This window comes from Salipiger sp. 1_MG-2023, from assembly GCF_030547555.1.
In the GTDB taxonomy this organism is placed as follows: Bacteria; Pseudomonadota; Alphaproteobacteria; order Rhodobacterales; family Rhodobacteraceae; genus Salipiger.
The window spans coordinates 1-54,451 of the sequence record NZ_JAUOQN010000033.1; the positions used below are offsets into that span (position 1 = coordinate 1).

The following is a 54,451-nucleotide window of genomic DNA, read 5'->3' on the forward strand; positions in this document are numbered from 1 at the left end:
CTCAGGGTGTGTTTCTTGTCTGTCATGAGGCTCATCTTTTGAGAGTTTTACTCTCCGGTAAACACGGGGCGGTTCAGAATGCCATAATCAACACCTCCAAAATCAAGGTGTTGCGATGACCGGTCGAATCCGCCCAATTCACCAGCACCGATGTCACCGACGTGCTGTGCGATGCGAAGGTCAAAATCTCGATGGCGATGGCGTAGCGCCGCTTGGCTTCCGGCCAGTCCTTCGTGCGCAGCGATGCTTTGGCGTGTGGTCAGCTACGCCTGACTGATGCGCTCTCCGACCGAGGTGGCAACGGTGGTTCCGCTTGCCTTGCTGGCCACGTCTTTGGGCACGTGAAGCCGGAGGTCGAATGTCGATCCGATCAGGACGGGTTGGGGCATAGCACATCTCATCGTGTCCCGCCTCTATGTACCAGTGAGGCGGCGCAAAGCTCTGATAAACAGGAATTTTAGTGATTCCAATGAGTTTAAGTGGTGCTGCTGGAGAGAATTGAACTCTCGACCTCTCCCTTACCAAGGGAGTGCTCTACCTCTGAGCTACAGCAGCGCCGTCCACCGTGTGGCCCGTTGTGCCATCTGGTGTGGGCGGGTCTCTAAAGGCAAAGTTCAAAGCGCGCAAGCCCCTTCTGGACGGTTTTTTCACGCTGCTTTAAAGAAGGTCCATGAAGCGCAAGACAGCCAGCCCTAAATCAGGGAAACCAGACCGTGAGGCGCGGCTCAAAGCCGCGCTCAAGGCGAATCTTGCCCGGCGCAAGCAGCAGGCGCGGGCGCGGCAGGATGAAAAGCCCCAAGAGGCGCAGAGCAGCGAGAAGGACACAGAATAGATGGATTCCATCGTCGTTACCGGGAACGGCCCGCTTTCAGGCCAGATCCCCATTGCAGGTGCCAAGAACGCCTGCCTGACCCTCATGCCCGCGACGCTGCTGTCGGACGAGCCGCTGACGCTGACCAATGCGCCGCGCCTGTCGGACATCCGCACCATGACCACGCTGCTGCAATCGCTGGGGGCCGAAGTGTCGGGGTTGCAGGACGATCAGGTGCTCGCGATGTCGAGCCACGATCTGACCTCGACTCGCGCCGAATATGACATCGTGCGCAAGATGCGTGCGTCGATTCTTGTGCTTGGCCCGCTGCTGGCGCGTCATGGCGAGGCGCAGGTGTCGCTGCCCGGCGGCTGTGCCATTGGCGCACGCCCCGTCGATCTGCATCTGCGCGCGCTAGAGGCGCTGGGGGCAGAGCTTGACCTGCGCGAGGGCTATGTCCATGCCAAGGCCCCGATCGGCGGGCTGCACGGCGGGATCATCGAATTCCCCTTCGTTTCGGTCGGCGCGACGGAAAACGCGCTGATGGCCGCAACGCTGGCCAAGGGCACCACCGTCATCAAGCGCGCCGCGCGCGAGCCGGAGATCGTCGATCTGGCGCAATGCCTGCGCAAGATGGGCGCGCAGATCGAAGGCGAGGGCACCGACACCATCACCGTTCAGGGCGTCGACCGGCTGGGCGGGGCGACTCACCGGGTGGTCACCGACCGCATCGAACTGGGCACCTACATGCTTGCCCCGGCGATTTGCGGCGGCGAGGTGGAATGTCTTGGCGGCACCATCGCGCTGGTCGAAGCCTTCTGCCACAAGCTTGACGAGGCGGGGATCTCGGTCGAGGAAACGCCGTGCGGGCTCAAGGTCGCGCGCAAGACCGGCGTCGTGAAGGCGATCGATGTGACCACCGAGCCGTTCCCCGGCTTTCCGACCGATCTTCAGGCGCAGATCATGGCATTGCTGTGCACCGCAGAGGGCACGTCGGTGCTGGAGGAAAAGATCTTTGAGAACCGCTTCATGCACGCGCCAGAGCTGCTCCGCATGGGCGCACGCATCGATGTTCACGGCGGCACCGCCACGGTGACCGGGGTGGACCGGCTGAAGGGCGCGCCGGTGATGGCCACCGATCTGCGCGCCAGCGTGTCGCTGATTCTTGCCGGGCTGGCTGCCGAGGGCGAAACCGTGGTGAGCCGGGTGTATCATCTGGATCGTGGCTATGAACATGTGGTGCGCAAGCTTTCGGGTGTGGGCGCAAAGATCGAACGGGTGAAAGACGCGTGAGTGATGCAAGATTCGAAGACGCTGGCGGCGCGCCGCTGAACCTTGGCGCGATGGACGCCGATGATCTGACCGTGCTGTCGGCGCTGCTTCAGGATGCGGTGCTGACCGCGTCGGACATCGCATGGCAGAAACGCCACCGGCGGCTGGCGCTGCTGGTGAACCGGCTGCGGCGCGAGGATGGCGTGCATGTCTCGCCCCCCGAACGGGTGCGCGCGATGCTGACGGTCGAAAACGTGTTGGGGGTTTCGGCGCAGGGCGTTACGCCGGGCGACACGGATACGGTGCTGTCGATCCTGTCGGTCAGCTTCGAGCCGGGCGAAGAGGGCAGCGGCCATGTGCTGTTCACCCTCGCCGGAGACGGTGCGCTGCGGGCAAAGGTCGAGGCGCTGGAACTGGGGCTGCGCGACGTCACGCGCCCCTATGCGGCAGTGTCGGGCAAGCTGCCCGATCACGGCGATTAACGCTTTTGCCCCGCGCGGCATATGCCGCAAAGATGACGGGGCGGGGTTGCCGGGCTGGCCCCGCCGCCTTAGAGGCTTGCGCAGCTTGCGAAAGGATACGTGATGCCGGTGTTTCTTGACACGTCCGAGCCCGATTTCGAGATTGAATTCGCGCGGCTGCTCACCGCCAAGCGCGAAGACAGCCCCGATGTCGACGACACCGTCGCGGCGATCATCGCCGAGGTGCGCGCGCGCGGCGATGCGGCGCTGCTTGACTATACCGCGCGCTTCGACAGGCTGGAGCTGACGGCAGAGCAGCTGCGCTTTACCCCCGAAGAGATCGCCGCCGAATGCGCCAAGGTCTCTGCCGAGGAACGCGCCGCGCTGGAAAAGGCCGCCGAGCGCATCCGCGCCTATCACGTGCGCCAGATGCCCGATGACGCCCGCTGGACAGACCCCGACGGCGCGACGCTGGGCTGGCGCTGGTCGCCGGTTTCGGCAGCGGGGCTGTATGTGCCGGGCGGGCTGGCAAGCTATCCCTCTTCGGTGCTGATGAATGCGATCCCGGCCAAGGTGGCGGGGGTCGAGCGGCTGTGCATCACCGTGCCGACCCCGGACGGCGTGATCAATCCCGCCGTGCTTCTGGCCGCCCGCATCGCCGGGGTCGACGAGATTTACCGCCTTGGCGGCGCGCAGGCCATCGCCGCGCTGGCCTATGGCACGCAAAGCGTTGCGCCGGTCGACAAGATCACCGGGCCGGGCAATGCCTTCGTGGCGGCGGCCAAGCGGCGGGTGTTTGGCAAAGTCGGTATCGACATGATCGCCGGTCCGTCCGAGATTCTGGTGATCGCCGATGCCGACAATGATCCCGAATTCATCGCGCTCGACCTGTTGAGCCAGGCCGAGCATGACGAAAGCGCCCAGTCGATCCTTGTCACCACCGATGCCGCCTTTGGTCAGGCGGTCGCGGCCGAGATCGACCGCCAGCTTCAGGTGCTGGAGCGCTCGGTCATCGCCGGTGCAAGCTGGCGCGATTATGGCGCGGTGATCGTGGTTCGGGATCTGGACGAGGCGGCGGCACTGTCCGACCGCGTCGCGCCAGAGCATCTGGAACTGTGCGTCGCCGATCCGGTGGCGCTGTCGGAACAGATTCACCATGCGGGCGCGATCTTTCTGGGGCAATGGACTCCCGAGGCCATTGGCGATTACGTCGGCGGGCCAAACCACGTGCTGCCGACGGCGCGCTCGGCGCGGTTCTCGTCGGGGCTGTCGGTGCTGGATTTCCTCAAGCGCACGACGCTGGCGCAGATGTCGCCGCAGGCGCTGCGCGCCATCGGCCCGGCCGCCGAAACCCTTGCGACGTCGGAAAGCCTTCAGGCCCACGGGCTGAGCGTCACCGCGCGGCTGCGCAAGCTCAACGGCTGATCGCGGCGCTCGTCTGCGCGGCCTCGGGGGTGCCGGGGTCCGGCGCGGGCAGGGCGCTGGCCGGACCGACCAACATCAGCATGGCGTCTTCGCAGCGGAAATAGGCGTCATGCACGCCGGCGAGTTCGAAGATGCTCAGCCCCCGCGGCAAGCGCGGGCTGCGCGAGGCGGCAAAGACGCGCGCACGCTTCTCACCAAAGCCGCCGCCTTCCGTGCGCCGCCGCGGTACCGGCACGCGCGAGCTGAGCATGTCCTTGGCGAAGACGATGTCGATCCAGCCCTTCAGGCGGGTCGGAGCCTCGTAGCACTTGGCGATCTCGGCTTCGATCAGCGGCTCCTGCTGGGTCATCAGCCCCAACATCGAGCCCCATGTGAACAGCACCACGCCGTCATTGCGATCGCCGAATTCCGCCAGCGCATCCACCGCGATGACCCCGCCCAGCGAATGGCCGACCACGTAGATCTCATCGTAGTGCACGGTTGGGTTGGTCTCGAGCTGGTCGAGCAGATCCAGCACCCGCCGGCGGGTCATCGCCCGGATGCTCGCAGGCTGCCCGCTTTGCGGCTCGTCGCGCAGATCGGCCTTGAGATGGGCCGCGATGCTGAAAAACTCTCAAGAAACCCGGTGCTCCAGACAAGTAGCAAGTTTGCCATCACCGTTTCCGTCAGCAGCGCCGCGCCAGCAGCCAGTCCCACGCCAGCCACCGGTGTAATGGCTCAGCGCGACGGTTTGCCGGTCACGCTCCTGAGAGCGCATCTTGCGACCAAAGCCGGGCACCAGTACGAATGCGCGGTTGCTCATGGCGTTTCCCCTGAAAAGCTGTCATGCGATGAAAACCTGTGGTGTAAATGCGCTGTGAGCCTAGCACGAAACACGCTATGCGGGAATAACCCCGGCGGCGGGCCATCGCGGTTGCGCCGGTTGCGGGGGCGCGCTACCACTTCGCGACCCGCTGAAGGATGCCGCTCATGAGCCACATCTCGCAGATCGTCCTTGACGATGCGAACCTGCCGCCGCCCACGCCCGAGATCGAGCAGGAGCGCAAGGTGGCGATGTTCGACCTTATGGAAGAGAACAGCTTTACGCTGCCAATGCGCGACGAGCGCGAGGTGCCCGCCGGGCCCTATACGCTGGCCCTCGCCATCCGCGAAAAGCGCCTCGTGTTCGACGTGGCCAGTGAAAGCGGCGAACCCTGCGCCGAATTCCACCTGTCGCTGTCGCCCTTCCGCGAGGTGGTGCGCGACTATTTTCAGATCTGCAAAAGCTACTTCGATGCGGTCAAGACCGCGACGCCCGGCCAGATCGAAACCATCGACATGGCCCGGCGCGGCATTCACAACGAAGGTGCGCGCATCCTGCAAGAGCGGCTGGAGGGCAAGGCCGATGTCGATGACGCCACCGCGCGCCGCCTCTTCACGCTGATCTGCGTGCTGCATTTCGGAGGCTGACATTTGGCCAGCCTGCCTCAATCGGTGCTTTTTTGTTGTGACCACAATGCCGTCCGCTCGCCCATGGCCGAGGGGATCATGAAAAAACTCTATGGCTTTGAAAGCTATGTACAGTCGGTCGGGGTGGTCAACGATCTCGATGTCGACGGCTTTGCCATTTCGGTGTGCCGCGAAATCGGGGTCGAGCTTGATCATCACAAGTCGCGCAGCTTTGACGAGCTTGAAGAGATGGGAGAGGCGCTGTCGGGGTTCGATCTGATCGTCGCCATGTCGCCCGCCTCGCAGCGCGCGGCGCTGGACCTCACCCGTTTCTACCACTTGACGGTGGAATACTGGCCGATCATGGATCCGACGGGGCTGGGCGAAACCCGCGAGACCAAGCTCAACGCCTATCGCCAGACCCGCGACCAGATCCGAGAGAAACTCAAGAGCCGATGGGGAGCCACATGAGCGCCACCGACACGATCCGCGCCTATTTCGAAGCCTTCAACTCCGGCGACACCGAGGCGATGCTGGCCTGCCTCGACCCCGAGGTGGCCCATCACGTCAACGAGGGGCAGGTGCGCATCGGTAAGGTCAAATTCGCCGAATTTTGCGCCCATATGAGCCATTGCTACGCTGAAAATCTCACCGACATGGTGATCTTCGAAGCCGAGGGCGGCAGCCGCGCCGCCGCCGAATTCACCGTGAACGGCACCTACCTCAAGACTGACGCCGGCCTGCCCGAGGCGCGAGGCCAGACCTACCGCCTACCCGCCGGATCGTTCTTCAGCCTCAAGGGGGGCAAGATCACCCGCGTGGTGACCTATTACAATCTCGCAGACTGGACCCGTCAGGTTTCCTGATGCGCGTCGAGGTTCTGACAGGCGCCGCGCTGGACGCGGCGATTGACGACGTTGCCCACCTGCGGATCTCGGTGTTTCGCGCGTTCCCGTATCTCTACGACGGTGATCTCGCCTACGAGAGGCGCTATCTCGAAGCCTATCGCGGCACCGGTCGGGCGGTTCTGGTCGGGGCCTTCGATGGCACCCGCCTCGTCGGGGCGGCGACCGGCACGCATATGCTGGATCATGCCGAGGAATTCTCCGGAGCCTTCGAGGGCCATGGCATCGACCTGACAACGGTTTTCTACTGCGCCGAATCCGTATTGCTGCCAGTGTATCGCGGGCAGGGCGCCGGACATCGGTTCTTTGATCTGCGCGAGGCGCATGGCCGGGCGCTGGGCTGTACCCTGAGCGCGTTTTGCGCGGTGCAGCGCCCGGCGGATCATCCGCTGCGGCCCGCCAGCTACGCCCCGCTCGACCCGTTCTGGCGCAAGCGGGGCTATGCGCCCCTGCCGGATGCGGTTGCGACATTCCGCTGGAAGGACGTGGGCGAGACGCAGGAAACCGACCACCCCCTGCAATTCTGGATCAGACCTCTCGATCCGCAAACATCTTCTTCTGGCCTTAAATATCCCGGGGTCCGGGGCAGCGCCCCGGCTTCGCTCTCACCAACAGGACTCAAGCCATGAAACTTGCCACCGCCGCCTATCAGATGGATTTCCTCAATAGCTGGGACGATTACGTCGCCAAGCTCACCGAATGGGTGTCCGAGGCGGCCAGCAATGGCGCCGAGCTGATGGTGTTTCCCGAATTTGGCTGCATGGAGCTTGCAACGCTAAAGGGGCGGGCCACGGCGATGGATCTCGAAGCCTCGCTACACGCCGTGAATGAGCTGATCCCGCGGGTCGATGCGCTTCATGCCGAGCTTGCAAAGGCGCATGGCGCCCATATCCTTGCCGCATCGGCGCCGGTCTTCGATCCGGCCTATGGTCCGCGCCCGGTGAATCGTGCCCGGTTCTTCGCTCCTTCAGGCGCCATGGTGGTTCAGGACAAGCAGATCATGACCCGTTTCGAGCGCGAAGACTGGGACGTTGTCCCCGGTTGCCCGTTGCAGCTCTTCGACACCAGCCTCGGGAAGATCGGCATCCTGATCTGCTACGACAGCCAGTATCCGCTTCTGGGCCGGGCGCTGAGCGAGGCGGATATGATCCTCGTGCCCTCGACCACCGAGGCCGCCTATGGATTCAACCGCGTGCGTTCGGGGTGCCGGGCGCGAGCGATCGAACAGCAATGCATCACCGTGATGTCCTCGACCGTCGGGGATTGCGATTGGTCGACCTCCGTCGAAACCAGCCGGGGCAGGGGTGGCGTCTTTGGCCCGCCCGACACCGGCTTCCCCGAGGACGGGATCATCGCGCAGGGGGTCATGGACCGGCCCGGCTGGACCTATGCTGACGTTGATCTTGACGCGGTGGCGCGGGTCCGCAAGGATGGAGTCGTGCTCAACCGCACCCACTGGGACGAGCAGGCCGGACGGGATCACCCCGCCGAATTGCGGAGCCTTTCGTGATTTCGCTATTCTAGCCTTGAAAAGCCGCGCGTTTGGGCGCATATCCTGACGCGTTCCGCGAGCTTTGGCGGAATAGCGACTTCAGGAGACGACATGGCCAAGGAAGACACTCTCGAATTCCCCGGCGTCGTAAAGGAACTCCTGCCCAACGCGACATTCCGGGTCGAACTCGAGAACGGCCATGAAATCATCGCGCACACGGCAGGCAAGATGCGGAAAAACCGCATCCGCGTTCTGGCAGGCGACCGGGTCCAGGTGGAAATGACCCCTTACGATCTGACCAAGGGTCGGATCAACTACCGCTTCAAGTAAGCCTCGCATGGGCCTGAAGACACCGGCAAACTCCGCTTTGCGGACCATGTTCGCGCGGGCCCGCGCATGAAACTGATCCTTGGATCGGGCAGCCCCCGGCGGCGCGAGTTGCTCGCTCAGCTCGGGCTGACCCCGTCGGAGATCCGCCCCCCCGACATCAACGAAATGCCGCGCAGGAACGAGCTGCCGCGCCCCTATTGCGTGCGACTCGCCCGCGAGAAGGCCGAGGCGATCGCCTGCGGCGACGGCGAGCTGGTGCTCTGCGCCGACACCACCGTTGCGCTGGGGCGGCGAATCCTCGGTAAGCCCGAAGATGCCGCCGAGGCGCGCCGTTTCCTCGATCTGCTGTCGGGGCGGCGGCACAAGGTGATCACTGCCGTTGCTGTCAAGCGCGGCGATCGGATCTGGCAGCGCGACGTCGTCACCGATGTGCGCATGAAACGCCTGTCTGCGCCCGAGATTGCAAGCTACGTCGCCAGCGGTGACTGGCAGGGCAAAGCGGGCGGCTACGGCATTCAGGGGCCTGCCGGGGCGTTCATTCCGTGGATCTCGGGCAGTTTTCCGGCCGTTGTCGGCCTGCCGCTGGCCGAGACCGCCAATCTTTTGCAGGCAGCGGGATTTCCGCTATACGAGGGGTCATGAAGGGACGCACCATTGCACTTGGCGCGATCGACGGGGCCGAAGCGGCCGCGCTGATCGTCGACGGCCAGCTTCACGACCTGCTTGTCGACAGCGATCATCCCCGCCCGGGCACGATATATCGTGCCGTGGCGCTGCGCCCGATGAAGGGGCAGGGCGGGATGTTCCTTGAAACCCCGGATGGCAATGCGTTTCTGCGGCAGGTCAAGGGGCTTGCGCCGGGCCAGCCGCTGCTGGTTCAGGTCAGCGGTTATGCCGACCCGGGCAAGGCGATTCCGGTCAACACGCGCCTGCTGTTCAAATCTCGCTATGCCATCGTCACCCCCGGCGCGCCCGGCATCAATGTCTCGCGCCAGATCCGCGATGACGATCTGCGTGAGACGCTGCTGGAAATCGCCCATGATGTGATGGAGGGCGAGCATGGGCTGATCCTGCGCTCGTCCTGCGCCGAGGCCCATCCGCAGGATATCGCCGAGGATATCGCGGCCATGGTGCAGCTTGCGGCGCAGGTGCTGGCAGATGAGTCCGGCGCGGCCGAGGTGCTGGTCGAGGGCGATAGCCCCCACATCCACGCCTGGCGTGAATGGACCGCCGACGAGATCGACGACAGCGCGGAAAGCTTCGATGCGCATGGCGTGCTTGACATGATCGACGCGCTGCGCGGGCCTCTTGTGCCGCTGGCCGGGGGCGGGTCGATGTATATCGAGCCGACGCGCGCGCTGGTCGCGGTCGATATCAATACCGGTGGCGATACGTCGCCCGCTGCCGGGCTCAAGGCCAATATGGCGGCGCTGCGCGAGCTGCCGCGGCAGCTGCGGCTGCGCGGGCTTGGCGGGCAGGTGCTGGTCGATCCGGCCCCCGCGCCCAAGAAGGACCGCCGCCAGATGGAGCAGGTGCTGCGCGCCGCGCTCAAGCAGGACGCGACCGAAACCATCATCGCTGGCTGGACGCAACTGGGGCTGATCGAGCTTCAGCGCAAGCGCGAGAGGGTTCCACTGGCAGAGATCCTGGCATGAGCTGCCCGATCTGCGCCCGCGAAACCGATCCGAAATACCGCCCGTTCTGCGGCAAACGCTGCGCGGATGTGGACCTTGCGAAATGGATGACGGGCAGCTACGCGATTCCGTCAACCGACCCCGACGACGTCGAAGACGCCATCGAGGCCGCAGAGCGCGCCCGAGACGAGGATACCAGACATTGACCGCCATCACACCCGCATTGCTGGATGACATCCGTGGCAAGTTCGCCCATGTCGATACCTGCCCCTTTACCGGGCCGCGGGTGTTCTTTGAGAACGCCGGCGGGGCGCTGACGCTGAAATCGGTGGTCGAGACCACGGCGAAATTTGCTGCCATCCCAGACAATCAGGGGCGCGACAATGCCGCGTCCCACGCGCTGGTGTCGGTGATCGACAAGGCGCGGGCGGATGCGGCGCTGTTTCTCAATGCGACCGGGGGCAAGATCATTGTCGGCGAAAGCGGCACAGAGCTGCTGTTCCGCCTGATCGCCGATGCCTGTCTTGGCAGCGAGGCGGGCGTGGTGCTTGGCTCGACGATCGAGCATCCGGCGTCGCGCAGCGCTGCCGCGCGCTGGTCGCAGGTGGCGGGCAAGCGCCATGTGCTGATCGCGCATGACGATGCGACCGGCACCGTGACGCCAGAGGCCTATGCCGCCGCCGTCACCCCCGATGTAAAGGTGGCGACGATCCTGCACACGTCGCCGGTGACTGGCATGGGCATGGATCTGCCCGGCATTGCCGCGGCGATCCGCGCGGTGGCGCCCGAGGCGCTGATTATCGTCGACGGCATCCAGCATGCCTGCCATGGCGGCATCGACGTGGCGGCGGCAGGGGTCGATGGCTATGTGATGTCTCCGTACAAGGTGTTTTCGCGCCACGGTTACGGGCTGGCATGGGCCTCGGAGCGGCTGAGCGCGCTGCGTCACAACGCCTTGATCGGCGCGCCGGAAGGATCGTGGGAGCTGGGCACGCGCGACACGGGGGCCTATGCGACCTTCTCCGACGTGGTCGGCTATTTCGACTGGCTTGGTGGACGGGTGTCGGACGCAACCGACCGCCGTGCGCGCATCGAGGCGGCAGGCCGCGCCATCCACGAGCATGAGGCGGCGCTGACCCACGCCATGCTGCACGGCACCGGCAACCTGCCGGGGCTGGCCGAAATGCCGGGCGTCGGGATCATCGGCGGGGTGGACAACCCCGCGCGCGAAGGGCTGGTGGGGTTTTATGTCGATGGCAAGGCCTCGGCCGAGATCGTTGCGGCATTGTCTGACGAGGGCATCCGGGTGCATACGCGCAAGGCCGATCACTATTCGGGCAACGTGCTGACGCCGCTGGGCAAACCCGATTGCGTGCGGGTCTCGCTGTGCCATTACAACACCGAAGGCGAGGTTGCGTCCTTCCTTGCGGCGATGACGCGGATACTGGGGTAAGAAAAGGGGGGCGCTGCCCCTCTGCCGCCGATGGCGGCATTCACCCCGGGATATTTTAAGCCAGAAGAAACCCGGGCGGCGTGACGATTGCAAGAGCGTTGCCAATCGTTGACGTTCAAACGAGTTTGACGACAGGACGGAGGCGCCGATGCCGCTAGATGATGCTGTTTTCCCTTTGATCCGGACGGTGGGGCTGGACGGGATGCTGGTGAGCTTTGGCGACCGGCTGAGCGAGCCTGCCAATCGCGCCGCCATTGCCTTTCGCGCCGCGCTGGACGCGCAGGGCTGGGAGGGCATCGAGGAGAGCTCGTCTTCGCTGGTGTCCTGCTATGTGCGGTTCGATCCGCTGGTATTGGCGCATGCGGTGCTGCACGCCCGGCTTGATGAGCTGATCGCGGCGCGGGACTGGCTGGAGGCTGAACTGCCGCATGGGCGGATGTTGCATCGTATTCCCACGGTCTATGGTGGCACGTCAGGGCCGCAGCTTGCGGAGGCGGCGGCGGCGGCAGGCCTGTCCGAGGCCGAGGCGCTGGAGTCGCTTTCGGGCGCGCGGGTGCGGGTGACGGCGCTTGGGTTTGCGCCCGGACAGCCTTATCTTGGCGAGCTTCCCGAGTGCTGGGATATTCCACGCCAGCAAGCGCTGACGCCGCGCGTTCCGAAGGGGGCGCTGGTGGTGGCGATCCGGCAACTGGTGCTGTTTGGCGTGAGTGCGCCGACCGGCTGGCGGCATGTCGGGCAGACCGGCGCTGAGCTGTTCCGCGAGGGGGCCGAGCGGCCGTTTCTGCTGGCGCCGGGCGATGAGGTGGTGTTTCCGGCGGTGTCTGCCGAGGCGTTGCGCGGCATGGTGAATGGCGGCGTGAGCAGCGAGGTGTTGTCATGAGCCGTGTGCTGATCGTGCATCGTGCCGGCCCGGCGCTGACCTTGCAGGATGCGGGGCGTCCGGGATGGATCACCTACGGGCTGTCGAAGGGCGGCGCGATGGACCGGCTGGCGCTGGCCGAAGGCGCGGCGCTGCTTGGGCAGCGCGAGACGCTGGCGCTTGAGATGGGCGGCATGGGCGGGCTGTTCGAGGCGTCGCAGGACACGCGCATCGCCCTGAGTGGCGCGCCGATGCGGGCCAAGATCGACGGAGCGCCGGTGCTTTGGCACGCGGCGCACCTGCTGCCCAAGGGGGCGAAGCTGGATATCGGGCCTGCGACTTCGGGCGCTTATGGTTACCTGCATGTGGGCGGTGGTTTTGATGGACCCGAGGTGCTGGGGGCGCGCTCGGCGCATGTCACCGCCGGGCTGGGCGCTGCCATCGAGGCGGGCGCGCGCCTGCCGATCGGCCCGGACCGGGGCGGCGAGACCGGGCGCAAGCTGCCGGTTGCCGACCGTTTTTCCGGCGGAACGCTGCGGGTGGTGGAAAGCCTGCAGACCGCGCTGTTCCCGCCAGAGCAGGTGGCGCGGTTTGGCTCCGAAGGGTTTACCCGTGATGGCCGTGCCAATCGCATGGGGGTCAAGCTGAACCCCGATGGCGACGGCTATGGCGCGCTTGGCGGGCTGTCGGTGGTGTCCGAGGTGATCTCGCCCGGGGATATCCAGATGACCGGCGACGGGGCGCCCTTCGTGCTGATGGCGGAATGCCAGACCACCGGTGGCTACCCGCGCCTTGCCACCGTCATTCCTGCCGATCTGCCGCGCATTGCGCAGGCGCCGGCCGGGGCGCGGCTGGCCTTTCGCTTTGTGACGATCGACGAGGCGCTGACCGCCGAAGCCGCCTATCGAAAGCATATCAAGGATTTGCCGCGCAGCGTTCAGCCCATCGTGCGCCACCCCGCCGATGTGCCCGACTTGCTAAGCTACAAGCTGGTCAGCGGTTTTTCCAGCGGCGATCACCACGACCATTAGGAGCACATCATGACTTGCGTCGATCTCAATGCCGACATGGGCGAAAGCTTTGGTCCCTGGAAAATGGGGCAGGACGATGAGCTGCTGTCGGTGATCACCTCGGCCAATATCGCCTGCGGCATGCATGCCGGCGACTGGGATGTGATGGCTGCAACCCTGCAGAGCGCCGTGACAAACGGCACTGGCATCGGTGCGCATCCCGGCTTTCCCGACCTTCAGGGCTTTGGACGCCGCCGGATGCAGATTTCCGGTGCGTCACTGGGCAATCTGGTCGCCTATCAGCTGGGGGCGGCGCAAGCGATGGCGCGGGCGGCGGGCGGCAAGGTGCGCCATCTCAAGCTGCACGGCGCGCTGGCCAATATGTGCGCCGAGGATGCCGCGTTGGCCCGGGCCGCCTATGAGGGCGCGCTGCGGGTCGATCCCGAAATCATCATCATGGTGCTTGCCGCGACTGCGCAGCAAGAGGCGGTGCAGGCGCTGGGCTGCTCTTGGGCGGGCGAGATCTTTGCGGATCGGGCCTATAATGACGATGCGACGCTGGTGGATCGCTCCTTGCCCGGCGCGGTCATCCATGACCCCGATCAGGCGGCTGAGCGCATGGTCCGGATGGTGCAGGCCGGTGCGATCATCACCGAAAGCGGCAAGCACATTCCGGCGGCGGTCGACACCATCTGCCTGCATGGCGATGGCAAGACCGCGCTGCTGATCGCTCGCGCCGTTCGCAGCGCGCTTGAAGCGGCCGGAGTGACGTTGAAGGTCTTCCCCGGCCGTGGCTAGATCACTTGGCGCAGGCGGGTGGTCTGGTCGGCGGTCTGTGTGATCAGCCCGCCGACGCCAGCGCTGGCGCGCGGCGTTTCCAGAGGCCTGCAAATCTGAAAACTACGGCCCCTCAATATGCTGTCTCTGTCGGGGCGGGGCCTGCGCGGCGGTAACGTCTTGTTAACCATTGCAGCGTAGCTCTGGTCGGAATGCTCAGGCGTTCGGGAGGATGACAGGCGCAAAATGGTGTATCCCCTGCACATGATATGGCCCCGGCCTGCGCTCCCGGGCGGGGGCCAACCGGCCACGGGTCTTGCGCAGACAGGGCGCGGCGTCTACGGGCAGAGTGACACCTTGCACGACCGGATCACCTTGACCCCATGAAAACCACGCATCTTGTTACCCATTCTGGCGGCTTTCACGCCGACGAACTGCTGTCTTCGGTCATCCTGACCCGACTGTTTCCGGAGGCAACGCTGATCCGCAGCCGCGATCCGAAATGGATCACCGCCGCGCCGGGGCGCATCATCTACGATGTCGGCGGGCAGTATGATCCGGCGCAGGGGGTGTTCGATCATCACCAGCGTCCGACGCCCGCGCGCCCATCCGGGCAACCGTTCAGCTCGTTCGGGCTGGTCTGGACCAGCTTTGGGCGCGATTACCTTGCGGCGCTGGGCGTCCCGGCAGGGGATATCGACGCGGTGCATGCCAGCTTCGATGACAGTTTCGTGCTGCCCATCGATCTGATGGACAATGGGGCCGTCGATCCGTCATCGGCCGGTCCGCTGCTGGCGCGGATGACGCTGCCGGTGCTGCTGGAAAGCCTCAAGCCGGTGTTCGACGATGCCGCCCCCGATGCGGACGATCGCGCCTTTGCCGAGGCGCTGCCCATCGCCCGCGCCTTTGTCGAGGCCAGCATCGCGCGCAGCGCGGCCAAGCTGCGGGCCGCGGGGATCGTGGCGGATGCCATCGCTGCGGCGGGGGATGGCGCCGTGCTGGAACTGCCGATGGGCATGCCCTTCCGCTCTGCCATCGAAGAGGCGGGCGCGGACCAGCTTTTGTTCGTGGTGCATCCGCGCAAGGTCGACTGGGCGCTGACCGGTATCCGCATCACCGAGAACACCTTTGAACAGCGGGCCGATCTGCCCGCCGCCTGGGCCGGGCTGAGCGACGCCGCGCTCGAAGCCGCCTGCGGCGTGCCGGGGGCAAAATTCTGCCATACCGGGCGTTTCCTCGCCATAGCCAGCAGCCGCGAGGCGGCGCTGCGCATGGCGGCGCTTGCCGTCGAGGACGCGGGCGCGCAGCACAAGGCCTGAGCGCGGCAGCCAGAACGCAAAAAAGGCCCGGACGTTACCGTCCGGGCCTTTGCATTTGTTCAGATCGTCAGGCGACGATCACAGCATGCCTTCCGCCTTGGCCCAGTCCAGCGCCTTGTCGAGCGCGCGGCCAAACCGGGCGAGGATCTCGGTGATGTCGTCTTCGGTGACGATCAGCGGCGGGCAGAAGGCCACCGTCTCGTAGACGTTGCGCACGATCAGCCCTTCTTCGGCGCACATCGCCACGACCTTGGCCGCCATCGCGCCCGCCGGTTCGAACGAGGTCTTGCTGGCGCGGTCCTTGGCCATTTCCACGCCTGCGATCAGGCCAACGCCGCGCACTTCGCCCACCAGCGGGTGATCGGCGAACTTGCGCAGACCCTCCTGAAACATCGGCTCCAGACGGGCGGCGTTGCCCATCAGATCCTTTTCTTCGATGATGTTCAGGTTTTCCAGACCCACGGCGCAGGCGACCGGGTGGCCCGAACCGGTGAAGCCGTGGCCAAACGTGCCCAGCTTGGCAGTGTTGTCGGCGATGGCGTTGTAAACCTTGTCGTTCACCACGATCGCGGCAAGCGGCATGTAAGACGAGGTCAGCTGCTTGGATGTCACCAGGATATCCGGGGTGAAGCCGTATTTCTGGCAGCCAAACGGCGCGCCGGTGCGGCCAAAGCCGTTGATGACCTCGTCGGCCACCAGCAGGATGTCATACTTGGCACATATCTCGGCGACGCCGGGCCAGTAGCCTTCGGGCGGGGTCATCACGCCGCCAGCGCCCATGACCGGCTCGCCGATGAAACCGGCGATGGTTTCGGGGCCTTCGGCGAGGATGGTGTCTTCAAGCTCCTGAAGCAGGCGGGCGGTGAACTCGGCCTCGGTCTCACCCTCGTTGCCGTATTTCCAGAAATGCGGCGTGGTCAGGTGGGTGACGGGGATCGCGGGCAGATCGAAATCGCGGTGGTTGCCGACAAGCCCGGTCAGCGAGCCCGATGCGATGGTGATGCCGTGATAGCCCTTGTTGCGGGCAAGGAATTTCTTCTTCTCGGGGCGGCCAAGGCCGTTGTTGAGGAACCACGCCATCTTGATGACGGTGTCGTTGGCCTCGGAGCCGGAGTTGGTGAAGAACACCCGGTTGAGCCCTTCGGGGGTCATCTCGACCAGCTTTTCGGCAAGGCGGATCGACGGCTCATGCGCCTTGTGCGCGAAGCTGTGGTAATAGGGCAGCTTCTTGAGCTGCTCATAAGCGGCTTCGGCAAGGCGGGGCTCGGAAAAGCCCACAGCGACAGACCACAGGCCGGCCAGTGCCTCGATGTATTCCTTGCCCTGATCGTCGTAGACGCGCGCGCCATCACCCTTGGTGATGATCATCGGCCCCTTTTCCTCATGCGCGCGCATGTTGGTGTAGGGGTGCATCGAATGGGCGATATCGGATGCGTGAAGCGAGTTGGGACGCTGGTTCATCTGGGTCTCCTGTTGGGATTGGGGGCAGAGACTCGGGGTCTCCGTTGCGGGCGAGTCTAGGGGATGAAGCGGGCAAAGGTCACGGAGAATTTGATCATATTTCCTCCAACCCGCACCACTCGGCGATGAAGAGGGCAATCGCGCCGGTGACGCGCTTGACCGAAGACAGGCTGACGCGTTCGTCAAAACCGTGGATCGCCTCGGAATAGGGGCCGTAAACGAGGCAGGGCGTCTTGCCATAGATCGCAAAGACCCGGCCGTCGAGATAGCCCGGCGTGACAAAGCTTTGCAGCGGCTGCGCGTAAGAGGCCAGATGGGCGCGGCCTAGCGTTGCTTCGGCCTCGGAGCCTTCTTCGAGAACGTAGCCTTCGGCAAAGAACCCGTTCCATGTGACCTGCGGCGGGTTGTTGGCGAGAAACGGCACCTTGGCCGCAGCGGCGCGCAAATGGTCTTCGATCTCGCGCGCGGCGTCGGCGGCGGATGTGCCGGGGTAAATCGCGATGCGGCAATCGATTTCGCACCACGCCGGCACCGAAGAGGCCCAGTCGCCGCCCGCGATCTTGCCGACGTTGAAGTTGATCGGGTGATCGAGCTCTTCAAAATAGCGGTGCTGGCTCTTGCGGGCGTTCCAGTCGGCTTCGAGCGCGCGCAGGGCGCGGATCACCTCGTAAGCCGCTTCGATGGCATTGGCGCCGCTGCCAGCCTCGCGCACATGGACAGGGGCACCCTGCACCCGAACGCGGAACCACAGCACGCCGGTATTGGCGCGCACCAGCTTGTCATCTTCGGGTTCGGGGATGATCGCGGCGTCGGCGTTGTAGCCGCGCAGCAAGGCGGCCAGCGCGCCATTGCCGGTGCATTCCTCTTCGACCACCGATTGCTGGTAGAGCGTGGCGGCGGGGCGATAGCCAAGGCGTTTCAACGCATCGACGGCAAAGACATTGGCCGCGATCCCCGCCTTCATATCGGCGATGCCGCGCCCGTAGAGCCAGTCTCCGTCGCGTTTCGGCTCGAAGGGCGGGGTTGTCCACATGTCGAGCGGGCCAGCGGGCACCACATCCATATGCCCGTTCAGCACAAGGCTGCGTCCGGTCTCGTTTTGCGGGCGCAGGGTGCCGACGACATTGATGGCATTGGAGTAATCGACATCGACCGGGGAAAAGCCGGGGTGGTCGCGGATGTCGTCGACCTCGATGGTCCAGCGGTCCATGGCATAGCCGCGTTTCGACAGCTCGCCATGCAGGAAATCCTGCGCGGTGGCTTCCTGCCCGCGCAAGGACGGGTAGCGGCCCAGAGCCTCGGTAAAGGTGATCTGTTCCTCGAAGCCCTCTTCGACCGAGGCAAGGATGCGCTGTGTCAGTTCGGAGGTCATTTTGCGCCGTCCATGAAACCGCTCAGGAACGATACCAGCGACTTGGTCAGATCGGGCGACAGGTAGCCGCCTTCCTGCACGATCACCGTGGGGTAACCGGCGGCGGCGATCATTTCCCCGGCGCGGCGGAAGCCGTCCCATGTGATTTTCATGCCTGCGAGCGGGTCGTTTTCATGCGCATCCAGACCAAGGCTGAGCAGCAGCGCGCCGGGTTTATGCGCGGCGATGGCATCGAGCGCCTTCGCGATGGTGTCGAGCCAGACGTCGTCGGTGGTGCTGCGTGGCAGCGGCAGGTTGAGGTTGAAGCCAAGCCCCTCGCCAAGGCCGGTCTCATAGCTGTGGCCGACGAACCAAGGGTAATAGCTGGTCGGGTCGGCATGGATCGAAACCGTCATGACATCGCCCCGGTCGTAAAAGATCGACTGGGTGCCGTTGCCGTGGTGCACGTCGATGTCCAGCGTCGCCACCCGGTCATGGCCTTCGCGCAGCCGCGCGGCGGCGATGGCCGAATTGTTGAGCAGGCAGTGCCCGGCGGCGATCTCGGCGCTGGAGTGGTGCCCGGCGGGGCGGCACAGCGCATAAGCGGCAGGCGCGCCGTTCAGCACTGCATCGGCGGCGGCGACGGCGCAATCGGCGGCGCGGCGGGTGGCGCGCCAGCTGTGCTGCCCGATGGGGGCCGATGTGTCGCCCATGTGCCAGCCGGCGCGCCCGGTGATATGCGACGGGTAGGTGGCCACAGATCTGTCGGGGAAGACATTGGGCACCACCTCGGGGCCGGCATCGGGCAGGGCCTGCCACTCGTCCCATGCGGTTTCAAGGAAATCGAGGAAATCGGGGGTGTGCACCGCTTCGAGCGTCTCGTCGGGCGCTTCGAAGGGTTCTTCTGGCGTCAGGCCAAGCTGAGAGAGCCCCGCCAGAAGCAGGCGCGCGCGCTCGGGCAATTCCGCGTTGCGCTGCACCTTGCCGTGGGTCAGGCGGAAGATCGGGTCATGCGCCTCGGTTTCGGGGGCGTAAAAGCATCTCATTTTGGGCTCTCGTCTTCCAGTTTGCGGAATTGCTCGGTCACCAGCGTGCGGGCGACATCGAGGTGGTAGAACATGGCGTCCACGGCATCCTGTTCGCAGCCCGATTGCAAGGCCTCTAGGATCGGAACATGGGTTTCGGCCAGCCTGTGCGCATCTTCATAGAGCTTGCCGATCAGCACGATGGTCAGTTCGGTTTCCAGCGCGATCTGCTCGAAGGTGCGCAAAAAGCGCGGATTGCCCGAGCCGTTGCAGATCAGCCGGTGGAATTGCATGTCGGCCTCGACATGGGTCAGCATGTCGTGCGGCGGGCCGGCCAGACGCCGCAGTTCTTCGATCTGCGCGGCAAGCGCCGGGCCGGTATCGCCCAGCCCTTCGCGGATCAGCCGGCGCACCGCCGCCAGTTCGATCACGATGCGGAACTCGTACAGATTGTCGAGCTCGGTCGCGGTGAACTTGCGCACGAAAAAGCCGCGGTTGGCATAATAGGTCACGAGGCCGGAGTTTTCCAGCAGCCGCGCCGCTTCGCGCACCGGGGCGCGCGAAGTGCCCAGTTGCTTGGCCACCACCGATTCGCTCAGCCGGGTTCCCGGAGTCAGCTGCCCCGTCACGATGGCCTTGCTGAGCAGCCGGGCCACACGCTCGACCAGCCCCTCGCGGCCGAGGGGGGCAAAGCCGTCCTGCTCTGTGATCTTGTCCATGTCGCGGTCTCGAAAGCCTGAATTTTCAGCCACGCTAGGGGTAAATTGATGTATTGTCGACAATCGACTTGACGAAAGCTGTCAAAATGACCTTCCTTTGCCCAAGACCTCAGCACCGGAGACCGACATGCCCGATGGGATGACCGCCACCAGCACCTCTGACCTGCGCCGCGATCTGGCCGCCGCCTATCGGCTGATCGCGCATTTCGGCATGGACGACGGTATCTATACCCACATCTCGGCGCGGCTCCCGGATGGGCCGGAGGGCGAAAAGCGATTCCTGCTCAATCCCTACGGGCTGCGCTTCGACGAGGTGACGCCGGACAATCTGGTGACCGTCGACGAGACCGGCACGGTGATCGACGACCCTTACGGCGCGGGCGTCAACGAGGCGGGGTTCACCATTCATTCGGCAGTGCACATGGCCCGGCACGATGCGGTCTGCGTGTTGCACACCCATACGGTGGCCGGGGTTGCGGTGTCGTCGGTGCAAGAGGGCCTGCTGCCGCTGAACCAGTGGTCGGCGCAGTTCTTTGGCCAGATCGTCTTTCACGATTACGAAGGCATCGCGCTGAACCTCGAAGAGCGCGCCCGCATCGTCGCCGATCTGGGCGACAAGCGGGTGATGCTGCTGCGCAACCACGGCACGCTGCTGCTGGGCCGCTCGGTCGCCGAGGCCGTGAAATACGCCATCAACCTCGAACGCTCCTGCAAGGCGCAGGTTGCGGCGCTGAGCATGGGGTTGACGCCGGTGGTGCTGCCCAATGACGTGGCCGCACATACCGCCGGGCAATATGCCCGCGCCTATGACAAGATGGAAGAGCAGGGCGGGCGCGACCCGGAATGGGCGGCCCTGCTGCGCCTGCTCGACGCAAAGATCCCCGGCTGGGCCGGGTAACACCACCCCCGGCAAACTGCCGGGATTTCCCGCGCGCCCGCAGCAAGACGGGCGGCGGCTTGCCGATAACGGACAACAGGGAACCGACAAATGAACAGTTTGAAAGCGACGACCTTTCTGATCGCCGCCGCGCTGGCCGCGCCTCTGGCGGCGCAGCAAGCGGGTGGGCGGCTTGATATCGTGGTGCAGCCCGAACCGCCGGGGCTGATGCTGGGCCTCGTGCAGAACGGCCCGACGCAACTTGTCGCGGGCGACATCTATGAGGGCCTGCTGCGCTATGACACCGATCTGAACCCGATGCCGGGGCTGGCCAAAAGCTGGGAGGTGGCCGAGGACGGGCTGACCTATACGTTCAAGCTGCAGGATGGCGTGACATGGCACGACGGCGAACCGTTCACCGCCGAGGACGTGGTGTTCAGCGCCGGAACCTTCCTGCCCGAGACCCACGCCCGCCTGCGCGCCTCGCTGGCCTATGTCGACACCATCACCGCGCTTGACCCGCTGACCGTCGAATTCAAGCTCAAGGAACCTTTCGGCCCGTTCATCAGCGTGTTCGAATCCGGCACCATGCCGATGGTCCCCAAGCACATCTACGAAGGCACCGATTTCGCCGCCAACGAGGCGAACAACACCCCCATCGGCACCGGCCCGTTCAAGTTCGATGAATGGGTCAAGGGCAGCTACATCCATCTCGTCAAGAACGAGGACTATTACGTCGACGGGTTGCCCTATCTCGACGAGGTCTATTACCGGGTGATCCCCGACGCCGCCTCGCGCGCCGTCGCCTTCGAGACCGGCGAAGTCGACGTGCTGCCCGGCGGATCGGTGGAGAACTGGGATGTGGCGCGCCTGACCGAGATGGAGAACGTCTGTTCGACCGGCAAGGGCTGGGAATTCTTCGCGCCCCATGCGTGGATGTGGCTCAACAACCGCGAAGGCCCGACCAGCGACGTGCGCTTCCGTCAGGCCATCATGTATGCGATGGACCGCGAGTTCATGCGTGACGTGGTGTGGAACGGGTTGGGCAAGGTGCCGACCGGGCCGGTGTCTTCGGCGACCAATTTCTATTCCGATGACGTGACGATCTATGACCACGACCCCGACAAGGCCAAGGCCTTGCTCGAAGAGATGGGCTATGACGGCAGCACCATCCGCCTGCTGCCGCTGCCCTACGGCGAGACATGGCAGCGCTGGGCCGAGGCGGTGCGCCAGAACCTCAGCGAGGTCGGCATCAATGTCGAGATCGACAGCACCGACGTTGCGGGCTGGAACGAGAAGACCTCGCAGTGGGACTACGACATGGCCTTCACGTACCTCTATCAGTACGGCGATCCGGCGCTGGGCGTGTCGCGCAACTACACCGCCGATCGCATCGAAAAGGGCAGCCCGTGGAACAACGTCGAAGGCTACGACAACCCCGAGCTGGACGCCAAGTGGTTTGCCGCGGCAACCATGACCTCGGCCGAGGAACGTCAGGCCGCCTATGACGAGATCCAGAAGGAAATCGTTGATGATGTGCCGGTGGCGTGGATGCTCGAACTCGAGTTCCCGACGCTCTATCGCTGCAACGTCCATGATCTTGTGACCACCGGCATCGGTGTGAACGACGGGCCGCGCAACGCCTGGATCGAAGAGTAAATCCTGCGGCCGGGCTGAAAAATCCAAGCTAGGAATTTTCTTCGCGCCCCGTCTTGGGGGTGCGCCCGGCCTTCCCCTAGCAAGAAGAGAAAGCGACCGGCATGTCCGTCTTCGCCATCATCGCCGCGCGCCTTGCCAAGGCCGCGCTGACCCTGCTGTGCATCGCGGTGCTGAATTTCTGTCTGCTGCATGCCGCGCCGGGAGACCCTGCCGTGGTGCTCGCCGGGGAGGCGGGCGCTGCCGACGAGCAGATGATCGAACAACTGCGCGAGCGCTTCGGGCTGGACCAGCCCTTTGGCGTGCAGCTGTGGAAATATGTCTCGGGGGTGGCCCAGCTGGATCTGGGTTACAGTTTCCGGCAGGGCGCGCCGGTGATCGAACTGATCGCCGATCGTCTGCCCGCGACGCTGCTGCTGACCGGGGCGGCCTTTGTCATCTCGCTGGTCTTCGGTATCGCGCTGGGCGTGGCCGCCGCTGCCCGCGTCGGCAAGCCGCAGGACAGCCTGCTTACCACCTTTGCGCTGCTGTTCTATGCAACGCCGCTGTACTGGGCGGCGCTGATGGCGGTGCTGGTGTTTTCGGTCTGGCTCGGCTGGTTGCCGGGGTTCGGCTATGAAACCGTGGGCGCGGGATATACCGGCATGGCGCGCATCATCGACATCGCGCAGCATCTGGTGTTGCCGGCGCTGACGCTGGGGCTGTTCTTCATGGCGGTCTACATGCGGATGACGCGGGCCTCGATGCTCGAGGTCTCGACCGCCGATTTCGTCAAGACCGCCCGCGCCAAGGGGCTTTCGGATGCGGTGATCCGCCGCCGTCACATCCTGCGCAACGCCATCCTGCCGGTTGTCACGCTGGCCGGGCTTCAGGCCGGGCAACTGATCGGCGGCGCGGTGCTGACCGAAACCGTCTTTGCTTGGCCGGGTATCGGGCGGCTGATGTTCGAAAGCCTCGCCGCGCGCGATTACAACACCATTCTCGGGGTGTTCCTTGTCTCTGCCGCCATGGTCATCGCGTTCAACATCGTCACTGACATCGTCTACCGCCTTGTGGACCCCCGCATCGGAGCGCGCGCATGAGCTTCTGGACCCGTTTTCGCAGCAACACCGGCGCGATGGTCGGCGTTGTCCTGTTGATCGCCGTCATCGCCGTGGCGCTGTTTGCGCCGCTGATCTTTGAACATTCACCTTGGCAGATGGTGCAGCGCCCCTTCCTTGCGCCGTTTGCGGTGGATGGGCTGCCGCTGGGCACCGATACGCTGGGCCGCGACGTGGCCTCGCAGCTGGCCTATGGCGCAAGGGTGTCGCTTTTGGTCGGGCTGGTCTCGACACTGGTCGCCTTGCTGATCGGCGTGCCGCTCGGGGCGCTTGCCGGATTTTACGGCGGATATGTCGATGAAGGCGCGATGCGCTTCACCGAGTTCTTCCAGACCATTCCGAATTTTGCCCTCGCCATCGTGCTGGTGGCGATCTTTGAACCCTCGCTGGCCTCGATCACCCTTGCCATCGCCATCGTGTCATGGCCGCCGGTGGCGCGTCTGGTGCGGGCCGAGGTGATGTCGGTGCGCAAGCGCGAATTCGTCGATGCGGCGACGCTGGCGGGGCTGAGCAAGCCGCGCATCCTGATCCGTCAGGTGCTGCCCAATACCGTGTCTCCGATCATCGTCATGGCCTCGCTCATGGTGGCCACGGCGATCCTGCTGGAAAGCTCGCTGAGCTTCCTTGGCCTTGGCGATCCCAACGCCATGAGCTGGGGCTACATGATCGGCGCGGCGCGCACGGTGATCCGGTCCAGCTGGTGGCTAAGCTTCTTTCCGGGCATCGCCATCATCATCACGGTTCTGGCGCTGAACCTGATCGGGGAAGGGCTCAATGATGCGCTGAACCCGCATCTGTCAAGAAAGGGCCGGGCATGAGCACGCTTGCCATCGAGCACCTGACCATCGGTCTTCCCGAAGGCGCCGACCGGCCCTTTGCGGTCGAAGACGTCAGCATGACCATCGACAAGGGCCAGATCCTGTGTGTGGTGGGGGAATCCGGGTCGGGTAAATCCATGACCGCCAACGCACTGATGGGGTTGCTGCCCCCCGGCGTGACGGTCAAAGCGGGCCGCGCCATGTTTGAATCGCGCGACGTGATCCGCCTGCCGGACGCAGAGAAAATGGCCCTGCGCGGCGCGCAGATCGCGATGATATTTCAGGAACCGATGACGGCGCTCAACCCGCTGATGCGCATTGGCGATCAGATCGCCGAGGTGTTCGCCGCGCATGACCGTTTCACTCAGGCCGAGCGGCGCAAGAAGGCGCTGGATCTGATCCGCGAGGTGCAACTGCCCGACCCGGAAAAGATCATCCGCGCCTATCCGTTCCAGCTGTCGGGCGGGCAGCGCCAGCGGGCGATGATCGCCATGGCGCTGGCGCTGGAACCCAAGCTGCTGATCGCCGACGAGCCGACAACGGCGCTGGATGTGACGACGCAGGCGCAGATCCTCAAACTGATCCTTGATCTGCGGGCGCGGCGCGGCATGGCGGTGATGTTCATCACCCATGATTTCGGCGTGGTGGCCGAGATCGCCGATGAGGTGATCGTCATGCGCACCGGCAAGGTGGTCGAACGCGGCCCGGCGCGCGCGGTGCTGCAAGACCCGCAGCACGAGTATACCAAGCGTCTGCTGGAGGCGATCCCGACCGGCAAGCTGCCCCCGGCGCGAGCGCTGTCGGAAACGCCGGCGCTGCAGATCAAGGGGCTGCGCAAGATCTATCGCACCGGCGGCGGCATGTTCCGTGCACCGCGCGAGGTGCGGGCGGTGGATGATGTCTCGCTCAGTGTCGCGCGCGGCGAGGTGCTGGGGCTGGTCGGCGAATCCGGCTCGGGCAAATCGACGCTGGGGCGCACCGCGGTGCGGCTGGTCACCCCCGACGCCGGGCAGGTGCTGGTCGGCGGCGTCGATCTTGCGGCGCTGTCGGATGAGGATCTGCGCCGCCAGCGTCACAAGGTGCAGATGGTGTTTCAGGACCCCTATGCCTCGCTCAACCCGCGCCAGCGCATCATCGGAGCGATCACCGACGGGCCGATCGCCCGGGGCGTTCCCCGGCGCGAGGCCGAAAACCGCGCCAGAGAGCTGCTGGAGATCGTCGGCCTTGGCGCCGATGCCGCCAGCCGCTTTCCGCATGAGTTCAGCGGCGGGCAGCGCCAGCGCATCGGCATTGCCCGCGCGCTGGCGATGGACCCGGAGCTGATCATCGCCGACGAGGCGGTGTCGGCGCTGGATGTGTCGATTCAGGCGCAGGTGCTCGACCTGCTGCGCGATCTGCGCGAGAAGATGGGGCTGTCGATCCTGTTCATCACCCATGATCTGCGCGTCGCCGCCCAGCTGTGCGATCGTATCGCCGTGATGCAAAAGGGCAGGCTGGTCGAGATCGGCACCGTGCATGACATCTTCCTCAACCCGACAGAAGACTACACCAGACAGCTTCTCGCCGCAGTGCCCGGCGCGGACTGGGACAATCAGAAAGTTCTCGCATGAGCCGTATCCTTGGGGTTGCCACCTGTTCGCAACTGAAACTGGCCGAGCGGTTCGGTCCGCTGTTCGAAACGCTCGCCCCCGAGCTTGATCTTCGCGCCCCCGACGACATCGAGCGTCCCGAAGACGTGCGTTTCATGCTGACCTTCATCCCGGATGCCGAGGCGTTCCATCGCTATCCGAACCTTGAGGCGGTGTTCAGCGTCGGTGCGGGGCAGGATGCCATCGACCGATGCCCGTCGCTGCCGCAGGGCCTGCCGGTCTATCGGCTCGAAGACCCGGATCAGGCGCTGCAAATGGCGGGGTTCTGCGCCTTCCATGTGCTTTGGCATCACCGCGAGATGGCCCAGGTGCGCACCAATCAGGTCAGCGAGGTATGGGCGCGCAAGCTGACCGGCCTGTCGCCGACGGCGCGGCGCATCGGGGTCATGGGCTTTGGCCTGATGGGCCGCGCTGTGGCCAAGGGGCTGGTGGCGCTTGGCTATTCGGTGGCTGGCTATTCACGCCGCATGCCCGAGGCAGAGCCGGGCGTAGCCCATTACACCGACGGCGAGATGGATGCCTTTCTGGCGCAGAGCGATATTCTCATCAATGTGCTGCCGCTGACGCCGCAGACCCGCGGGCTGATTGACGCTGCCTTCCTTGCCAAGCTGCCGCGCGGCGCGGCGCTGATCCATGTCGGGCGCGGCGGGCAGCTGATCGAGCCCGATCTGATCACGGCGCTGGACAGCGGCCAGCTGTCGGGCGCCTCGGTCGATGTCTTCGAGACCGAACCGCTGCCCGCAGGCCACCCGTTCTGGGCGCATGAGCGTGTCTTCGTGACGCCGCATGTCGCCTGCATTCCGACCCCCGAAGCGGTGGTGCGAAATGTGCGCCAGCGCATGCTGGCCGAGTTTCAGGAAAAGAAATCCGCATGATTGATCTGAATGCTCTGAGCGCGCGCGAAATCGCCGCGCGCGTCCAATCTGGTGCGCTCAAGGCCACCGACATCGTTGGCGAAACGCTGGACCGCGTGCTCAAGATGAATCCCAAGGTCAACGCCATTGTGCAGAACTGCGGCAGCGATGCATTGGCCGAGGCCGAGGCGCTGGACGCCCGCATCGCCGCCGGCAAGCCGGTGGGCGCGCTGGCTGGGGTGCCGGTGACGGTCAAGGTGCTGTCGGATCAGAAAGGCTATGCCAGCACCAATTCGTGCCAGATCTACAGCGACGTGATCGCAACGCAGGACAGCCCGTTCCTGCGCCACATGCGCGAAAAGGATGCCATCGTCATCGGTCGCACCAACACCCCGGCGTTTTCCTACCGCTGGTTCACCACCAACGGGTTCTACGGCGCCACCAAGAACCCCCACAACGATGCGCTGACGGCGGGCGGCTCGTCTGGCGGGGCAGGGGCGGCGGTGGCCACCGGCATGGGGCATATCGGCCATGGCACCGACATCGCCGGGTCGATCCGCTATCCGGCCTATGCCTGCGGCATTCAGGGCCTGCGCCCGACGCCGGGGCGGGTGCCGATGTTCAACCAGTCCGGCCCCGACCGGGCCATCGGGGCGCAGATCATGGCGGTCTCGGGGCCTCTGGCGCGGCGGGTCGACGATTTGCGGCTCGGGCTCGAAGGCATGGCGGGCTATGCGCCCGAAGATGTCTGGAGCGCGCCGGTGCCGCTGGTCGGTCCCGCGTACCGCCGCCGCGTGGCGCTGGTGACCCATCCGGGCGGCATCGACACCGACCCGCGCATCGTCGCCGATCTGCAGCGCGCCGCGCAGATGTTCCGCGATGCGGGCTGGGAGGTCGAGACCCCGGCGCAGATCCCCGAGCTGCGCGAGGCGGTGGAGCTTCAGGTCGATCTGTGGCTGTCGGATGGCCATGAGGCCAAGATGGAAGCGGCGCAGCGCGAAGGCGACGCCGGGGCCATCGCCCTGTTGTCGCATTACGCGGATCGCGCCGCGCGCATCGACGTCGCGGGCTTCGGCGCGCTGTTTTCGCGGCGGGCGGCGCTGATCCGGGCGTGGCGAGGGTTTCTGGCCGATTACCCGGTGGTGTTGATGCCCAATTGCGCCGAGCTGCCGTTCCGGCAGGATCAGGATCTGGAGGGCGACGCGATGATCGCCCATCTGTGGGATGTGATGCTGCCGCAGATCGCCATTCCGGTGCTGGGCGTTCCGGCGATCTCGATCGCCTCGGACGTGATCGACGGCGTGCCCTCGGGGGTGCAGCTGGTCTGCCCGCCGTGGCGCGAGGATATCTGCCTTGAGGCGGGCGAAGTGCTGGAGCGCGGCTTTGGATTTCCCGGCCTCGTGGGCTGATAGCGCTTGACAGATGCGACGTCAGGCCCCATTTGCGGTTCTGACGCCGCGCTGCCGCGTGAGCTAGCCGCGCCCCTTCGGGATTTTTCCCGGGCATGAGCGCATCGGTGTCACCACTCACGGTTCCCCATCACGCAGGGTTCTGGACGCGAATGGCCAGCAGGTCGCGGGAGACGCCCGCGCTGCCAGAGGCTTTGCGCGACACCCTGACCATGCCGCCCCAGATGCGGGGCGGGTGGCGTCATGCCGTGTTCGATGACTCGATGCGGCCCGCAAAGGATAAGATTTGTTCGACTTCGACATGCTCGGCCTCGCGCCGTCCCTTACAGAAGTGCTTCAGAAGAACGGGTTCAAGGAACCCACCCCGATTCAGAATCAGGCGATCCCGCTTGCGCTTGAAGGTCATGACGTGCTGGGCCTTGCCCAGACCGGCACCGGCAAGACGCTGGCCTTTGGCCTGCCGCTGATCGACGGGCTGCTGGCCCAGCCGGGCAAGCCCGCGCCCAAATGCGCCAAGGCGCTGGTGCTGGCCCCGACCCGCGAGCTGGTCAACCAGATCGCCGACAGCCTGCGCCAGCTCACCGATGGCTCCAAGCTGCGCGTCGCCACCGTGGTTGGCGGGCAATCCATCAACCGTCAGATCAGCTTTCTTGCGCGCGGCGTCGACATCCTTGTCGCCACCCCCGGCCGCCTGATCGACCTGATGGATCGTGGCGCCGTCGATCTGTCGACCGTGCGCCAGCTGGTGCTGGACGAGGCCGACCAGATGCTCGACCTTGGTTTCATCCACGCGCTGCGTCGGATCGCCCCCAAGCTGGGCACGCCGCGCCAGACCATGCTGTTTTCGGCCACCATGCCCAAGCAGATGGAAGAGCTGTCCGCCGCCTATCTCAACAACCCGCGCAAGGTGCAGGTTTCGCCTCCGGGCAAGGCTGCCGACAAGATCACCCAGTCGGTGCATTTCGTCGACAAGAACGACAAGCCAGCCAAGCTGCGCGAAGTTCTGCGCCGGGACATGGACGCGCTGACGCTAGTGTTCTCGCGCACCAAGCATGGTGCAGAGCGCCTGATGAAGGGCCTTGTGGCCGATGGCTTCAACGCCGCGTCGATCCATGGCAACAAGAGCCAGGGCCAGCGCGACCGTGCCATCAAGGCGTTCCGTGATGGCGATATCAACGTGCTGGTCGCCACCGACGTCGCCGCGCGCGGCATCGACATTCCGGGCGTTGCCTATGTGGTGAACTTCGATCTGCCCGAGGTGCCGGACAATTACGTGCACCGCATTGGCCGGACCGCCCGCGCCGGCCGTGAAGGCGAGGCGATTGCCTTCTGCGCACCGGATGAGGGCGATCTGCTGCGCCAGATCCAGAAGCTGATGAAGATCGAGATTCCCGTGGCTTCGGGCGAAGCTCCGGCCGAAGTGACCGGCGGTGGCAGTCAGCGTCGTCGCGGTGGCGGCGGTGGGCGTCGCGGTGGCGGCGGTCAGGGCAAGCCTTCGGGCAAGCCCGCTGGCAAGCACGGTGGCCCCAACCATGGCGCCCCGGCAGCCGTAAAGGCACGCCGCAGCCGTCCGCGCCGCAAGGTCGCCTGAAAATAACAAGGCCGGGCTCTTTCCAGAGCCCGGCCTTTTTTCTGTGACCCTTGCGCCATGGTTGTTCCGGCCAAAGGCGCGCGGCGGATCGCGGCTCAGACCCTCAGCATCTTGGTCAATGTGCGCAGCGCGTCCCGGTCGGCTCCGGCCAGCGGAGCGTTGCGGCTGCGAAACAGCGTTGCCTGACTGCGCAGAACCGGCTCTTCCTCTAGCACCTTGAGATGGTTCGCCCGCAACGTCTCGCCGGTCGAGGTGATGTCGGCCACCGCTTCGGCCGTCAGGTTCTTGACCGTGCCTTCGGTCGCGCCCTGACTGTCGACAAGCTGATAATCGGCGACGCCGCCCTGCCTGAGGAACTCGCGCACCAACCGGTGGTATTTCGTCGCGATCCGCATCCGGAAGCCATGCGCGGCCCGGAATGCCGCCGCCGCCCCATCCAGATCGTCAAGCGTGTTCACATCGATCCAGCAGGCGGGCACGGCGATGATCAGGTCGGCCTGACCAAAGCCCAGCTCGGCCAGCGGCTCGACCTTCTGATCCCATTGTACCAGCTTTTCGCGGATCAGATCGGTGCCGGTCACGCCCAGATGGATGCGCCCCGCCGCCAGCTCGCGCGGGATTTCTCCGGCGGACAGCAACACAAGATCGACACCCTCGATGCCCTCGACCGCGCCGGCGTATTCGCGCTCGTTGCCGGTGCGGGCGAGCCCGATGCCGCGCGCGCCAAACCAGTCGAAGGTCTTTTCCATCAGCCGCCCCTTGGAGGGCACCCCAAGCTTGATCGTCATGCCACGCCCTCCAGTTGCAACAGCAGGCCGGGGCGGATCACCCCACCCACCGCCGGGGCCGCGCGCCCGCCGCCGAGCCGCTGGGTCAGCGCATCATAGCGCCCGCCGGTGGCGATGGGGGGCAGGTCGGGCCGCTGTGCGGGCACGAAGCCAAAGACGAAGCCGTCGTAATATTCCATCGAAGAGCGCCCGTAGCTGGCCTCGAACTCCAGCGCGCTGACGTCGATGCCGCGGGCGGCAAGCGCGTTGCAGCGCTGTTCGAACCGGTTCACCGCTGGCACCAGACCGGGCAGATCGACTGCGATGTCGTGCAGATGCTCCAGCGCAAAGCTGCAGGTTTCGCGCACTGCCAGCAACGCATCGATCAGCTGAACCTGGCTGCGGCACAGCGGGCCCTCGGCGGCATCGGCGCGCAGCGCCGCAACGCGGGCGGCGATTTCCGCCTCCGAGCGCAACCCGATCATCGGCGCAGTCGCCACTGGATTGGCGTCCTTGAGCAGCGCCTTGCGCGATGGCGGCAGCGGCGCGCGCCCCGAAAAGCGGTCGAGCAGTGCCCGGAACCGGCGCGGCCGCCAGATGTGGCGCATCAGCGCGGCGCGGCGCGGTTCGGAAATCTCAAGCGCCATGACAGCGGCGGTGAGAATGCCGATATCGCCGGTCACCGCGCGCAGATCATAGCCCGCAAGGGCGTCTGCAAACACCGCGAACACCTCGGCATCGGCCTGCGCAGGATCGTCGTCGGCGAACAGCTCATAGCCGACCTGAAAATATTCCGCCGGGCGTTCAGGGTGGTCTTCCTGACGCCGGAACACCTCGCCGCAATAGGTATAGCGCGACGGGGCCGCGCCGGTTTCCATATGCATCTGCACCACGGGCACGGTGAAATCAGGACGCAGCATGACCTCGCCGCGGCTTGGATCCTGCGTCACATAGGTGCGCGCGCGAATGTCCTCGCCGTAGAGGTCCAGCAGCGTTTCCGCCGGTTGCAGAATGGCGCAATCGACATTTTGGGCCCCAAGGTCGAGAAAGCGCTGGCGCAGGCGAACCGCCTCGGCGCGTTCGGCCGCCGTGGTCACGCCCATTGTGCTAGGATCTCCCGGACCTTGGCGACCAGATCGCTGCGCGGGATTTCGTATTGGCTCGGGCGCTCCTTCCACTCTTCGAGCGTCGCATCCTGCGCCAGCTTCGCGCCAAGGATCAGGTCCTTGACCTGCAGCACGCCGCGTTCCTTTTCGTCGCCGCCTTCGATGATGGCGACAGGAGAATTGCGCTTGTCGGCATATTTGAGCTGGTTGCCGAAGTTCTTCGGGTTGCCAAGATAGACCTCGGCGCGAATGCCGTTATTGCGCAGCTCGGCGACGATGGCTTGGTAATCGGCCATGCGGTCCTTGTCCATAACGGTCACCACGACAGGGCCTTGCGGAATCGTGCCGATGCGGCCCTTCTCGCGCAGCGCGGCCAGTAGCCGGTCGACGCCGATGCTGACACCGGTTGCAGGCACAGCCTGCCCGGTGAAGCGCTTCACAAGGTCGTCGTAACGTCCGCCGCCTGCGACAGAGCCGAATTGCCGCTTGCGGCCCTTCTCGTCGAGGATTTCAAAGGTCAGCTCGGCTTCGAACACCGGCCCGGTGTAATAGCCAAGGCCGCGCACGACGCTGGGATCGATCTCGATCCGGTCATTGCCATAGCCTTGCGCCGCCAGAAGCGCGCCGATCTGTTCCAGCTCGTCAACGCCTTCGGCGCCGATGGCGCTGCTGCCGATGGCCGCGCGCAGGTTGGCAACGGTTGCGCCTGCATCGGCCCCTTTCGAGGTCAGGAACGCCAGAACCGGATCGGCCTGCGCATCCGACAGGCCCACGCCGTCGATATAGGCGCCCGAGGCATCGAGCCGCCCCTTGCCAAGCAATGCCCGTACACCCGCCTCTCCGACCTTGTCGAACTTGTCGATGGTGCGCAGCACGGCGTCACGCTGTGCCTCGTCGTCAAGGCCCATAGTCTCGAGCACGCCGTTCAGCACCTTGCGGTTGTTGACTCGCACCAGATAATCGCCGCGCGGAATGCCGACCACCTCAAGCGTGTCCGACAGCATCGCGCAGATCTCGGCGTCGGCCGCGACGGAAGCTGCGCCAACGGTATCCGCATCGCACTGGTAGAACTGGCGGAACCGCCCCGGTCCCGGCTTTTCATTGCGCCAGACCGGCCCCATGGCAAAACGCCGATAGGGCAAGGGCAGCTCGTTGCGATGCTGTGCATAGACCCGCGCCAGCGGCGCGGTCAGATCGTAGCGCAGCGCCATCCAGCTGTCGTCCTCGTCCTGCCACGCGAACACGCCCTCGTTGGGGCGATCCACATCCGGCAGGAATTTGCCAAGCGCCTCGACGGTCTCGACCGCACTCGATTCCAGCGCTTCGAAGCCGTAGCGATGATATACCCCGGCGATGGCACGCAGCATTTCGGCGCGCTCTGTCACCTCCGGGCCGAAATAATCGCGGAACCCCTTCGGCGTCTGGGCCTTGGGGCGGGGGGCTTTTTTGTCTTTCGCCATGATGGGCTCCTTGCGGAATGCGCGCTTCCCTTAGCGGCTTGCGCGTGTGGGGGCAACAGGCGGGCTGTGTGCAATGCCCCGGCGCTGCGCAAAGTTCGGCCGTCCAGCCTGCCTCCTGCGGGGATATTTAGGGCCAGAAGAAACCGGGGCGCGGCGCCTGGTTTTCTTCTGGCCCTAAATATCCCAGGGGGCCCGAAGGGCGGGGGCAGCGCCCCCTCTGGCGTAGACAACGCCCGCAGCGAAGCCTATCTCCACCAGAAAGGAGCCCGACCATGCCCAACGACACTTCTGCCCTTGAGGAACGTCTTGCCCATCTCGAGCGCACCACCGACGATCTGTCATCGGTCGTGGCGCGGCAGGATCGTGATATTGCGCTGCTGACACGTCGCCTTGCACTTTTGATCGAACGAGAGGCCGATCGACAGGCCGATGGCGCGGGCGGGGTGGTGATGGGCGATGAGCGTCCACCCCATTACTGACCTGTTGCGCGTTCAGAAATCTTCGACTGCCAACACCCCGTCGAGCGATTTGACCGCGCCCTTGATCTCGGGCGTCACTGGGAATTCGCGCTTGAGATCCATTTCGACCTCGCCGGGCAGGCCTTCGGCGCTCAGGCACAGGCGGATCGGCCCGCGCCCTGCCTTGGGCATCTGCTCGGCGGCGCGGCTCAGGATCGATGCGACCTGAGAGAGAGTTCCCGGGGTCTCGATGAAGATCTTCAACCCCGAGGCCCCGGCATCCGCAACCACCGTTTCCACCGGGCCGAAGCTGCGCGCCAGCAGCTTGAGCTGGTCGCTTTCCACCGTCGCTTCGACGGTCACGACAACCTTTGATCCGGTTTCCAGCAGCTCGCGGGATTTCTCCAGCGTCTCGGAAAAGATCGTCACCTCGTAGGCGCCGGTCGGGTCCGACAATTGGGCAAAGGCAAAGCGATTGCCGCGCGCCGACTTGCGTTCCTGACGCCCCGCCACCACGCCGGCCAGCTTGGCGATGCAAGCGGTGCCCTGCGCCTTGTTGCGCACCTCTTCCAGCGTCATCACGTCGCGTCGTTTCAGCGCGGGCATGTAATCGTCAAGCGGATGGCCGGACAGGTAAAAGCCGATGGCCTTGAATTCCTCGTTCAGGCGCTCGGCGGGCAGCCAGTCGGGGGCCGGGGTCAGGCGCGGTTCGGGCAGATCGTCGCCCGCATCGCCAAACAGCGACACCTGCGCCGAAGCGCGCTGTTCGTGGATCGCCGCCGAATAGGCGACCAGCGCATCGAGCGAATCGAACATGCGGCGCCGGTTGCGGTCGAGCTGGTCGAACGCCCCGGCGCGGGCCAGCATTTCCAGCGGGCGCTTGCCGATTTTCTTGAGATCGACCCGGCGGGCGAAATCAAAAATGGTGGCGAAGGGTTTGTCGGGGCTTTGGGGGTCTTCGGGCACCGAGCGGCGCCCCTGAACGATCAGCTGCATGGCCTCGACGCCGACGTTCTTGAGAGCGCCAAGCGCGTAGACCAGTTCCTGTCTTTCCACATCGAAGGTGGCCATCGACCGGTTCACGCAGGGCGGCACGTAGCCCAGTTTCAGCCCATGCTTCAGCTCGTCGAAATAGATCGCCAGTTTGTCGGTCAGGTGGATATCGCAGTTCATGACGCCTGCCATGAATTCGACCGGGTGGTTCGCCTTGAGCCAAGCGGTCTGGTAGCTGACCACCGCATAGGCCGCCGCGTGCGATTTGTTGAAGCCGTAGTTGGCGAATTTTTCCAGAAGGTCGAAGACCTCGGTGGCCTTCTTCTTGTCGACCCCGTTTTCCGCCGCGCCCTTTTCGAACTTGGGGCGCTCGGCGTCCATCGCCTCCTTGATCTTCTTGCCCATGGCGCGGCGCAGCAGGTCGGCGCCGCCAAGGCTGTAGCCCGCCATTTCCTGCGCGATCTGCATCACCTGTTCCTGATAGACGATGATGCCTTGGGTTTCGGCAAGGATATGGTCGATCGACGGGTGGACCGAGGTGATTTCGCGCAGGCCGTTCTTGACCTCGCAATAGACGGGGATGTTTTCCATCGGGCCGGGCCGGTAGAGCGCCACAAGCGCCACGATGTCTTCGATGCAGGTGGGTTTCATGCGCTTGAGCGCATCCATCATGCCCGTCGATTCCACCTGGAACACGGCAACGGTCTTGGCCGCAGCATACAGTTTATAGGTCTTTTCATCATCCAGCGGGATGAGGTTCATCTGGTTTTCTCCGCCCTCGGCTGGCTCGTACAGCTGCGTGCCATCGGCGGCGACATGGATGGGGCGGCCATCCTTGAGGATCAGGTTCACCGCGTTCTGAACCACGGTCAGCGTCTTCAGGCCGAGAAAGTCGAATTTCACCAGCCCCGCCTGTTCCACCCATTTCATGTTGAACTGGGTGGCGGGCATGTCGGAGCGGGGGTCTTTGTAGAGCGGCACAAGCTGGTCAGTGGGGCGGTCGGCGATGACCACCCCTGCGGCGTGGGTGCCCGCCGAGCGCAGCAGCCCCTCGACCTGCTGGCCGTAGGTCAGCAGGCGGTCGACCACCTCTTCGTTGCGGGCCTCTTCGGCAAGGCGCGGCTCGTCGCGCAGCGCCTGTTCGATGCTGACAGGTTTGACGCCTTCGACCGGGATCATCTTGGACAGGCGGTCGACCTGTCCGTAGGGCATCTGCAGCACGCGGCCCACGTCGCGCACCGCCATTTTCGACAGCAGCGCGCCGAAGGTGATGATCTGCGCCACCTTGTCGTGGCCGTATTTTTCCTGAACGTAGCGGATCACCTCTTCGCGGCGATCCATGCAAAAGTCGATGTCGAAGTCGGGCATCGACACCCGTTCGGGATTGAGGAAGCGTTCGAACAGCAGTGAATAGCGCAATGGGTCGAGGTCGGTGATGGTCAGCGCATAGGCCACCAACGACCCGGCGCCCGAGCCGCGCCCCGGCCCGACCGGGATGTCGTGGTCCTTGGCCCATTGGATGAAATCGGCAACGATCAGGAAGTAGCCGGGAAAGCCCATGCCCTCGATGATGCCCAGCTCGAAATCGAGCCGTTCCTGGTATTCCTCCACGCTGACCGCGTGGGGGATCACCGCAAGGCGGCGTTGCAGGCCTGCGTTCGCCATGCGGCGCAATTCGGCGACCTCGTCATCGGCGAATTTCGGCAGGATCGGGTCGCGGCGATAGGCCATGAAGGCGCAGCGCTTGGCGATCTCAACGGTGTTCTCCAGCGCCTCCGGCAGATCGGCAAATAGCGTCGCCATCTCTTGCGGGGTCTTGAGGTAATGCTGCGGCGTCAGGCGGCGGCGCGGTTCCTGCTGATCGACATAGGCCCCCTCGGCGATGCAGATCATCGCGTCATGCGCCTCGTACATTTCGGGCTTGGGGAAATAGACGTCGTTGGTGGCGACCAGCGGCAGGCCCATTTCATAGGCCATCTCGATATGGCCGCGCTCCGACAGCTTTTCGGCCTGCGGCAGCCCGTCATCGCCGGGGTGGCGTTGCAATTCGACATAAAGCCGATCGCCAAAGAGTCTGTGCAGGCTGGTCAGCAGCACCTGCGCGGCGGCGCGGTGATTGTCGCGCAGTAGCCGCCCCACCGGGCCATCCGGTCCGCCCGACAGACAGATCAGCCCGTCGTGATGGGTTTCAAGATCCTCAAGCGTCACATGCGCCAGCTGGCCGTCGCCCCGCATATACAGGCACGAGTTCAGCTTCATCAGGTTTTCGTAGCCGGTCTCGTTCTGCGCCAGCAGGACGATGGGCGCGGGCGGTTTGGGCCGCTCGCCCGGTGCGGGGTTGGTGTAGCGCAGATCGACCTGACAGCCGATGATCGGCTGGATGCCCGCGCCGCTGGCACCGACGGAAAATTCCAGCGCTGCAAAGAGGTTGTTGCTGTCCGTGACCGCAATCGCGGGCATTTCCATCGCTTCGCACAGGCCGGGCAGCTTTTTCAGCCGCACCGCCCCTTCGAGCAAGGAATATTCGGTGTGAACGCGCAAGTGTATGAATCGGGGATCTGCCATGAGAGCAGAGTAGGCGCTGCGCCGGGCGGGGGGAAGGGCGCTCAGCTGCCTTCCTCTGCGGCAGGGGCGTCGCGCCCGTGCAGCGCGTCGCGGATCGCGCGCCATGTGTCGGCCTTTTGTGTGCGGCCGCGGGCGTCTTCCTCGGCGATGACGCGGCTCGCTTCGTTCAGCGCGGCGTCAGGGCTGCCTTCGGTCCGGGTGAGCCTGCGTGCCATGCGCGAGATCTGTAGTCGGTTCATCGGGGCATCCTTTGCGGCATGTTGCGAAAGACAATGCGCGGCGGAGGCTGCGGTTCCTGCGCGCCCATGTTCCCGGCGCCCGCCCGCCTGCCGGGTTTGGCGGCGCAGCGCGGGTGGATGCTCTGGAATTGGGCGATTTTCTCTTGCCAAGCGGCGCGTGTGGCTTCTAGCCTTGGCTCAGACAGGGATGGTCCGCGCGCCTTCTACGCCGCATCGGGGGCGCGCATCTTTTGGACAGTGTAAGGCGGCGGGTCTATGACATATGGATATCTGCTTTCTTCTGAACGGGGAAAGAGTGGATCTGCGCGGAGTGTCTCCGACGCGGACCACGCTTGACTGGCTGCGCGAGCGGCGCGGCCTGACCGGTACCAAGGAAGGCTGCAACGAGGGCGATTGCGGTGCCTGCACCGTGATGGTGACTGACGATGATGGCACCAAGGCGCTGAACGCCTGCATCCTGCTGCTGCCGCAGTTGCATGGCAAGGCGCTGCGCACCGTCGAGGGCATCGGGGCGCCCGATGGCGCGCTGCATCCGGTGCAGCAGGCGATGGTCGATAAGCACGGCTCGCAATGCGGCTTCTGTACGCCGGGCTTCATCGTGTCGATGGCCAAGGCGCACAAGGTCGGGGACACCGGGTATGACGATGCGCTGGCGGGGAACCTGTGCCGGTGCACCGGCTACGCGCCGATCGTGCGCGCCGCCGAAGCGGCAGCGCTGTCGCCGGTGCCGGACTGGATGGCCGAACCGCCATTGCCCGAGGTGGCCGAACTGCCCTGCGCCCCCGAAAGCGCCGAGGCGCTGGCGGCGCTATATGCCGAGCGCCCCGAGGCGGTGCTGGTGGCCGGGGCGACCGACGTTGGCCTGTGGGTCACCAAGCAGCTGCGCGATCTGTCGGGGGTGATCTTTCTGAACCGCTGCGCCGATCTGCAACGGATCGACGTGTCGGACGATGCCATCCGCATCGGCGCCGGGGTCACCATGGACAGGGTGCTTGAGCTGATGCGCGAGGAATACCCGAGCTACGCCGAGATGCTGCGCCGCTATGGGTCGGCGCAGGTGCGCGCGGCGGCGACCATCGGCGGCAACATCGCCAACGGCTCGCCGATCGGCGACAACCCCCCGGTGCTGATCGCGCTGGGCGCAACGCTGCATCTGCGCCATCAGGGCGGATCGCGCGACATGCCGATCGAGGAGTTCTTTCTGGAATATGGCAAGCAGGACCGCGCCCCCGGTGAATTCGTCGAGGCGGTGAGCATCCCGCGCGGGCAGGACCGGCTGCGGGTCTACAAGCTGTCGAAACGCTTTGATCAGGATATCTCGGCGGTTTGTGGCGCCTTCAACGTGACGGTCGAGGACGGGATCGTGACGGGCGCGCGGATCGCATTTGGCGGCATGGCCGGCATTCCCAAGCGGGCGGCGACGGTCGAGGCGGCGTTGATCGGCAAACCATGGACCGACGAGGCGGTGATCGCCGCGTGGGATGGCTGGGAGACGGATTTCACCCCGATGAGCGATATGCGCGCCTCGGCGGATTACCGGCTGCTGGCGGCGCGCAACATGCTGACGCGCCACCTGCTCGAGGATCTGGGCGCGGATACCGATGTACGGAAGGTGCGGGCATGAGCGTTTCGAAACCCTTGCCGCATGAGGCCGCCCCGCTGCATGTCACCGGGCGGGCACGCTATATCGATGACATCCCGGTGCCCGCGGGCTGTCTGCATCTGGCGTTCGGGCTGTCGCAGATCGCTTCCGGGCGGATCGGCTCGATCGACCTTGAGGCGGTGCGCGCCGCGCCCGGCGTGGTGCGGGTCTGGGAGGCTAAGGATCTGCCGTCGGACTGCGATTGCTCGCCCTCGCTGGGGGACGAGCCGATGCTGTCGGGGGCGAGCGTGTGCTACGTCGGCCAACCGGTGTTTCTGGTGGCCGCGACCTCGCATCTGGCGGCCCGCAAGGCGGTGCGCAAGGCGCAGATCACCTGGCAGGAGCGCGACGCGCTGCTGAGCGTCGACGAGGCGATGGCGGCCGAGTCGCGGTTCGAAGATGGCCCGCGTATCTGGGAAAAGGGCGACACTGCGGCGGCGCTGGACGACGCGCCGCATCAGCTGCGCGGCACCATCGACATGGGCGGGCAGGAGCATTTCTATCTGGAAGGGCAGGCCGCGCTGGTTCTGCCGCAGGAAAACGGCGACATGCTGGTGCATTCCTCTACCCAGCACCCGACCGAGATTCAGCACAAGGTTGCCCATGCGCTGCATCTGCCCATGCACGCGGTGCGGGTCGAGACGCGCCGCATGGGCGGTGGCTTTGGCGGCAAGGAAAGCCAGGGCAACGCGCTGGCGGTGGCTTGCGCGGTGGTGGCCGCGGCGACGGGGCGTCCGGCCAAGATGCGCTATGACCGCGACGATGACATGATGATCACCGGCAAACGTCACGATTTCCGCATCGATTATGCCGTTGGTTATGACGATGACGGGCGGCTGCTGGCGGTCGATTTCGTGCAGCACACCCGCTGCGGCTGGGCGCAGGATCTATCCTTGCCGGTGGCCGACCGGGCGATGCTGCACGCGGACAATGCCTATCACATCCCGTCGATGCGGATCGAAAGCCATCGGCTGAAGACCAACATGCAAAGCGCCACCGCTTATCGCGGCTTTGGCGGGCCGCAGGGGATGCTGGGGATCGAGCGGGTGCTTGACCATGTCGCCCATGCGCTGGGGCGCGATCCGCTGGCGGTGCGGCGGGCAAATTATTATGCGGATGCGCCGGTGGATGGTGCAGACGGGGGGCTGTCTGCCCCCCAAACGCCTGCGGCGTTTCCCCCCGAGGATATTTCGAGCCAGAAGAAGATGGCTGCCGCTGAGGGGGATGTTGCCTCGCGCGGGGCAGGCGGGCCGGTGGGGCATGCGCTGGCGGCGCCTGCCGGGGTTCAGACGACGCATTATGGCCAGCCGGTCGAGGATTTTCTGCTGGGGGCGCTGACGGAGAGGTTGGCGGAGTCGTGCGATTATGAGGCGCGGCGGGCGGCGGTGGCGGCGTGGAACGCCAGCAAGCCATTGCTCAAGCGGGGCATTGCGCTGACGCCGGTGAAGTTCGGGATCTCGTTCACGCTGACGCATCTCAATCAGGCGGGGGCGCTGGTGCATGTCTATCAGGACGGGTCGGTTGCGCTGAACCATGGCGGCACCGAGATGGGGCAGGGCCTGTTCCAGAAGGTGGCGCAGGTGGCGGCGGCGCGGTTCGGCATTCCGCTCGGGGCGGTTCGGATCACCGCCACCGACACGGCGAAGGTGCCCAACACCTCGGCGACGGCGGCGTCTTCAGGCTCGGACCTGAACGGCATGGCGGTGAAGGCAGCTTGTGATACCATCCGGGAGCGCATGGCCGAGCATCTGGCCGGGCTGTTTCAGGCGCGGGCATCCGAGGTGATCTTTGCTGACGGGTCGGTGAGCGTTGGCGAGGAGGTCATGAGTTTCGAGGTGGCGGCGAAGCTGTGCTACGAGGGGCGAGTGAGCCTGTCTTCCACCGGTTTCTACAAGACGCCGAAGGTGGAATGGGATCGCATCAAGGGGCAGGGGCGGCCGTTCTTTTATTTCGCCTATGGCGCGGCTTGCAGCGAGGTGGTGCTGGACACGCTGACCGGCGAGTATCGCATCTTGCGGACGGATATTCTGCACGATGCCGGGGCTTCGCTGAACCCGGCCATCGACATCGGCCAGATCGAGGGCGGCTATGTGCAGGGGGCCGGCTGGCTGACCACCGAAGAGCTTGTCTGGGATGATCGGGGCCGTCTGCGCACCCATGCGCCGTCGACCTACAAGATACCGGCCTGTTCGGACCGGCCCGAGGTGTTCAACGTTGCACTTTGGGATGGGGCGAACCGGGAGGAGACGATCTATCGTTCGAAGGCGGTTGGAGAACCGCCGTTCATGTTGGGAATATCGGCTTTTCTAGCGCTTTCCGATGCGGTTGCCAGTTGCGGGACGGCCTATCCGGCGCTAGATGCGCCGGCGACGCCCGAGCGGGTGCTGATGGCGCTGCGGAAGGTGCAGGATGGGGTTTGACCTTGGCGCGTTGAGCGCGGCGGTGGCGGCGCATGGCCGGGTTGCGCGGGTTGTCGTGGCAGAGGTCGCGGGATCGGCCCCGCGCGAAGTGGGCGCGGCGATGCTGGTCTGGCCCGATGGGCGCGGTTTCGGGCAGTCGGGCACCATCGGCGGCGGCGCGCTGGAGCTGATGGCGGCAGAGGCGGCGCTGTCCCGGCAAGGGCTGACGCGGCATCCGCTGGGTCCGCAGCTGGGGCAATGCTGCGGCGGGGCCGTGGTGCTGCTGACCGAGCTTTACGACGCTGCGGCGCTGCAGGCGCTTGAGGGGTGCGAGGTGATCGCGCGCGGGCCGGGCGCACAGCCGCTGGCGGTGGCGCGGCTGTTGGACCGGGCACGGGCGCAAGGCGTTTCCGTCGAGTCGCAGCTGGTTCAGGGCTGGTTCATCGAACCGGTGGCGCGCCCGTCGCGGCAGCTGTGGATCTGGGGCGCCGGCCATGTCGGGCGGGCGCTGGTATCGGTGCTGGCGCCTTGCCCCGAGATTGCGCTGAACTGGGTTGATACGGCGCCAGAGCGCTTTCCCGAAGTCGTGCCCGAAGGGGTCACGGTGGTGCCCGCGGCCGACCCCGCCCGGCTTGTGCCGCATGCGCCGCAGCAGGCCGAACATCTTGTCCTGACCTACAGCCACGAGATCGACTTTGCCCTGTGCCACGCGCTACTGGGCCATGGCTTTCGCTGGGCCGGGCTGATCGGGTCGGATACCAAATGGGCGCGGTTTTCCAAGCGGCTGCGGGCGTTAGGCCATACGGATGCACAGATTGCGCGCATCTGCTGCCCGATCGGGCGGAAATCTCTTGGCAGGCATCCGCAGGCCATTGCCATCGGCGTTGCGGCGTTTCTACTCGATCACGAAACAGAGAGGAGCATGGGGTGGCAGACACACTTCTCAGCATCCGGGGGCTGACCAAGGCCTATCCGGGGGTCGTTGCCAACGACACCGTCTCCTTTGACATCGGCAAGAACGAGATCCACGCCCTGCTGGGCGAAAACGGCGCGGGCAAGTCGACGCTGGTCAAGATGATCTTTGGTCTCGTGAAGCCCGACAAGGGCGAGATGCATCTGAACGGCGAGCCGTATCAGCCGGGCAAGCCGTCGGATGCGCGCCGGTCTGGCGTGGCGATGGTGTTCCAGCATTTCTCGTTGTTCGATGCGCTGGACGTGGCCGAGAATGTCGCACTGGGCATGGAGACGCCGCCGCCGATGCGCGATCTGGCGCGGCAGATCCGCGAGGTGTCGGAAACCTACGGGCTGCCGCTTGATCCCTACCGCGTGGTCGGCACGCTGTCGGCGGGCGAGCGCCAGCGGGTCGAGATCATCCGTTGCCTGCTGCAGAACCCGCGGCTGCTGATCATGGACGAGCCGACATCGGTGCTCACCCCGCAGGAGGTCGAGATCCTGTTCCGAACCCTCAACAAGCTGAAGGCCGAGGGCACGTCGATCCTGTATATCTCGCACAAGCTCGAAGAGATCCGCACGCTGTGCGACGAAGCGACGATCCTGCGGCTTGGCAAGAATGTCGGCACCTGCACACCGCGCGAGGTGACGGCACGGCAGATGGCCGAGATGATGGTGGGCTCGAGCTTTCTCACCCCCGAGCCGAAGGCGGGGGCCAAGGGCGAGGTCTTGTTGCGCTGCGAGGCGCTGTCGCTGCCCGCGCCGGGGGCGTTCGGAACGCCGCTTCGGGAGATTTCGCTGGAGGTGCGCGCCGGCGAAGTTCTGGGCATTGGCGGTGTGGCCGGCAACGGGCAGGACGAGCTGCTGATGGCGCTGTCGGGCGAGCGGCTCGCGCCGCAGGGCGCCATCTGGTTCAAGGGACGTGATGTCAGCCGCGACGGGCCGTCCTTGCGGCGCGAGGCGGGGCTGCTGACCGGCCCCGAAGAGCGGCTGGGCCATGCCGCCGCGCCCAACATGAGCCTGACCGAGAATGCCGTGCTGACGGCGGGCCAGCGTAAGGGGCTGGTGAAGAACGGCTTCATCAACTGGATCGCGGCGCAGGATTTTGCCGATCACGTCATCGCCAAATTCGATGTGCGCACGCCGGGGGCTTCTGTGGCGGCGCGGGCGCTGTCTGGCGGCAATCTGCAGAAATTCGTGGTCGGGCGCGAGATCGAACAGAACCCCGATGTGTTCGTGGTCAACCAGCCGACATGGGGGGTTGATGCCGCCGCCGCCGCCGCGATCCGGCAGGCGCTGCTGGACCTTGCCGCCAAGGGCGCTGCGATCATCTGCATCAGTCAGGATCTCGACGAGCTTATGGAAATTTCCGACCGGTTCGGCGCGCTGAACGAAGGCCGCCTGTCGGCCACGCAGGCGGTGGCCGATCTGGATGTCGAGAAGATCGGCCTGATGATGGGCGGCGCGCATGACATGGAGGTGGCGCATGACATCTGACATCAGGAGCCAGCGCCTGTTCATCCGAAACATCCCGAAGAGGTTTCGCGCCAATGCTCTTTGCAGCCAAGAGGTCACGCGATGATGCGGCTTGAAAAACGCCCGCAGCCGTCGGGCTACTGGACAGCGCTGACGCCGATCCTTGCGGTGGTGCTGACGATGCTCGTTGGCGGCGTGATGTTCTGGGCGCTGGGCAAGCCGCCGGTCGAGGCGATCCGCACGATCTTCTGGGATCCGCTGTTTCACCCGCAATTCGCGGCCTATTCGCGCCCGCAGCTGCTGGTGAAGGCGGGGCCGCTGATCCTGATCGCCATCGGTCTGTCCATCGGCTTTCGCGCCGGGATCTGGAACATCGGCGCCGAAGGGCAGTACATCATGGGGGCGGTCACCGGGGCCGCCGTTGGGCTGGCGTTCTACCCATCGGAGTCGGTGTTGCTGTTCCCGTTGATGGTGATCGCCGGAGCGCTGGGCGGCTGGGCATGGGCAATGATCCCGGCGGTGCTGAAGACGCGGTTCGGCACCAACGAAATTCTGGTGTCCCTGATGCTGGTCTATGTGGCCGAGAACATCCTTGCCTCGGCCTCGGCCAGCTGGCTGCGCAGCCCCGAGGGCATGGGCTTTCCCGGATCGCGCAATTTCAAGCAATGGCCTGCCGTCTTCAATGACGAGCTGATCGCCAATACCGGCATGCACTGGGGGGTCGTCACGGCGTTCATCGCGGTGATCGCGGCCTATGTGATGATGGCGCGGCACATTGCGGGCTTCAACGTGCGCCTTACCGGAGAGGCCCCGCGCGCGGCGCGGTTTTCTGGCGTCAGCCCGGCGCGGATCGTGTTCCTGTGCCTTGGGCTGTCGGGGGTGCTTGCGGGCATGGCGGGGCTGTTCGAGGTCACCGGCCCGGCGGGGCAGATCAGCATCGACTTTGGCTCTGGCTACGGGTTCACCGCGATCATCGTGGCGTTTCTGGGTCGGCTGAACCCGTTCGGCATCCTTGCCGCCGGGCTGCTGATGGCGCTGACCTATATCGGCGGCGAGCTGGCGCAGCTGATGCTGGGCCTGCCCGGCGCGTCGATCCAGCTGTTTCAGGGCATGCTGTTGTTCTTCCTGCTGGCGACCGATGTGTTCACCAACTACCGCGTGCGGCTCGTGCGCAGAGAGGTCGCCTGATGGATCCCGTGCTGCTTGTCGCCTCGATCATGGTTTCAGCGACGCCAATCCTGCTGGCCGCTCTTGGCGAGATGGTCGTCGAGAAATCCGGGGTGCTGAACCTTGGGGTCGAGGGCATGATGATCACTGGCGCGGTGATGGGGTTTGCCATCGCGGTGTCGTCCGGCTCGCCGCTGCTGGGCTTTGCCGGGGCGGCGGTGTCGGGGGCGGTGCTCTCGCTCGCCTTCGGGTTTCTGACGCAATACCTGCTGTCGAATCAGGTGGCGACGGGGCTGGGGCTGACGCTGGTCGGGCTGGGCCTGTCGGCGCTGATCGGATCGAATTACGAAGGCCAGCGCGCGCCGGCGCTTGGCAAGCTGGATATTCCGCTGCTGGGCGACCTCCCGGTGCTGGGGCGGATGCTGTTTTCGCATGATATCATGGTCTACGTCAGCCTTGCGCTGGTTGCGGCGGTCTGGGCATTTCTGAAATTCTCCCGCGCCGGGCTGATCCTGCGGGCGGTGGGCGAGGATCACGCCTCGGCCCATGCGCTGGGCTACAAGGTGGTGCGGGTGCGGCTTGCCGCGATCGCCTTTGGCGGCGCCTGCGCCGGGATGGGCGGGGCCTATGTCAGCCTTGTGCGCGTGCCGCAATGGACCGAAGGCATGACGGCGGGGGCGGGCTGGATCGCGCTGGCCATCGTAGTCTTTGCCTCGTGGCGGGCGCTTGGGGTGCTGATCGGGGCCTACCTGTTCGGAGGCGTCACGGTCATTCAGCTGAACCTGCAGGCGGCGGGAACCACGGTGCCGGTCGAGCTCTTGTCGATGTCGCCATACCTGATAACGATCATCGTGCTGGTGATCATCTCGGCGCGCGGGGCGCAGGGTGCGCCGGCATCGCTCGGCCGATCCTTCCACGCCTCGTCCTGAGGCTTTCAAAGCAAGAAACGACAGGGAGACCCCAACATGAAACGCAGAACCCTTCTGGCCTCGGCGGCGGCGCTGAGCCTGATCGCGGGCAGCGCCTTTGCACAGGACAAGCCCAAGGTGGCTTTTGTCTATGTCGGCCCTGCGAACGACGGTGGCTGGTCGCAGCACCACCACGAGGCCGCGATGAAGATGAAGGCGCATTTCGGCGATGCCATCGAGGTGATCGAGCAGGAATCGGTTCCCGAAGGGGCCGATGCCGAGCGCGTGCTGACGCAGATGGCGCTGTCTGGCGCGGATCTGATCTTTACCACCTCGTTCGGTTACATGGACCCGACCATCAACGTCGCGGCCAAGTTCCCGGATGTGAAATTCGAACACGCCACCGGCTACAAGACCGCCGAGAACGTGTCGGTCTATTCGGCTCGTTTCTATGAAGGGCGTGCGGTGACCGGCTATCTGGCCGGCGCGATGACCAAGACCAACAAGATCGGTTACATCGGCTCGTTCCCGATCCCCGAGGTGATCCGCGGCATCAACTCTTCGTACCTGCATGCCAAGAAGGCCAACCCGGATGTCGAGATCGCCGTGGTCTGGCTGTCGACTTGGTTCGATCCGGCCAAGGAAGCAGACGCAACGCAGGCGCTGCTGGATCAGGGCGCGGACGTGGTGCTGGCGCATACCGATTCCACCGCGCCGCTGTCGGTGCTGGCAAAGGCCGGGGCCTATGGTTTCGGGCAGGCGGCCGACATGGCCGAATTCAAGCCCGAGCCGCGGCTTTCGTCGATCATCGATGAATGGGCGCCCTATTACATCGAACGGGTGCAGGCGCTGATCGACGGCAGCTGGACGAGCAGCAACACGTGGTCGGGTATCGGCGATGGCATGGTCGGCATCGGCGAGTTCACCGGCCCGATCCCCGAAGAGGTGCTGGCGACGGCCACCAAGATGAAGGAAGATATCGCGTCGGGCGCGTATCACCCCTTTACCGGGCCGATCAACAAGCAGGACGGCTCTGCGTGGCTGGCCGAGGGCGAGGTGGCCGATGACGGCACGCTGGCGGGCATGAGCTTTTACGTCGAAGGCGTGTCGGGCGACATTCCGAACTGATCGCCGGTATGGCGCATGAATGGCACCGTCGGCGCGCAGGCGTCGGCGGTGTTTCTGGTTTGAGGGGCGTGATGCCTCCGGCGGGAGTTTATCTGGCAAGATGAAGGAGCAGCGCGAAAATCTGCCGGTGGCGCTGGTTTTGGGGGCGGCGGTCCGGGCCGGAGGCGTGGCTTCGCCGACGCTGCGGCGGCGGGCGCTGGCGGGGGCGCGGCTTTGGCAGCTGGGCGCGGTGCGGGCGGTGATGGGCTGCGGCGGGACCGGGCGGCACGGGCCGTCGGAGGCGGCGGTGATTGTGGCACTGTGCCGCGAGGCGGGGGTCCCGGGCGAGGCGCTGCTATGCGAGGAGCGCTCGGCCACGACGTTGGAGAATCTGCTATACGCGCGGCCGCTGTTGGAGACTCTGGGCGCGCGCGAAGTGATTGTGGTGAGCGATCTCTATCATTTGCCGCGCGCCCTGATGGTGGCGCGGCGTGCGGGGCTTGTGGCGCGGGGGCACGCGGTGCCGTTGCGCGGGGCGCATCCTGCGGCGCAGCTGAAGGCGGCGCTGCGCGAGATCCCGGCGCTTGGCTGGTACGCGCTGAGCGGCAAGGGGCGTTAGAGCACGCCGATGTCGGCCAGCGCTCCGGCGAGGCCGGGGGGCAGGGCGTCTTCCTGCAGGCGGCTGGCGGACAGATCCGGGGGCGCATCTGACGGGGCAAGGTAGCGCCAGCCCTGAAACGGGCGGCGCGGGGTGGGGCTGACGCGTATCAGCCCGGGCTCGAGCACCATGGCACAGCGGGAGACGCCGTCGGTGCCGGTTACCCGGTCGAGACGCAGGATGCGCTGGCGGCATTGCACCAACCCGCCGAACACCCAGTAGATACTGCCGCCGTTCAGCACCTCGGATTCGCGCTTGGGAAACATGCGGGTGACGTGGCGCGGCAAGCCGTCATCGGTCTGCGCCTGCCGGGAATCCTGCCATGCGGCAAGGGCTTCGACGCTTTCGGTTCCGACGCTTAGCTTGATGAGATGAGTGTGTTTTTCCACGGGCGTCCTCGGCGGGTTTCGCATGATATAGTATGCGGGCGTGCAAAAGTTTCAAGAGGTGGTGCGGAACGGGCTGGACGTGGTAAGCTTTGGACTGTTATCAGACCCGCCTGCCACCACCAAGGATTCCGCTGCTATGAGCCGTTTCGCCGCCCCCATCGCCGAACAGATCTGGGATATGAAGTATCGTTTCAAGAACGCCGATGGCGCGCCGATCGACGTGACTGTCGAAGACACCTGGAGGCGAATCGCGCGCGACATGGCCTCGGTCGAGGCCGAGCCCGAGATCTGGGAAGAGCGGTTCTTTGCCGCGCTTGAGGATTTCCGCTATCTGCCAGCCGGCCGGATCACCGCCGGGGCGGGCACCGCGCGCTCGGTGACGCTGTTCAACTGCTTCGTCATGGGCACCGTGCCGGACAGCATGGGCGGCATTTTCGACATGCTCAAAGAGGCCGCGCTGACCATGCAGCAGGGCGGGGGAATCGGCTATGATTTCTCGACCATCCGGCCCAAGGGTGCGCCGGTGGCCGGGGTTGCCGCCGATGCCTCGGGGCCGCTGTCGTTCATGGATGTCTGGGATGCGATGTGCCGCACCATCATGTCGGCCGGATCGCGCCGGGGCGCGATGATGGCGACCATGCGCTGCGATCACCCTGACATCGAACAGTTCATCAGCGCCAAGTCTGATTCTGCGCGGTTGCGCATGTTCAACCTGTCGGTGCTGGTGACCGATCCGTTCATGGAAGCGGTCAAGGCGGACGACTCGTGGGATCTGCAATTCGGCGGGCGGGTCTATCACACCGTGCAGGCGCGTGATCTGTGGAACAAGATCATGAAGGCGACCTATGATTATGCCGAGCCGGGCGTGATCTTCATCGACCGGATCAACAAGGCCAACAACCTCAACTATGTCGAGGAAATCTGCGCCACCAACCCCTGCGGCGAGCAGCCCCTGCCGCCCTATGGTGCCTGCCTGCTGGGTTCGATCAACCTGGCGCGTCTGGTGTCGGCGCCGTTCGAGCCAGAGGCCGAGATCGACGACGCTGAGCTGGAAGAGCTGGTGGCGACGGCGGTTCGGATGATGGACAACGTGGTCGACGCGTCGAAATTCCCGCTGCCCGCGCAGGAAGAAGAGGCCCGCAACAAGCGCCGGATCGGGCTTGGTGTCACCGGGCTTGCCGATGCGCTGCTGATGAAGGGCCTGCAATACGGCACGCCGGAGGCGGCGCGTCAGGCCGAGCACTGGTTGCACCGGATCGCCCGCGCCGCGTATCTGGCCTCGGTGGAATTGGCCAAGGAAAAAGGTGCGTTCCCGCTGTTTGACGCCGAGAAATACCTTGCCTCGGGCAATATGATGAACATGGATGACGACGTGCGCGAGGCGATCCGCACCCATGGCATCCGCAATGCGCTGCTGACCTCGATCGCGCCGACCGGGACGATCTCGCTGTACGCGGGCAACGTCTCGTCGGGGATCGAGCCGGTGTTCGCCTATGCCTACACCCGCAAGGTTCTGCAAAAAGACGGCACCCGCACCGAGGAAGAGGTGGTCGATTACGCCGTGCAGATGTGGCGCGACCTGAAGGGCGACGCCCCGTTGCCCGACTATTTCGTCAACGCCCAGACACTGGACCCGCAGGCGCATGTGCGGATGCAGGCGGCGGCGCAGAAATGGGTGGATTCGTCGATTTCCAAGACCATCAACTGCCCCGAGGACATCGATTTCGAGGCGTTCAAGGACGTCTACATGCAAGCCTACGAGACCGGCTGCAAAGGCTGCACCACCTATCGTCCGAACGATGTGACCGGCTCGGTGCTGTCGGTGTCGGAGGAGAAGCCGAAGGCACCTGAGGTTATGGCGACCTCGAATGCCGAACCCAATGAGCCGCATGGCGATGTCATCTACATGGCCGATCCGCTCGACCGGCCGCAGGCTCTGGAAGGGCAAACCTACAAGCTGCGTTGGCCCGATAGTGAGCATGCCATTTATCTGACCATCAACGACATTATCGTGAGCGGCCATCGTCGGCCCTTCGAAGTCTTCATCAACTCGAAGAACATGGAACATTACGCCTGGACGGTGGCGCTGACGCGGATGATCTCGGCAGTGTTCCGGCGTGGCGGAGACGTGTCCTTCGTCGTGGAAGAGCTGAAGGCCGTGTTCGATCCGCGCGGCGGCGCTTGGGTGCAGGGCAAGTACATCCCGTCAATCCTCGCGGCGATCGGCGGCGTGATCGAACGACATTTCCTCGCGACAGGATTTATTGAGGGCGAAGGAATGGGCCTCAAGTCGGATCCGAAGGCGCAGGTGGTGAACCTTGACGCTCCGCGCGGGAAGGCGTGTCCGTCCTGCGGTCAGTTCTCGATGATGATGGTGGAGGGTTGCATGACGTGTAGCAGCTGCGGACACTCAAAGTGTGGGTGAGTGGGCTGTTTGTTGGAAGAGGCAGAAACAGCAATAGTCTTCTCAAAAGCAAGCAATAGCGTGCGCAAGGCCTGTCAAGAGTTAATTCTCCTGACAGGTTCTTGTTTTCGAGGGCCCGATTTATCGTTTAAAACCGAAGGCTTGTCGTGATCTAGTGTCTCCGGGAGTGTTGCGTCCCGCATTATGCGTAGCTGCATCGGCTTTGGCTCTCCCGACAGTTCAGGAGCGGGGTTGCAATGCAGAGAAGCGGTTCTGCATTGTTCGCCTTCTAAAAGAGGGCCGTCTTGGGTGGTCGAGAAATAATGAAGCCCAAATTATTTATTCTCGCCGCACTCCATCAAGTGACCGCTAAACCGGCGGATAGTTGACTTAGACCGCAGATGTGGCCTATCCGGTGTCCATCATGACTTACAGTATTCGGCATATTCAGGGCGCTATACGCGTCATTTGAACCCCATCCGGGGGCCGGTCACTTCTGTCATCTTTCCAACAGCACTGACGCCATCATGGCCGGGCATTTGCCCGCGGCCCTCCCGGTTTTTCGACCAAAGGAGACCAAACCATGTCCACCCAACGCAAACACTCGGCAACCAACAATATCATCAATAGCAGGACCGCATCGCGCCGCGCCCGTCGGTATCGAGTAGGGGGCGGTCATGGATAAGCGTCAAGCCAAACGTTTTGCCGTTGTGTCACCCAATCTCGTCACGCCGCGCCTTGCGGATATGGAGCAGGATTTCATCCACGCCTGGATCCGTATGAAGGGAAACCTCAAGCTTGGGGGGCGTGTTCAAGAGCTTGGCTACCGTCAGGAGAAGAAGGCAAAAGACCTTGCGGCCGATGCCCATGCCCGTCGCTTGCGTCAGGCTGGCATGAGTGCCCTGTCAAAAGAAGCCCGAGCTCAAGTAACGGCCTTGGCCCGTGCTGGGGCAATGCTCAATGGGCCGTCATGCGAGGACGAAGTATATCAATTCGCGGCCGACCTTCATGCCGAGAGCCCTTGGATGCGGGATGTTTCCGCATGGGTGATGAATCAGTTGCTTGCACATATCGAGAAAGGCGGGTGCGGGCTTGCTCTGCCACCTGTGATCCTTGCGGGGCCGCCTGGCATCGGGAAGTCGCATTTTGCCCGGGGCCTGGCAGAACGTGCTGGAACGCCTTCGCGTTTGATCGATGTGGGCGGCGGCAGCGCCGGGTTCCGGATCACAGGAACGGAGAAAGGTTGGAGCACGGCTCAGGCGGGTATTCCTGTCGAGACGATCTTGTCCTCGCATGTCGCAAATCCGGTAATGGTAGTTGATGAAGTTGATAAAGCCGGAGAGATGCGGAGCGAAAGTGGACGGTCAACGAGCCTGACCACGGCATTGCTGCCATTGCTCGACGCAGGAACGGCACCGAGTTTTGAATGCCCGTTCCATCGGTTGCCTTTCGATATGTCCCGCGTGATCTGGATCATGACCGCAAATGACGCTGATCGCATTCCTGCACCGTTGCGCGATCGGGCCCGGGTCTTTCACTTGGAAGGCTTGAATGGGGAAGATGCTGTCGATCATTTCGACCGGTTGACGACCCATTGTTGCGACCAAGCCGAACTGGATCAATGCCGCGCCTTCATCACGCGGATGACAAAGGCCCCACGTGGGATCAGTCTGCGCCAGATCCGCCAACTTGTGGATGCGCTGCAGGTATCGACTGCGCCACTTGGTCATTAAGAACCCGCTGGATCCACGCGTGGGTCCGGCCATGCCTTGTATGCCAGACGCATGATCGGCGATCAGAATGATTGAGGCCGGTGTGCGATGTCATTCTCCTCCAAGACCACCCATTCATACAGAAGTCCGTAATCCAAGCCATCAGGGCTGAAAGGAGCAACATCGTATTCGCGGAGCGCGGCACGCAAGGATTGCCAACTTTGGCCCCGCAATATCGCCAGTTCTCGAAGCGTGACGAAGTTTCCTTTGAAGGCAACAATGTCTTTCTCTTGCATGTAATATTGCTGAGCGCGGGTTTTCGGGTTCTGCGCCATAGTAGCCGGTGTATGCCCGTTTTTGATCAGGCGCCCGGCTTGCGGTGGCTTGAGGCCAACAGAACGAGCGAACGCCTCAATGGTCATCCCCGGTGCATCAGGCAATTTCAGAAGGCTTTTCAACTCTTCAAAATGAACGAGAATGCTCGCGTAATCATTCTCGTTGTGCAGCTTGCCGATACGGGTAAGGCGCCCCTCGGTTATCATCTGAATGATTTTCCCGGGCCGGATCTTCAGTCGCTGACTGGCTTTTGCCAAATCGACCCATTGCTGCCGGGGTATCAGCACCGTTTCAGCGCCGTGCAGGAGGTCGTTGATAAAGGAGCGTGCCTGTGCAACGTCCCACAATGGCTTGTGTCCAACGCCTGAAAGCGAAGGTGGGAAATAACCATCTTTGCGAAGGAGTTCAAATTGCGAGCGTGACAGGTTTAGCGCGCTTTGTAGTTCTAACGCGCTGACTTGCCGGTTGAGACTGTTGAGAAATGGGGCGGCGGCATCAGCGTCGAATACATCCCAACGGTCATCACCTTCGCTGCCTATTATTTCCGCCTCAGCCAATAGCTTGCGCAATCGACGTGGATCTATGCCCACCTCATCGGCTGCTGTGATGACAGAATGCTTGCGCCTCTTCAGCACGGGTTCGCCCAGCAATTCGTCTGTGGGCCCGAGTGGCCAGGTTTCCAGGATATGATCCCGTAAAAGCGCTCGGAACGGTGCGTAGTCGTCCCCTGTCAGGTCATATGAGAGGCGATCATAGAGCACTCCGTATTTCTTCTTGGGTCCTTCCCAAGGTTCTCCGATCTCATATTTGAGTTGATTCAACGCCTCAAGGATCGCGCCTTCTCCCTTGTGCGCGACCTCATAGCCCAATTGGTAAAGTGCCCATTGAGATTCTTGTCCGACCATAGACGTAGAAAACTCCAGACGAACCAGTGCCCGCCCCAACAGGTCGCAAAAGACGCAAGCTGCGTAGAGTGAATGTTGATCGAGCCAGCCCGTGCCGGGCCTATCCAATAGACGGCGATCCAGGTATTCATCAAAATCTGTGGGTTCCCGGACTTCTCCATCCATTTCGCCGGACAAGATTGCGGGGGCTATTTCTTTGAAGCGTTCAGATGTGTCAAAGCGGCGTGTCAGATTTGACTCTTTCCAAAGATCGATTAGCGGCAGCCCATGCAGGTGGCAGTATGTCGAATGCCTGGGCAGCCAGTTCCCTTTGATCGACATGGAGAGATGGGGGGGCAAATCGGATGCTGCAGCGTCTTCGCGCAGGCAAGCGGGGCATCCACGCACGATTGTGGCGCGGATCCCTCGCGCATGATACGCCTCGCCTCGAAAAAGGTAACTTCTGGAAGCAACGTAGTGTGGCGACCAAGCCCGGAGATAATTGACGTTGCTACCTGATAAATCCGCCAGCTTCTGCAAGGCAGCGGGGCCACCATCTATAACTGTCTTGAAAGGCAGCCCCATGTCCCGTCCGAATTCGACCACTTCAATACCGTTCCGTGCCGCCAGACGAGACATCAAGGAGAAACCGGTTTCGCGTGATCCCAACGAAACCGTAAGTGGTAAGCGATTAGTCAATTGATGTTCCAAGGCATTTTTGGGTTGCATATAGTGAACGTTATAACTTGGCTTGATATCCTGTTAGAGCGTTGATTGCAGCTATTGAGTGGCAGTATGGGTGGATCGGCCATGCGGCTCGTTCATTTATAGCATCCACGCCCGACGGAGCGCTTTGTGGCAAAGCGATGTCCGCTTCGGCTACTATCCTCGTCTTTCCGATTTATCGCTTGATGTGCTGTCGGGCGGAAAGTGGTCCTTCGCTGCGCTTCCAATCCGATCAGCCCAAACAATGGAAGCGGGCGTTCAGAGTTGCCCCAAATCGAAGGTTTTAACGCTCCTCGGTTTTAACGAAATTGCACGCCCTGAAAGGCATTTCCACTTATAAATCGGTAGTGCCCCGAGAGGTGGTGTAAGAGCGCCGACCTTCGGAGAGGTCCAAGGCTGATCAGGTCGCCACGGCGGA

General features: G+C 64.4%; 50 protein-coding genes and 1 tRNA gene. 37 read left to right on the forward strand and 14 right to left on the reverse strand.

All coding sequences use genetic code 11. The features are described from left to right. Positions 1 to 263: 263 nt before the first annotated feature. Together Q4543_RS15275 and Q4543_RS15280 are read right to left on the reverse strand one after the other, a co-directional pair. On the reverse strand, positions 264 to 389 hold the full coding sequence (locus Q4543_RS15275) for a hypothetical protein (RefSeq protein WP_303439476.1): 126 nt from the start codon (positions 387 to 389) through the stop codon (positions 264 to 266). A 91-nt stretch (positions 390 to 480) separates the two neighbouring features. Then, positions 481 to 555 (reverse strand) — tRNA-Thr (locus Q4543_RS15280). 115 nt (positions 556 to 670) lie between these two features. On the opposite strand from Q4543_RS15280, the gene Q4543_RS15285 reads away from it, so the two are divergent. The 4 genes from Q4543_RS15285 to hisD all read left to right on the forward strand — a co-directional run bounded on the left by Q4543_RS15285 (position 671) and on the right by hisD (position 3,969). Then, positions 671 to 832, forward strand: coding sequence for a hypothetical protein (locus Q4543_RS15285; protein WP_216003005.1), 162 nt, complete (start codon positions 671 to 673; stop codon positions 830 to 832). Beyond that, positions 833 to 2,104: a UDP-N-acetylglucosamine 1-carboxyvinyltransferase gene (gene murA / locus Q4543_RS15290; RefSeq protein WP_303439479.1), complete on the forward strand. Its 1,272-nt coding sequence runs from the start codon at positions 833 to 835 to the stop codon at positions 2,102 to 2,104. It begins immediately after the preceding gene. Beyond that, complete coding sequence (locus Q4543_RS15295; protein ID WP_303439481.1) at positions 2,101 to 2,565, forward strand: DUF2948 family protein; 465 nt, start codon at positions 2,101 to 2,103, stop codon at positions 2,563 to 2,565. Before murA ends, Q4543_RS15295 begins: the two co-directional genes overlap by 4 nt. 102 nt (positions 2,566 to 2,667) lie before the next feature. After that, positions 2,668 to 3,969, forward strand: coding sequence for a histidinol dehydrogenase (gene hisD / locus Q4543_RS15300; RefSeq protein WP_303439482.1), 1,302 nt, complete (start codon positions 2,668 to 2,670; stop codon positions 3,967 to 3,969). On the opposite strand, the gene Q4543_RS15305 is transcribed toward hisD, so the two are convergent. Further along, on the reverse strand, positions 3,959 to 4,501 hold the full coding sequence (locus tag Q4543_RS15305) for an alpha/beta hydrolase (protein ID WP_303439484.1): 543 nt from the start codon (positions 4,499 to 4,501) through the stop codon (positions 3,959 to 3,961). The genes hisD and Q4543_RS15305 overlap by 11 nt on opposite strands. A 437-nt stretch (positions 4,502 to 4,938) precedes the next feature. Here Q4543_RS15305 and Q4543_RS15310 point away from each other — a divergent pair, with 437 nt between their 5' ends. From Q4543_RS15310 to Q4543_RS15375, 14 genes are all read left to right on the forward strand, one after another. Beyond that, positions 4,939 to 5,418 (forward strand): UPF0262 family protein, encoded by a 480-nt coding sequence (locus Q4543_RS15310; RefSeq protein ID WP_216003010.1) that lies wholly within the window; start codon positions 4,939 to 4,941, stop codon positions 5,416 to 5,418. A gap of 3 nt (positions 5,419 to 5,421) precedes the next feature. Beyond that, a complete protein-coding gene (locus Q4543_RS15315) occupies positions 5,422 to 5,868 on the forward strand; it encodes a low molecular weight phosphatase family protein (RefSeq protein WP_303439487.1) in 447 nt (148 codons plus the stop codon). Then, a complete protein-coding gene (locus Q4543_RS15320) occupies positions 5,865 to 6,263 on the forward strand; it encodes a ketosteroid isomerase-related protein (protein ID WP_303439489.1) in 399 nt (132 codons plus the stop codon). Before Q4543_RS15315 ends, Q4543_RS15320 begins: the two co-directional genes overlap by 4 nt. Beyond that, the gene (locus Q4543_RS15325; RefSeq protein ID WP_303439491.1) at positions 6,263 to 6,931 is read left to right on the forward strand and encodes a GNAT family N-acetyltransferase; all 669 of its coding nucleotides are present in this window, start codon (positions 6,263 to 6,265) and stop codon (positions 6,929 to 6,931) included. Before Q4543_RS15320 ends, Q4543_RS15325 begins: the two co-directional genes overlap by 1 nt. Then, on the forward strand, positions 6,928 to 7,812 hold the full coding sequence (locus tag Q4543_RS15330; protein WP_303439493.1) for a carbon-nitrogen hydrolase family protein: 885 nt from the start codon (positions 6,928 to 6,930) through the stop codon (positions 7,810 to 7,812). Before Q4543_RS15325 ends, Q4543_RS15330 begins: the two co-directional genes overlap by 4 nt. A gap of 93 nt (positions 7,813 to 7,905) precedes the next feature. Beyond that, on the forward strand, positions 7,906 to 8,124 hold the full coding sequence (infA, locus tag Q4543_RS15335; RefSeq protein ID WP_005620785.1) for a translation initiation factor IF-1: 219 nt from the start codon (positions 7,906 to 7,908) through the stop codon (positions 8,122 to 8,124). 66 nt (positions 8,125 to 8,190) lie between these two features. Beyond that, positions 8,191 to 8,766, forward strand: coding sequence for a nucleoside triphosphate pyrophosphatase (locus Q4543_RS15340; RefSeq protein WP_303439522.1), 576 nt, complete (start codon positions 8,191 to 8,193; stop codon positions 8,764 to 8,766). Next, the gene (locus Q4543_RS15345) at positions 8,763 to 9,779 is read left to right on the forward strand and encodes a ribonuclease E/G (RefSeq protein ID WP_303439524.1); all 1,017 of its coding nucleotides are present in this window, start codon (positions 8,763 to 8,765) and stop codon (positions 9,777 to 9,779) included. Before Q4543_RS15340 ends, Q4543_RS15345 begins: the two co-directional genes overlap by 4 nt. Beyond that, positions 9,776 to 9,964, forward strand: a complete 189-nt coding sequence (locus Q4543_RS15350) for a DNA gyrase inhibitor YacG (protein WP_303439526.1) — start codon at positions 9,776 to 9,778, stop codon at positions 9,962 to 9,964. Before Q4543_RS15345 ends, Q4543_RS15350 begins: the two co-directional genes overlap by 4 nt. Beyond that, positions 9,961 to 11,211: an aminotransferase class V-fold PLP-dependent enzyme gene (locus Q4543_RS15355; RefSeq protein WP_303439527.1), complete on the forward strand. Its 1,251-nt coding sequence runs from the start codon at positions 9,961 to 9,963 to the stop codon at positions 11,209 to 11,211. Before Q4543_RS15350 ends, Q4543_RS15355 begins: the two co-directional genes overlap by 4 nt. Before the next feature lie 148 nt (positions 11,212 to 11,359). Then, positions 11,360 to 12,091, forward strand: coding sequence for an allophanate hydrolase subunit 1 (locus Q4543_RS15360; protein ID WP_303439530.1), 732 nt, complete (start codon positions 11,360 to 11,362; stop codon positions 12,089 to 12,091). Next, positions 12,088 to 13,101 carry a biotin-dependent carboxyltransferase family protein gene (locus Q4543_RS15365; protein WP_303439531.1) on the forward strand — a complete coding sequence of 338 codons (1,014 nt, stop codon included), beginning with the start codon at positions 12,088 to 12,090 and terminating at the stop codon, positions 13,099 to 13,101. Before Q4543_RS15360 ends, Q4543_RS15365 begins: the two co-directional genes overlap by 4 nt. A gap of 9 nt (positions 13,102 to 13,110) precedes the next feature. Further along, entirely contained in the window at positions 13,111 to 13,878 is a 768-nt protein-coding gene (locus Q4543_RS15370) for a LamB/YcsF family protein (protein ID WP_303439532.1), read from the forward strand. Between the two features lie 362 nt (positions 13,879 to 14,240). Further along, a complete protein-coding gene (locus tag Q4543_RS15375) occupies positions 14,241 to 15,176 on the forward strand; it encodes an MYG1 family protein (protein WP_303439534.1) in 936 nt (311 codons plus the stop codon). Positions 15,177 to 15,254: 78 nt separating this feature from the next. Here the strand turns inward: Q4543_RS15375 and Q4543_RS15380 are convergent, their stop codons facing one another. The 4 genes from Q4543_RS15380 to Q4543_RS15395 form a co-directional block, all read right to left on the reverse strand. After that, the gene (locus Q4543_RS15380; RefSeq protein ID WP_303439535.1) at positions 15,255 to 16,637 is read right to left on the reverse strand and encodes an aspartate aminotransferase family protein; all 1,383 of its coding nucleotides are present in this window, start codon (positions 16,635 to 16,637) and stop codon (positions 15,255 to 15,257) included. Positions 16,638 to 16,731: 94 nt separating this feature from the next. Continuing rightward, a complete protein-coding gene (locus Q4543_RS15385) occupies positions 16,732 to 18,009 on the reverse strand; it encodes an ArgE/DapE family deacylase (protein ID WP_303439536.1) in 1,278 nt (425 codons plus the stop codon). Beyond that, positions 18,006 to 19,034 carry a histone deacetylase family protein gene (locus Q4543_RS15390; protein ID WP_303439537.1) on the reverse strand — a complete coding sequence of 343 codons (1,029 nt, stop codon included), beginning with the start codon at positions 19,032 to 19,034 and terminating at the stop codon, positions 18,006 to 18,008. The genes Q4543_RS15385 and Q4543_RS15390 overlap by 4 nt, the downstream gene beginning before the upstream one ends. Then, on the reverse strand, positions 19,031 to 19,732 hold the full coding sequence (locus Q4543_RS15395; protein ID WP_303439538.1) for a GntR family transcriptional regulator: 702 nt from the start codon (positions 19,730 to 19,732) through the stop codon (positions 19,031 to 19,033). Before Q4543_RS15395 ends, Q4543_RS15390 begins: the two co-directional genes overlap by 4 nt. A gap of 127 nt (positions 19,733 to 19,859) precedes the next feature. On the opposite strand from Q4543_RS15395, the gene Q4543_RS15400 reads away from it, so the two are divergent. The 8 genes from Q4543_RS15400 (at position 19,860) to Q4543_RS15435 (ending at position 29,686) form a co-directional block, all read left to right on the forward strand. Beyond that, positions 19,860 to 20,630 carry a class II aldolase/adducin family protein gene (locus Q4543_RS15400; protein WP_303439539.1) on the forward strand — a complete coding sequence of 257 codons (771 nt, stop codon included), beginning with the start codon at positions 19,860 to 19,862 and terminating at the stop codon, positions 20,628 to 20,630. 90 nt (positions 20,631 to 20,720) lie between these two features. Then, complete coding sequence (locus Q4543_RS15405) at positions 20,721 to 22,268, forward strand: ABC transporter substrate-binding protein (protein ID WP_303439540.1); 1,548 nt, start codon at positions 20,721 to 20,723, stop codon at positions 22,266 to 22,268. Positions 22,269 to 22,369: 101 nt separating this feature from the next. Further along, a complete protein-coding gene (locus tag Q4543_RS15410) occupies positions 22,370 to 23,347 on the forward strand; it encodes an ABC transporter permease (protein ID WP_303439541.1) in 978 nt (325 codons plus the stop codon). Next, entirely contained in the window at positions 23,344 to 24,183 is an 840-nt protein-coding gene (locus Q4543_RS15415) for an ABC transporter permease (RefSeq protein ID WP_303439542.1), read from the forward strand. The genes Q4543_RS15410 and Q4543_RS15415 overlap by 4 nt, the downstream gene beginning before the upstream one ends. Then, positions 24,180 to 25,793 (forward strand): ABC transporter ATP-binding protein, encoded by a 1,614-nt coding sequence (locus tag Q4543_RS15420; RefSeq protein ID WP_303439543.1) that lies wholly within the window; start codon positions 24,180 to 24,182, stop codon positions 25,791 to 25,793. Before Q4543_RS15415 ends, Q4543_RS15420 begins: the two co-directional genes overlap by 4 nt. Further along, positions 25,790 to 26,707, forward strand: coding sequence for a glyoxylate/hydroxypyruvate reductase A (locus tag Q4543_RS15425; RefSeq protein ID WP_303439544.1), 918 nt, complete (start codon positions 25,790 to 25,792; stop codon positions 26,705 to 26,707). Before Q4543_RS15420 ends, Q4543_RS15425 begins: the two co-directional genes overlap by 4 nt. Then, positions 26,704 to 28,095 (forward strand): amidase, encoded by a 1,392-nt coding sequence (locus Q4543_RS15430; RefSeq protein ID WP_303439545.1) that lies wholly within the window; start codon positions 26,704 to 26,706, stop codon positions 28,093 to 28,095. The genes Q4543_RS15425 and Q4543_RS15430 overlap by 4 nt, the downstream gene beginning before the upstream one ends. A gap of 286 nt (positions 28,096 to 28,381) precedes the next feature. Next, positions 28,382 to 29,686 carry a DEAD/DEAH box helicase gene (locus Q4543_RS15435; RefSeq protein ID WP_252737449.1) on the forward strand — a complete coding sequence of 435 codons (1,305 nt, stop codon included), beginning with the start codon at positions 28,382 to 28,384 and terminating at the stop codon, positions 29,684 to 29,686. 95 nt (positions 29,687 to 29,781) lie between these two features. Here Q4543_RS15435 and hisG read toward each other — a convergent pair whose 3' ends face one another. The 3 genes from hisG to hisS are packed head-to-tail and all read right to left on the reverse strand — an operon-like array spanning position 29,782 to position 33,019. Further along, positions 29,782 to 30,474 (reverse strand): ATP phosphoribosyltransferase, encoded by a 693-nt coding sequence (gene hisG, locus Q4543_RS15440; RefSeq protein ID WP_303439549.1) that lies wholly within the window; start codon positions 30,472 to 30,474, stop codon positions 29,782 to 29,784. Next, entirely contained in the window at positions 30,471 to 31,556 is a 1,086-nt protein-coding gene (locus tag Q4543_RS15445) for an ATP phosphoribosyltransferase regulatory subunit (protein ID WP_303439551.1), read from the reverse strand. The genes hisG and Q4543_RS15445 overlap by 4 nt, the downstream gene beginning before the upstream one ends. Beyond that, positions 31,547 to 33,019 carry a histidine--tRNA ligase gene (gene hisS / locus Q4543_RS15450; protein ID WP_303439553.1) on the reverse strand — a complete coding sequence of 491 codons (1,473 nt, stop codon included), beginning with the start codon at positions 33,017 to 33,019 and terminating at the stop codon, positions 31,547 to 31,549. The genes Q4543_RS15445 and hisS overlap by 10 nt, the downstream gene beginning before the upstream one ends. 272 nt (positions 33,020 to 33,291) lie before the next feature. Between hisS and Q4543_RS15455 the strand changes: the two genes are divergently transcribed. Next, entirely contained in the window at positions 33,292 to 33,498 is a 207-nt protein-coding gene (locus tag Q4543_RS15455) for a SlyX family protein (RefSeq protein ID WP_303439555.1), read from the forward strand. Between the two features lie 12 nt (positions 33,499 to 33,510). On the opposite strand, the gene dnaE is transcribed toward Q4543_RS15455, so the two are convergent. Next, positions 33,511 to 37,035, reverse strand: coding sequence for a DNA polymerase III subunit alpha (dnaE, locus tag Q4543_RS15460; protein ID WP_303439558.1), 3,525 nt, complete (start codon positions 37,033 to 37,035; stop codon positions 33,511 to 33,513). 41 nt (positions 37,036 to 37,076) lie between these two features. After that, complete coding sequence (locus Q4543_RS15465; RefSeq protein ID WP_303439559.1) at positions 37,077 to 37,274, reverse strand: hypothetical protein; 198 nt, start codon at positions 37,272 to 37,274, stop codon at positions 37,077 to 37,079. 262 nt (positions 37,275 to 37,536) lie between these two features. Here Q4543_RS15465 and xdhA point away from each other — a divergent pair, with 262 nt between their 5' ends. From xdhA to Q4543_RS15505, 8 genes are all read left to right on the forward strand, one after another. Next, on the forward strand, positions 37,537 to 38,898 hold the full coding sequence (gene xdhA / locus Q4543_RS15470; protein WP_303439561.1) for a xanthine dehydrogenase small subunit: 1,362 nt from the start codon (positions 37,537 to 37,539) through the stop codon (positions 38,896 to 38,898). Next, positions 38,895 to 41,336, forward strand: a complete 2,442-nt coding sequence (gene xdhB / locus Q4543_RS15475; protein WP_303439562.1) for a xanthine dehydrogenase molybdopterin binding subunit — start codon at positions 38,895 to 38,897, stop codon at positions 41,334 to 41,336. The genes xdhA and xdhB overlap by 4 nt, the downstream gene beginning before the upstream one ends. Continuing rightward, a complete protein-coding gene (xdhC, locus tag Q4543_RS15480) occupies positions 41,326 to 42,276 on the forward strand; it encodes a xanthine dehydrogenase accessory protein XdhC (RefSeq protein WP_303439564.1) in 951 nt (316 codons plus the stop codon). The genes xdhB and xdhC overlap by 11 nt, the downstream gene beginning before the upstream one ends. Then, positions 42,243 to 43,763 carry an ABC transporter ATP-binding protein gene (locus Q4543_RS15485; RefSeq protein WP_303439566.1) on the forward strand — a complete coding sequence of 507 codons (1,521 nt, stop codon included), beginning with the start codon at positions 42,243 to 42,245 and terminating at the stop codon, positions 43,761 to 43,763. Before xdhC ends, Q4543_RS15485 begins: the two co-directional genes overlap by 34 nt. 81 nt (positions 43,764 to 43,844) lie before the next feature. Further along, positions 43,845 to 44,930, forward strand: a complete 1,086-nt coding sequence (locus Q4543_RS15490) for an ABC transporter permease (RefSeq protein ID WP_303439568.1) — start codon at positions 43,845 to 43,847, stop codon at positions 44,928 to 44,930. Further along, complete coding sequence (locus Q4543_RS15495) at positions 44,930 to 45,838, forward strand: ABC transporter permease (RefSeq protein ID WP_303439570.1); 909 nt, start codon at positions 44,930 to 44,932, stop codon at positions 45,836 to 45,838. Before Q4543_RS15490 ends, Q4543_RS15495 begins: the two co-directional genes overlap by 1 nt. Positions 45,839 to 45,874: 36 nt before the next feature. Next, positions 45,875 to 46,945, forward strand: coding sequence for a BMP family ABC transporter substrate-binding protein (locus Q4543_RS15500; RefSeq protein ID WP_303439572.1), 1,071 nt, complete (start codon positions 45,875 to 45,877; stop codon positions 46,943 to 46,945). Positions 46,946 to 47,045: 100 nt separating this feature from the next. Continuing rightward, a complete protein-coding gene (locus tag Q4543_RS15505; RefSeq protein ID WP_303439574.1) occupies positions 47,046 to 47,543 on the forward strand; it encodes a YdcF family protein in 498 nt (165 codons plus the stop codon). On the opposite strand, the gene Q4543_RS15510 is transcribed toward Q4543_RS15505, so the two are convergent. Continuing rightward, positions 47,540 to 47,971 carry a DUF1489 family protein gene (locus tag Q4543_RS15510; protein ID WP_303439575.1) on the reverse strand — a complete coding sequence of 144 codons (432 nt, stop codon included), beginning with the start codon at positions 47,969 to 47,971 and terminating at the stop codon, positions 47,540 to 47,542. The two genes, Q4543_RS15505 and Q4543_RS15510, sit on opposite strands and share 4 nt — an antisense overlap. Positions 47,972 to 48,107: 136 nt before the next feature. Here Q4543_RS15510 and Q4543_RS15515 point away from each other — a divergent pair, with 136 nt between their 5' ends. Together Q4543_RS15515 and Q4543_RS15520 are read left to right on the forward strand one after the other, a co-directional pair. Continuing rightward, the gene (locus Q4543_RS15515) at positions 48,108 to 50,396 is read left to right on the forward strand and encodes an adenosylcobalamin-dependent ribonucleoside-diphosphate reductase (RefSeq protein WP_303439576.1); all 2,289 of its coding nucleotides are present in this window, start codon (positions 48,108 to 48,110) and stop codon (positions 50,394 to 50,396) included. 656 nt (positions 50,397 to 51,052) lie between these two features. Then, the gene (locus Q4543_RS15520; RefSeq protein WP_303439578.1) at positions 51,053 to 52,108 is read left to right on the forward strand and encodes an AAA family ATPase; all 1,056 of its coding nucleotides are present in this window, start codon (positions 51,053 to 51,055) and stop codon (positions 52,106 to 52,108) included. Between the two features lie 62 nt (positions 52,109 to 52,170). Here the strand turns inward: Q4543_RS15520 and Q4543_RS15525 are convergent, their stop codons facing one another. Further along, positions 52,171 to 54,036 carry a TniQ family protein gene (locus tag Q4543_RS15525; RefSeq protein WP_303439580.1) on the reverse strand — a complete coding sequence of 622 codons (1,866 nt, stop codon included), beginning with the start codon at positions 54,034 to 54,036 and terminating at the stop codon, positions 52,171 to 52,173. Positions 54,037 to 54,451 lie beyond the last annotated feature (415 nt).

Bases quoted from the DNA above. Each gene is read 5' to 3' on its own strand.
- Q4543_RS15275 (WP_303439476.1), bottom strand. From the start codon at position 389: ATGCCCCAACCCGTCCTGATCGGATCGACATTCGACCTCCGGCTTCAC.
- Q4543_RS15285 (WP_216003005.1), top strand. From the start codon at position 671: ATGAAGCGCAAGACAGCCAGCCCTAAATCAGGGAAACCAGACCGTGAG.
- murA (WP_303439479.1), top strand. From the start codon at position 833: ATGGATTCCATCGTCGTTACCGGGAACGGCCCGCTTTCAGGCCAGATC.
- hisD (WP_303439482.1), top strand. From the start codon at position 2,668: ATGCCGGTGTTTCTTGACACGTCCGAGCCCGATTTCGAGATTGAATTC.
- Q4543_RS15305 (WP_303439484.1), bottom strand. From the start codon at position 4,501: ATGACCCGCCGGCGGGTGCTGGATCTGCTCGACCAGCTCGAGACCAAC.
- Q4543_RS15310 (WP_216003010.1), top strand. From the start codon at position 4,939: ATGAGCCACATCTCGCAGATCGTCCTTGACGATGCGAACCTGCCGCCG.
- Q4543_RS15320 (WP_303439489.1), top strand. From the start codon at position 5,865: ATGAGCGCCACCGACACGATCCGCGCCTATTTCGAAGCCTTCAACTCC.
- Q4543_RS15325 (WP_303439491.1), top strand. From the start codon at position 6,263: ATGCGCGTCGAGGTTCTGACAGGCGCCGCGCTGGACGCGGCGATTGAC.
- Q4543_RS15330 (WP_303439493.1), top strand. From the start codon at position 6,928: ATGAAACTTGCCACCGCCGCCTATCAGATGGATTTCCTCAATAGCTGG.
- infA (WP_005620785.1), top strand. From the start codon at position 7,906: ATGGCCAAGGAAGACACTCTCGAATTCCCCGGCGTCGTAAAGGAACTC.
- Q4543_RS15340 (WP_303439522.1), top strand. From the start codon at position 8,191: ATGAAACTGATCCTTGGATCGGGCAGCCCCCGGCGGCGCGAGTTGCTC.
- Q4543_RS15345 (WP_303439524.1), top strand. From the start codon at position 8,763: ATGAAGGGACGCACCATTGCACTTGGCGCGATCGACGGGGCCGAAGCG.
- Q4543_RS15350 (WP_303439526.1), top strand. From the start codon at position 9,776: ATGAGCTGCCCGATCTGCGCCCGCGAAACCGATCCGAAATACCGCCCG.
- Q4543_RS15360 (WP_303439530.1), top strand. From the start codon at position 11,360: ATGCCGCTAGATGATGCTGTTTTCCCTTTGATCCGGACGGTGGGGCTG.
- Q4543_RS15365 (WP_303439531.1), top strand. From the start codon at position 12,088: ATGAGCCGTGTGCTGATCGTGCATCGTGCCGGCCCGGCGCTGACCTTG.
- Q4543_RS15370 (WP_303439532.1), top strand. From the start codon at position 13,111: ATGACTTGCGTCGATCTCAATGCCGACATGGGCGAAAGCTTTGGTCCC.
- Q4543_RS15375 (WP_303439534.1), top strand. From the start codon at position 14,241: ATGAAAACCACGCATCTTGTTACCCATTCTGGCGGCTTTCACGCCGAC.
- Q4543_RS15380 (WP_303439535.1), bottom strand. From the start codon at position 16,637: ATGAACCAGCGTCCCAACTCGCTTCACGCATCCGATATCGCCCATTCG.
- Q4543_RS15385 (WP_303439536.1), bottom strand. From the start codon at position 18,009: ATGACCTCCGAACTGACACAGCGCATCCTTGCCTCGGTCGAAGAGGGC.
- Q4543_RS15390 (WP_303439537.1), bottom strand. From the start codon at position 19,034: ATGAGATGCTTTTACGCCCCCGAAACCGAGGCGCATGACCCGATCTTC.
- Q4543_RS15395 (WP_303439538.1), bottom strand. From the start codon at position 19,732: ATGGACAAGATCACAGAGCAGGACGGCTTTGCCCCCCTCGGCCGCGAG.
- Q4543_RS15400 (WP_303439539.1), top strand. From the start codon at position 19,860: ATGCCCGATGGGATGACCGCCACCAGCACCTCTGACCTGCGCCGCGAT.
- Q4543_RS15405 (WP_303439540.1), top strand. From the start codon at position 20,721: ATGAACAGTTTGAAAGCGACGACCTTTCTGATCGCCGCCGCGCTGGCC.
- Q4543_RS15410 (WP_303439541.1), top strand. From the start codon at position 22,370: ATGTCCGTCTTCGCCATCATCGCCGCGCGCCTTGCCAAGGCCGCGCTG.
- Q4543_RS15415 (WP_303439542.1), top strand. From the start codon at position 23,344: ATGAGCTTCTGGACCCGTTTTCGCAGCAACACCGGCGCGATGGTCGGC.
- Q4543_RS15420 (WP_303439543.1), top strand. From the start codon at position 24,180: ATGAGCACGCTTGCCATCGAGCACCTGACCATCGGTCTTCCCGAAGGC.
- Q4543_RS15425 (WP_303439544.1), top strand. From the start codon at position 25,790: ATGAGCCGTATCCTTGGGGTTGCCACCTGTTCGCAACTGAAACTGGCC.
- Q4543_RS15430 (WP_303439545.1), top strand. From the start codon at position 26,704: ATGATTGATCTGAATGCTCTGAGCGCGCGCGAAATCGCCGCGCGCGTC.
- hisG (WP_303439549.1), bottom strand. From the start codon at position 30,474: ATGACGATCAAGCTTGGGGTGCCCTCCAAGGGGCGGCTGATGGAAAAG.
- Q4543_RS15445 (WP_303439551.1), bottom strand. From the start codon at position 31,556: ATGGGCGTGACCACGGCGGCCGAACGCGCCGAGGCGGTTCGCCTGCGC.
- hisS (WP_303439553.1), bottom strand. From the start codon at position 33,019: ATGGCGAAAGACAAAAAAGCCCCCCGCCCCAAGGCCCAGACGCCGAAG.
- Q4543_RS15455 (WP_303439555.1), top strand. From the start codon at position 33,292: ATGCCCAACGACACTTCTGCCCTTGAGGAACGTCTTGCCCATCTCGAG.
- dnaE (WP_303439558.1), bottom strand. From the start codon at position 37,035: ATGGCAGATCCCCGATTCATACACTTGCGCGTTCACACCGAATATTCC.
- Q4543_RS15465 (WP_303439559.1), bottom strand. From the start codon at position 37,274: ATGAACCGACTACAGATCTCGCGCATGGCACGCAGGCTCACCCGGACC.
- xdhA (WP_303439561.1), top strand. From the start codon at position 37,537: ATGGATATCTGCTTTCTTCTGAACGGGGAAAGAGTGGATCTGCGCGGA.
- xdhB (WP_303439562.1), top strand. From the start codon at position 38,895: ATGAGCGTTTCGAAACCCTTGCCGCATGAGGCCGCCCCGCTGCATGTC.
- xdhC (WP_303439564.1), top strand. From the start codon at position 41,326: ATGGGGTTTGACCTTGGCGCGTTGAGCGCGGCGGTGGCGGCGCATGGC.
- Q4543_RS15490 (WP_303439568.1), top strand. From the start codon at position 43,845: ATGATGCGGCTTGAAAAACGCCCGCAGCCGTCGGGCTACTGGACAGCG.
- Q4543_RS15495 (WP_303439570.1), top strand. From the start codon at position 44,930: ATGGATCCCGTGCTGCTTGTCGCCTCGATCATGGTTTCAGCGACGCCA.
- Q4543_RS15500 (WP_303439572.1), top strand. From the start codon at position 45,875: ATGAAACGCAGAACCCTTCTGGCCTCGGCGGCGGCGCTGAGCCTGATC.
- Q4543_RS15505 (WP_303439574.1), top strand. From the start codon at position 47,046: ATGAAGGAGCAGCGCGAAAATCTGCCGGTGGCGCTGGTTTTGGGGGCG.
- Q4543_RS15515 (WP_303439576.1), top strand. From the start codon at position 48,108: ATGAGCCGTTTCGCCGCCCCCATCGCCGAACAGATCTGGGATATGAAG.
- Q4543_RS15520 (WP_303439578.1), top strand. From the start codon at position 51,053: ATGGATAAGCGTCAAGCCAAACGTTTTGCCGTTGTGTCACCCAATCTC.
- Q4543_RS15525 (WP_303439580.1), bottom strand. From the start codon at position 54,036: ATGCAACCCAAAAATGCCTTGGAACATCAATTGACTAATCGCTTACCA.